The organism is Bibersteinia trehalosi USDA-ARS-USMARC-188, assembly GCF_000521725.1.
GTDB lineage: Bacteria > Pseudomonadota > Gammaproteobacteria > Enterobacterales > Pasteurellaceae > Bibersteinia > Bibersteinia trehalosi.
In genome coordinates, this window is sequence record NZ_CP006954.1 from 1845490 (window position 1) to 1903160 (window position 57671).

The 57671-nt window shown below is 41.6% G+C and carries 58 protein-coding genes, 4 tRNA genes, 1 other RNA gene, 1 pseudogene and 1 other annotated feature (2 of these 65 only partly in view); of the genes and pseudogenes, 18 read left to right on the forward strand and 46 right to left on the reverse strand.

The genetic code is table 11. The features are described 5' to 3' along the window. A protein-coding gene (gene malE, locus F542_RS08300; RefSeq protein ID WP_025267294.1) for a maltose/maltodextrin ABC transporter substrate-binding protein MalE crosses the window boundary here: on the reverse strand, positions 1-229 show its beginning. It extends 962 nt beyond the left edge of the window; the window shows 229 of its 1191 coding nt (coding positions 1-229); its start codon is at positions 227-229; its stop codon lies beyond the left edge, outside the window. Between the two features lie 433 nt (positions 230-662). Between malE and malK the strand changes: the two genes are divergently transcribed. The 7 genes from malK (at position 663) to F542_RS08335 (ending at position 7606) form a co-directional block, all read left to right on the forward strand. Continuing rightward, on the forward strand, positions 663-1781 hold the full coding sequence (malK, locus tag F542_RS08305; RefSeq protein ID WP_025267295.1) for a maltose/maltodextrin ABC transporter ATP-binding protein MalK: 1119 nt from the start codon (positions 663-665) through the stop codon (positions 1779-1781). Positions 1782-1860: 79 nt separating this feature from the next. Further along, positions 1861-3132 carry a maltoporin gene (locus tag F542_RS08310; RefSeq protein ID WP_025267296.1) on the forward strand — a complete coding sequence of 424 codons (1272 nt, stop codon included), beginning with the start codon at positions 1861-1863 and terminating at the stop codon, positions 3130-3132. A gap of 78 nt (positions 3133-3210) precedes the next feature. Then, positions 3211-4074 carry a maltose operon protein MalM gene (malM, locus tag F542_RS08315; protein ID WP_025267297.1) on the forward strand — a complete coding sequence of 288 codons (864 nt, stop codon included), beginning with the start codon at positions 3211-3213 and terminating at the stop codon, positions 4072-4074. A gap of 165 nt (positions 4075-4239) precedes the next feature. Further along, on the forward strand, positions 4240-4569 hold the full coding sequence (locus F542_RS08320) for a YbaB/EbfC family nucleoid-associated protein (RefSeq protein ID WP_015431940.1): 330 nt from the start codon (positions 4240-4242) through the stop codon (positions 4567-4569). A gap of 71 nt (positions 4570-4640) precedes the next feature. Continuing rightward, the gene (gene recR / locus F542_RS08325) at positions 4641-5246 is read left to right on the forward strand and encodes a recombination mediator RecR (RefSeq protein ID WP_025267298.1); all 606 of its coding nucleotides are present in this window, start codon (positions 4641-4643) and stop codon (positions 5244-5246) included. A 163-nt stretch (positions 5247-5409) separates the two neighbouring features. After that, positions 5410-7257, forward strand: coding sequence for a translational GTPase TypA (gene typA / locus F542_RS08330; RefSeq protein WP_025267299.1), 1848 nt, complete (start codon positions 5410-5412; stop codon positions 7255-7257). 85 nt (positions 7258-7342) lie between these two features. Beyond that, entirely contained in the window at positions 7343-7606 is a 264-nt protein-coding gene (locus tag F542_RS08335) for a GrxA family glutaredoxin (RefSeq protein WP_015431937.1), read from the forward strand. Between the two features lie 87 nt (positions 7607-7693). Here F542_RS08335 and F542_RS08340 read toward each other — a convergent pair whose 3' ends face one another. Next, on the reverse strand, positions 7694-9325 hold the full coding sequence (locus tag F542_RS08340; protein WP_025267300.1) for an ABC transporter substrate-binding protein: 1632 nt from the start codon (positions 9323-9325) through the stop codon (positions 7694-7696). Positions 9326-9482: 157 nt separating this feature from the next. Continuing rightward, a complete protein-coding gene (fbp, locus tag F542_RS08345; protein ID WP_015431935.1) occupies positions 9483-10484 on the reverse strand; it encodes a class 1 fructose-bisphosphatase in 1002 nt (333 codons plus the stop codon). 106 nt (positions 10485-10590) lie between these two features. Here fbp and mpl point away from each other — a divergent pair, with 106 nt between their 5' ends. Next, entirely contained in the window at positions 10591-11952 is a 1362-nt protein-coding gene (mpl, locus tag F542_RS08350) for a UDP-N-acetylmuramate:L-alanyl-gamma-D-glutamyl-meso-diaminopimelate ligase (RefSeq protein ID WP_015431934.1), read from the forward strand. Positions 11953-11986: 34 nt separating this feature from the next. On the opposite strand, the gene rnr is transcribed toward mpl, so the two are convergent. The 21 genes and pseudogenes from rnr to hisG form a co-directional block, all read right to left on the reverse strand. Continuing rightward, a complete protein-coding gene (rnr, locus tag F542_RS08355) occupies positions 11987-14353 on the reverse strand; it encodes a ribonuclease R (protein WP_015431933.1) in 2367 nt (788 codons plus the stop codon). 226 nt (positions 14354-14579) lie between these two features. Next, positions 14580-15401, reverse strand: a complete 822-nt coding sequence (cysE, locus tag F542_RS08360; RefSeq protein WP_375804323.1) for a serine O-acetyltransferase — start codon at positions 15399-15401, stop codon at positions 14580-14582. Further along, entirely contained in the window at positions 15401-16423 is a 1023-nt protein-coding gene (gene gpsA / locus F542_RS08365; RefSeq protein ID WP_015431931.1) for an NAD(P)H-dependent glycerol-3-phosphate dehydrogenase, read from the reverse strand. Before gpsA ends, cysE begins: the two co-directional genes overlap by 1 nt. Positions 16424-16467: 44 nt before the next feature. Then, positions 16468-16971, reverse strand: coding sequence for a protein-export chaperone SecB (gene secB / locus F542_RS08370; RefSeq protein ID WP_015431930.1), 504 nt, complete (start codon positions 16969-16971; stop codon positions 16468-16470). Between the two features lie 23 nt (positions 16972-16994). Beyond that, positions 16995-17447: a rhodanese-like domain-containing protein gene (locus tag F542_RS08375; RefSeq protein ID WP_015431929.1), complete on the reverse strand. Its 453-nt coding sequence runs from the start codon at positions 17445-17447 to the stop codon at positions 16995-16997. Positions 17448-17564: 117 nt separating this feature from the next. Next, on the reverse strand, positions 17565-18866 hold the full coding sequence (gene tig / locus F542_RS08380; RefSeq protein ID WP_015431928.1) for a trigger factor: 1302 nt from the start codon (positions 18864-18866) through the stop codon (positions 17565-17567). Between the two features lie 151 nt (positions 18867-19017). Next, a complete protein-coding gene (gene lysM, locus F542_RS08385; protein ID WP_015431926.1) occupies positions 19018-19461 on the reverse strand; it encodes a peptidoglycan-binding protein LysM in 444 nt (147 codons plus the stop codon). 82 nt (positions 19462-19543) lie between these two features. Beyond that, positions 19544-20182 (reverse strand): bifunctional phosphoribosyl-AMP cyclohydrolase/phosphoribosyl-ATP diphosphatase HisIE, encoded by a 639-nt coding sequence (gene hisIE / locus F542_RS08390; RefSeq protein ID WP_015431925.1) that lies wholly within the window; start codon positions 20180-20182, stop codon positions 19544-19546. Between the two features lie 146 nt (positions 20183-20328). Next, entirely contained in the window at positions 20329-21102 is a 774-nt protein-coding gene (gene hisF, locus F542_RS08395) for an imidazole glycerol phosphate synthase subunit HisF (RefSeq protein ID WP_015431924.1), read from the reverse strand. After that, the gene (hisA, locus tag F542_RS08400; RefSeq protein ID WP_015431923.1) at positions 21084-21833 is read right to left on the reverse strand and encodes a 1-(5-phosphoribosyl)-5-[(5-phosphoribosylamino)methylideneamino]imidazole-4-carboxamide isomerase; all 750 of its coding nucleotides are present in this window, start codon (positions 21831-21833) and stop codon (positions 21084-21086) included. Before hisA ends, hisF begins: the two co-directional genes overlap by 19 nt. Positions 21834-21845: 12 nt before the next feature. Next, complete coding sequence (locus tag F542_RS08405; RefSeq protein WP_015431922.1) at positions 21846-22328, reverse strand: endonuclease domain-containing protein; 483 nt, start codon at positions 22326-22328, stop codon at positions 21846-21848. Between the two features lie 97 nt (positions 22329-22425). Further along, entirely contained in the window at positions 22426-22638 is a 213-nt protein-coding gene (locus F542_RS08410) for a BRO-N domain-containing protein (RefSeq protein WP_235118785.1), read from the reverse strand. 187 nt (positions 22639-22825) lie between these two features. After that, positions 22826-23419, reverse strand: coding sequence for an imidazole glycerol phosphate synthase subunit HisH (gene hisH, locus F542_RS08415; protein ID WP_025267301.1), 594 nt, complete (start codon positions 23417-23419; stop codon positions 22826-22828). Next, entirely contained in the window at positions 23420-24517 is a 1098-nt protein-coding gene (locus tag F542_RS08420) for a hypothetical protein (protein ID WP_025267302.1), read from the reverse strand. A gap of 158 nt (positions 24518-24675) precedes the next feature. Next, complete coding sequence (gene hisB, locus F542_RS08425; RefSeq protein WP_025267303.1) at positions 24676-25764, reverse strand: bifunctional histidinol-phosphatase/imidazoleglycerol-phosphate dehydratase HisB; 1089 nt, start codon at positions 25762-25764, stop codon at positions 24676-24678. A 135-nt stretch (positions 25765-25899) separates the two neighbouring features. After that, positions 25900-26340, reverse strand: a complete 441-nt coding sequence (tnpA, locus tag F542_RS08430) for an IS200/IS605 family transposase (protein ID WP_025267304.1) — start codon at positions 26338-26340, stop codon at positions 25900-25902. A gap of 98 nt (positions 26341-26438) precedes the next feature. Next, entirely contained in the window at positions 26439-27500 is a 1062-nt protein-coding gene (gene hisC / locus F542_RS08435) for a histidinol-phosphate transaminase (RefSeq protein ID WP_025267305.1), read from the reverse strand. A 29-nt stretch (positions 27501-27529) separates the two neighbouring features. Beyond that, positions 27530-27970 (reverse strand): GNAT family N-acetyltransferase, encoded by a 441-nt coding sequence (locus tag F542_RS08440; RefSeq protein WP_025267306.1) that lies wholly within the window; start codon positions 27968-27970, stop codon positions 27530-27532. 88 nt (positions 27971-28058) lie between these two features. Beyond that, positions 28059-28511 (reverse strand): annotated as a pseudogene (locus tag F542_RS08445) (virulence RhuM family protein); the annotation flags it as partial. 29 nt (positions 28512-28540) lie between these two features. Continuing rightward, positions 28541-29839, reverse strand: a complete 1299-nt coding sequence (hisD, locus tag F542_RS08450) for a histidinol dehydrogenase (RefSeq protein ID WP_025267308.1) — start codon at positions 29837-29839, stop codon at positions 28541-28543. Positions 29840-29955: 116 nt separating this feature from the next. After that, positions 29956-30852 (reverse strand): ATP phosphoribosyltransferase, encoded by an 897-nt coding sequence (gene hisG / locus F542_RS08455; protein ID WP_025267309.1) that lies wholly within the window; start codon positions 30850-30852, stop codon positions 29956-29958. Positions 30853-30876: 24 nt separating this feature from the next. Continuing rightward, positions 30877-31000: a sequence feature (His leader region), on the reverse strand. Positions 31001-31215: 215 nt separating this feature from the next. Between hisG and F542_RS08460 the strand changes: the two genes are divergently transcribed. Further along, on the forward strand, positions 31216-32373 hold the full coding sequence (locus F542_RS08460; protein ID WP_025267310.1) for a bifunctional tRNA (adenosine(37)-C2)-methyltransferase TrmG/ribosomal RNA large subunit methyltransferase RlmN: 1158 nt from the start codon (positions 31216-31218) through the stop codon (positions 32371-32373). Between the two features lie 41 nt (positions 32374-32414). Here the strand turns inward: F542_RS08460 and F542_RS08465 are convergent, their stop codons facing one another. Further along, positions 32415-32969, reverse strand: a complete 555-nt coding sequence (locus F542_RS08465) for a UPF0149 family protein (RefSeq protein WP_015431910.1) — start codon at positions 32967-32969, stop codon at positions 32415-32417. A 72-nt stretch (positions 32970-33041) separates the two neighbouring features. Here F542_RS08465 and F542_RS08470 point away from each other — a divergent pair, with 72 nt between their 5' ends. From F542_RS08470 to F542_RS08505, 9 genes are all read left to right on the forward strand, one after another. Beyond that, entirely contained in the window at positions 33042-33371 is a 330-nt protein-coding gene (locus F542_RS08470; RefSeq protein ID WP_025267311.1) for a cell division protein ZapA, read from the forward strand. Positions 33372-33435: 64 nt separating this feature from the next. Continuing rightward, positions 33436-33615, forward strand: a non-coding RNA gene (gene ssrS, locus F542_RS10925) — 6S RNA. A 2-nt stretch (positions 33616-33617) separates the two neighbouring features. Continuing rightward, complete coding sequence (locus tag F542_RS08475) at positions 33618-34214, forward strand: 5-formyltetrahydrofolate cyclo-ligase (protein ID WP_231504925.1); 597 nt, start codon at positions 33618-33620, stop codon at positions 34212-34214. A gap of 3 nt (positions 34215-34217) precedes the next feature. After that, positions 34218-34658: a methyltransferase family protein gene (locus tag F542_RS08480; protein WP_025267312.1), complete on the forward strand. Its 441-nt coding sequence runs from the start codon at positions 34218-34220 to the stop codon at positions 34656-34658. 93 nt (positions 34659-34751) lie between these two features. Continuing rightward, positions 34752-35111 carry a purine nucleoside phosphoramidase gene (gene hinT / locus F542_RS08485; protein WP_015431906.1) on the forward strand — a complete coding sequence of 120 codons (360 nt, stop codon included), beginning with the start codon at positions 34752-34754 and terminating at the stop codon, positions 35109-35111. Position 35112: 1 nt separating this feature from the next. Next, on the forward strand, positions 35113-35463 hold the full coding sequence (locus tag F542_RS08490; RefSeq protein ID WP_015431905.1) for a YcfL family protein: 351 nt from the start codon (positions 35113-35115) through the stop codon (positions 35461-35463). A 285-nt stretch (positions 35464-35748) separates the two neighbouring features. Further along, complete coding sequence (gene tyrS, locus F542_RS08495; RefSeq protein ID WP_015431904.1) at positions 35749-36939, forward strand: tyrosine--tRNA ligase; 1191 nt, start codon at positions 35749-35751, stop codon at positions 36937-36939. Positions 36940-37081: 142 nt separating this feature from the next. Then, positions 37082-37157: transfer RNA gene (locus tag F542_RS08500), tRNA-Gly, on the forward strand. A gap of 4 nt (positions 37158-37161) precedes the next feature. Then, a tRNA-Leu gene (locus F542_RS08505) sits at positions 37162-37248 on the forward strand. Between the two features lie 99 nt (positions 37249-37347). Here F542_RS08505 and htpX read toward each other — a convergent pair. The 21 genes from htpX to F542_RS08605 form a co-directional block, all read right to left on the reverse strand. Continuing rightward, entirely contained in the window at positions 37348-38199 is an 852-nt protein-coding gene (gene htpX, locus F542_RS08510; protein WP_015431903.1) for a protease HtpX, read from the reverse strand. Positions 38200-38291: 92 nt separating this feature from the next. After that, complete coding sequence (locus F542_RS11255; RefSeq protein WP_015431902.1) at positions 38292-38450, reverse strand: sulfate transporter; 159 nt, start codon at positions 38448-38450, stop codon at positions 38292-38294. A gap of 266 nt (positions 38451-38716) precedes the next feature. Next, positions 38717-40012, reverse strand: a complete 1296-nt coding sequence (locus tag F542_RS08515) for an adenylosuccinate synthase (protein ID WP_025267313.1) — start codon at positions 40010-40012, stop codon at positions 38717-38719. A gap of 94 nt (positions 40013-40106) precedes the next feature. Beyond that, entirely contained in the window at positions 40107-40991 is an 885-nt protein-coding gene (gene hflC / locus F542_RS08520) for a protease modulator HflC (RefSeq protein ID WP_025267314.1), read from the reverse strand. Positions 40992-40993: 2 nt separating this feature from the next. Further along, the gene (gene hflK, locus F542_RS08525; RefSeq protein WP_025267315.1) at positions 40994-42196 is read right to left on the reverse strand and encodes an FtsH protease activity modulator HflK; all 1203 of its coding nucleotides are present in this window, start codon (positions 42194-42196) and stop codon (positions 40994-40996) included. Positions 42197-42356: 160 nt separating this feature from the next. Next, positions 42357-42442: transfer RNA gene (locus tag F542_RS08530), tRNA-Leu, on the reverse strand. A gap of 97 nt (positions 42443-42539) precedes the next feature. After that, complete coding sequence (locus F542_RS08535; RefSeq protein WP_015431897.1) at positions 42540-43328, reverse strand: glycosyltransferase family 32 protein; 789 nt, start codon at positions 43326-43328, stop codon at positions 42540-42542. A 119-nt stretch (positions 43329-43447) separates the two neighbouring features. Next, positions 43448-44410 carry a cytochrome c nitrite reductase subunit NrfD gene (gene nrfD / locus F542_RS08540; protein ID WP_042365808.1) on the reverse strand — a complete coding sequence of 321 codons (963 nt, stop codon included), beginning with the start codon at positions 44408-44410 and terminating at the stop codon, positions 43448-43450. Beyond that, entirely contained in the window at positions 44410-45096 is a 687-nt protein-coding gene (gene nrfC / locus F542_RS08545) for a cytochrome c nitrite reductase Fe-S protein (protein WP_025267317.1), read from the reverse strand. The genes nrfD and nrfC overlap by 1 nt, the downstream gene beginning before the upstream one ends. Next, entirely contained in the window at positions 45093-45740 is a 648-nt protein-coding gene (nrfB, locus tag F542_RS08550) for a cytochrome c nitrite reductase pentaheme subunit (protein WP_015431894.1), read from the reverse strand. The genes nrfC and nrfB overlap by 4 nt, the downstream gene beginning before the upstream one ends. Before the next feature lie 18 nt (positions 45741-45758). Then, the gene (gene nrfA, locus F542_RS08555) at positions 45759-47216 is read right to left on the reverse strand and encodes an ammonia-forming nitrite reductase cytochrome c552 subunit (protein ID WP_025267318.1); all 1458 of its coding nucleotides are present in this window, start codon (positions 47214-47216) and stop codon (positions 45759-45761) included. Positions 47217-47475: 259 nt separating this feature from the next. After that, positions 47476-47551 (reverse strand) — tRNA-Gly (locus tag F542_RS08560). Positions 47552-47662: 111 nt separating this feature from the next. Next, on the reverse strand, positions 47663-47980 hold the full coding sequence (locus tag F542_RS08565; protein WP_015431892.1) for a DUF2322 family protein: 318 nt from the start codon (positions 47978-47980) through the stop codon (positions 47663-47665). A gap of 15 nt (positions 47981-47995) precedes the next feature. Further along, positions 47996-48847 carry a cell division protein FtsN gene (gene ftsN / locus F542_RS08570; protein WP_025267319.1) on the reverse strand — a complete coding sequence of 284 codons (852 nt, stop codon included), beginning with the start codon at positions 48845-48847 and terminating at the stop codon, positions 47996-47998. Positions 48848-48943: 96 nt separating this feature from the next. Next, positions 48944-49582 carry a thiamine ABC transporter ATP-binding protein gene (gene thiQ / locus F542_RS08575; RefSeq protein WP_025267320.1) on the reverse strand — a complete coding sequence of 213 codons (639 nt, stop codon included), beginning with the start codon at positions 49580-49582 and terminating at the stop codon, positions 48944-48946. Then, positions 49579-51168, reverse strand: coding sequence for a thiamine/thiamine pyrophosphate ABC transporter permease (thiP, locus tag F542_RS08580; protein WP_025267321.1), 1590 nt, complete (start codon positions 51166-51168; stop codon positions 49579-49581). Before thiP ends, thiQ begins: the two co-directional genes overlap by 4 nt. A 45-nt stretch (positions 51169-51213) precedes the next feature. Next, positions 51214-52590, reverse strand: a complete 1377-nt coding sequence (gene trkA / locus F542_RS08585; RefSeq protein WP_025267322.1) for a Trk system potassium transporter TrkA — start codon at positions 52588-52590, stop codon at positions 51214-51216. 15 nt (positions 52591-52605) lie between these two features. Further along, positions 52606-53928, reverse strand: coding sequence for a 16S rRNA (cytosine(967)-C(5))-methyltransferase RsmB (gene rsmB, locus F542_RS08590; RefSeq protein ID WP_025267323.1), 1323 nt, complete (start codon positions 53926-53928; stop codon positions 52606-52608). Beyond that, positions 53928-54902 carry a methionyl-tRNA formyltransferase gene (fmt, locus tag F542_RS08595; RefSeq protein ID WP_015431886.1) on the reverse strand — a complete coding sequence of 325 codons (975 nt, stop codon included), beginning with the start codon at positions 54900-54902 and terminating at the stop codon, positions 53928-53930. The genes rsmB and fmt overlap by 1 nt, the downstream gene beginning before the upstream one ends. 36 nt (positions 54903-54938) lie before the next feature. Next, positions 54939-55364, reverse strand: coding sequence for a universal stress protein (locus F542_RS08600; protein WP_015431885.1), 426 nt, complete (start codon positions 55362-55364; stop codon positions 54939-54941). A gap of 81 nt (positions 55365-55445) precedes the next feature. Beyond that, on the reverse strand, positions 55446-57671 hold the 3' portion of the coding sequence (locus tag F542_RS08605) for a TRAP transporter permease (protein ID WP_025267325.1). It continues 420 nt past the right edge of the window; the window shows 2226 of its 2646 coding nt (coding positions 421-2646); its start codon lies off the right edge, out of view — the gene reads right to left on this strand; the stop codon is at positions 55446-55448.

A 57671-nucleotide genomic window follows, 5' to 3' on the forward strand; every position in this document is an offset into this window, starting at 1 on the left:
TTGAAGCTACCTGAGCAAATTTTTCTTCTAATCTATCTGGGTGCTCAACCAAAACAGGAATACCTGTATCATTCTCAAATTTTTTACCGACCTCCGCTAAGCCGTTATAGCCTTTATCACCATTAATCCAAATAACGAGTTTACCTTCCGTCATTTTTGCCATTACTGCATTAGAAATCACTAGACTAGCAAGTGTAGCTAACGTGAATTTGATGTATTTGCTTTTCATAAAACGCTCCTGAAGAGAGAAAGGAAAATTAGAAATAGATACCACTCCTCGGGTCTACTCACAACAAGTCAAAAACCTGCCACTGTCACCAATGAAATTGAATTATCAACAGCCCTAAGAGCGAATCAAATTATGAGCGGTTATTTATATTTGAGATCAGCCTTTACTCTACGCCCCCCTAAACAAAAATATGATCTAATTAACATTTTCACTAAATTTGTGATCTAGCTCACAAAAAACATGACAAAAAATGAGCATCACTTAGCAAAATTTACAAAAAAATCTTTATTTCCTATTTTTCCTAAAATAAATATCTCTTCGTTTCTAATCCCTAAAAAAATCCTTTTAGGAGGATTTCTTCTTACATAGAAAGAGCGATTATCCTGCCGAAATTAAGATATTCGCAAAAGATATAAAGATATGAGGTTCTATTATGGCAAAGGTGTCACTGCATAATGTCGGCAAATCTTATGGCAATGTACATATCTCAAAAAATATTAATTTAGAAATTGAGGAAGGAGAATTTGTTGTTTTTGTTGGCCCTTCAGGCTGTGGCAAATCAACTCTACTTAGAATGATTGCCGGTCTTGAAGATATTACAACAGGTGAGCTTTATATTGGCGATAAATTAATGAATGATGTCGAACCGTCTAAACGTGGCATAGGTATGGTATTCCAATCCTATGCTCTATATCCGCATTTAGATGTAGCCGAAAATATGTCATTTGGTTTGAAATTAGCTGGAGTAAGCAAAGCTGAACGAACTCAAAGAGTCAATCAAGTTGCAGAAATTTTGCAACTTGCCCACCTATTAGATCGAAAACCTAAAGCGCTCTCCGGCGGACAACGCCAACGTGTTGCGATTGGACGTACGATAGTATCTCAACCAGAAGTCTTTTTATTAGATGAACCTCTTTCTAATCTTGATGCCGCATTACGTGTACAAATGCGAGTTGAGATCTCCAAACTACATAAACGACTAAATCGTACCATGATCTATGTTACTCATGATCAAGTAGAAGCAATGACATTAGCAGACAAAATAGTCGTTCTCAATGCAGGGGGAATCGCCCAAGTAGGTAAGCCACTAGAGCTTTATCATTACCCAGCTAACCGCTTTGTAGCAAGCTTTATTGGCTCACCTAAGATGAATTTCCTACCGGTCAAAATTACCGATGTGGAACCAGCGAAAGTACAAATTGAATTACCAAACGCAGAGCACCACAATTTCTGGATTCCAGTGTCCGGCGAGAGAGTAAAAGCCGGTGAAATTTTATCGCTTGGCATCCGCCCAGAACATTTAGTACCTGCAGATAAAGCCCCCATCTCTTTACGCGGCATAGTTCAGGCAGTCGAACTTTTAGGCAGCGAAACACAAATCCACTTAGAGATTCCTGAAATTAAACAACCTACATTAATTTATCGTCAAAATGATGTGTTATTAGCAAAAGAAGGGGAAACAATGGATATCGGCATTGTGCCTGAACGTTGCCATCTATTTAGAGAAGATGGTACGGCTTGCCAGCGTCTATTTACCGAAAAAGGAGTTTAAATTCCTTTGTTGGTTTGAAATCAAATTATTTTCAAACCAATTAATACACAACCTAAATTAGACTAAGAGAGGTCATTCTATGAAAAAAACACTTCTAGCAACGGCAATTGGTAGCATGCTATTCGCCACAAATATCGCAGCGGTAGAATTTCACGGTTATGCCCGTTCAGGCATTGGCTGGACATCTGGTGGTGGAGAGCAATCAGCATTTACGGTAAATGGCGGAGGCTCTAAATACCGTTTAGGTAATGAATCAGACACTTATGCGGAATTGAAATTAGGTCAAGAGCTCTTCAAAAGTGGTGAAAAATCTATCTACTTTGATACTAACCTTGCCTATGGGGGTACACTCCATAACAATGACTGGACAGAAACAAGCCCCGCACTACGTGAATTAAATGTTCAGTTTAAAAATTTTGCCGATAGCTTACCTGGGGCAACATTATGGGCAGGTAAACGTTTTTATCAACGCCATGACGTTCATATGAACGACTTCTATTACTGGGATATTTCAGGCCCTGGTGCGGGGATTGAAAATATTGATCTCGGAATAGGTAAATTGTCTTTAGCTGTCACGAGAGATACCGAGAAAGACGGTGCATTCTCTTATTACTACGATTATGCAAAAAAAGCGTATGTCAGTGATCGTAACACCAAAAAAGAGGTATATAACGACATTTTTGATATTCGTTTAGCTGGCATCGAACTATGGAAAGATGGTTCTCTTGAATTAGGTTTTGACTACGCAAATGCCCATACAAAAGATGGCAGTAAATTTAATAATGATAAAGCCACTAAAAACGGCTACATGGTTACTGCAGAATATACTCAAGGTAATTTCTTTGGTGGCTTTAATAAATTTACCGCACAGTATGCGACAGATTCCATGACATCTTGGAATAATGGTCATGCTCAAGGCTCACTTGCCAGTAATAAAGGAAATATGCTGCGCTTAATTAATCAGGGTGTGGTGCAAGCTAGTGACAAAATCGAGCTTATGTACGCGTTAATCTATGAAAAAACAGACCTTGACAATAAACAAGGTAAAACATGGTATTCAGCGGGGATTCGTCCAATGTACAAATGGACTGATACCATGAGTACACTATTAGAGGTTGGCTATGATCGCATTAAAGATCAAGCTTCTGGTAAGAAAAATGACCTCATGAAATATACTATTGCGCAACAATGGCAAGCAGGTAACAGTATTTGGGCACGCCCTGCCATTCGAGTCTTTGCCACCTATGCACATTGGAATGATAAATTCAATACTGAAAATCGTACTAACTTAGGCTATAAAGCGAAAGACAGTGAATTTATTGGTGGCGTTCAATTTGAAGCATGGTGGTAAACATATTAAGGGTAGGCAATGATGCCTACCCTGAGATACCACTCCTCGTTAAAATTTCATCACAATATAGAGGTTAATATGAAAAAAAGATTTATTACTACACTTTCATTAGCAAGCTTACTATTCAGTTACCCTAGCTTAGCTGGGCATTTAGCGCCAACACCTCATATTAACTCACAAGAATTAGCTAAAATACAGTGGCAAGATGTTGCTCTTACTCAAGAAGTAAAAACCAATTTAGTGGAAAAACAACAACAATCATTCACAACCGCTTTTGCTGGTATAGCAAGTCCTGTTGCTGCATATCGTATTCCTGCAAACCAAGGCACGTTAAATATTGAAATTGAAAGTTCTGTACTAGAAAAAAATCTTTTTGTTCCAAATGTGATTGTTTTGGATAGTCACTTTAATATTGCAGCAACCTATTCTTCCGCTGATTTCACATTACTAGAAGAGCGAGGTTTAAAAGGAAATCGCCTAAGCGCTGAATTAAAACTAACTCCAGTTGCAAATCAAGACTACATTTATTTACTTGTCTATACTACAAAACAAGACTTAGATAAAAGTACAACTATTCCTCATCCGGCAAAAGTTTATGCTAAGGCCACTGGCAAACAGCCTCCAAGCATTAAGGATATTGAAGTAAAACATAGCTTATCGGGAGAAATTTATCTTAATGTAAATGGGTTAAATGACAGCAAATTTATCGGTTTGCCGACAACGATTTTTAATTCCCATCAACCCCAAACACAAATAGCATCTGCACATAATCAGAGAACAACCAAAGTAGATAAAGATACTGAGCACTATTTTAATCAAGCAGTGCAAAAAGCGTTGAAAGCGAAAGATATAAATAAAGCGCTCAACCTCATTAACGAAGCAGAAAAATTAGGTTTGAGTACCCCTCGCCAAATATTTTTAAAGAATGTAAATACAAATTAAGGCTTATAGATAATAATTTTTCATAATATTGATACGTTCACCTTTTACCCTATCAACTCTATTTGATAGGGTATTTTTCTATCCGAATAGGATATAAAAGAACATTGTAGAGAAAGCGCGCTTAAAGTAGAATACAGCCTTATTTTTGATTTACGGAGAATACTCATGTTTGGAAAAGGCGGCTTAGGCGGCTTAATGAAACAAGCTCAGCAAATGCAAGAGCGTATGCAAAAAATGCAAGAAGAGATCGCACAGTTAGAAGTCACAGGAGAATCTGGTGCGGGCTTAGTAAAAATAACGATCAATGGCGCACATAACTGTCGTCGTATTGAAATCGATCCATCATTAATGGAAGATGACAAAGAAATGTTAGAAGACTTAATCGCTGCCGCATTTAACGATGCTGTGCGTCGCGCAGAAGAGATGCAAAAAGAGAAAATGGCTAGTGTAACGGCTGGCATGCAGTTACCCGCAGGAATGAAATTTCCGTTTTAATGCGGCTACAACATTATTTTAGGGGCGTATAACATACGCCCCTACATTTTTACTGTGAATTTAGGATAACAATGCAAACTAGCCCTTTACTTGAAAATCTAATTGAAGCCCTACGCATTCTACCTGGCGTCGGACCAAAATCCGCACAGCGTATGGCGTATCATTTATTACAACGTAATCGACAAGGCGGCCTCAATCTTGCAAAAGCCTTAAATGAAGCGATGAGCCACATTGGACATTGCCAATCTTGCCGTACGTTTACCGAAGAAGAACATTGCAATATCTGCCAAAATCCACGTCGCCAAATGAGTGGACAACTCTGTATTGTTGAAATGCCTGCAGATATTCAAGCAATAGAACAAACGGGGCAATTCTCAGGGCGTTATTTTGTTTTGATGGGCCGACTTTCCCCATTAGATGGTATAGGCCCACGTGAGATTGGCTTAGATTTATTGCAAAAGCGGTTTGAAGAAGAATCGTTTCATGAAGTGATTTTAGCGACAAATCCAACTAAAGAGGGTGATGTTACCGCAAACTATATTGCCGAAATGTGTTTAGTACATAATATTAAAGTGACTCGTATTGCTCACGGCATCCCTGTTGGTGGCGAGCTAGAAATGGTTGATAGTGAAACATTACTTCACTCTTTTATGGGGCGCTCAAATATCACCTTGTAGGAGCTTGCAAATTTTTACGCAAAACTGACCGCTTGTTTTCTATGCGACTTTGTGAAATTTCTGTATAATTCTATCTACTCAAATTTTTGACGATTGTCATAATCTGAATTTCCGTTCGCTGGGCTCGCCCAGCGTTTTATTTTTTCTCATATAAGATATTCCAATGCAAAAAATTGATATTCAAAAACTGCGTAACATCGCAATTATTGCTCACGTTGACCACGGTAAAACAACATTGGTTGATAAACTTCTCAAACTTTCTGGTACGCTAGACACATCTCGTGGTGATGTGGACGAGCGAGTGATGGATTCCAACGATCTAGAAAAAGAGCGTGGTATTACCATTTTAGCGAAAAATACCGCAATTAACTGGAACGATTATCGCATTAACATCGTAGATACCCCAGGACACGCCGACTTCGGTGGTGAAGTAGAGCGTGTGCTTTCTATGGTTGATTCGGTATTACTCGTGGTGGACGCTTTTGACGGTCCAATGCCACAAACTCGTTTCGTAACTCAAAAAGCGTTTGCTCACGGTTTAAAACCGATTGTGGTCATCAACAAAGTAGATAGACCAGGTGCACGCCCTGACTGGGTGGTGGATCAAGTGTTTGATTTGTTCGTCAATCTTGGTGCCACCGATGAGCAGTTAGATTTCCCAATCATTTACGCCTCAGCATTAAACGGTGTGGCTGGCTTAGATCACGAAGATTTAGCCCCGAATATGGATCCGCTATTTGAAGCGATTGTTGAACACGTTTCTCCGCCTGATGTGGAATTAGACGCACCATTCCAAATGCAAATCTCACAATTAGATTACAGCAAATACTTAGGCGTTATCGGTATTGGCCGTATCAAACGTGGTACGGTAAAACCAAATCAACCTGTAACCATTATTGACCGTGAAGGCAAAACGCGTAATGGCCGTGTAGGGCAGGTATTAGGTCACTTAGGCTTACAACGCTACGAAGCGGAAGAAGCCTACGCTGGCGATATTATTGCGATTACGGGTTTAGGCGAACTCAACATTTCAGATACACTTTGCGATATTAACAATGTAGAAGCCTTACCAGCATTAAGCGTGGACGAGCCAACCGTAACGATGTTCTTCTGTGTAAATACCTCGCCATTCTGTGGTCAGGAAGGTAAATTTGTCACTTCTCGTCAAATTTTAGAACGCTTGAAAAAAGAGTTAGTCCATAATGTGGCACTGCGTGTGGAAGAAACCGATGATGCGGACGTATTTAGCGTATCTGGTCGTGGCGAATTACACTTGTCTGTGTTAATTGAAAATATGCGTCGTGAAGGCTATGAATTAGCGGTATCTCGTCCGAAAGTGATTTTCAAAGAGATTGATGGTCGCAAACAAGAGCCGTATGAGCAAGTGACCATTGATATTGAAGAGCAACATCAAGGGGCGGTAATGGAAGCGTTAGGTATCCGTAAAGGTGAAGTGCGTGATATGGTGCCAGATGGCAAAGGGCGTACTCGCTTAGAATATATTATTCCAAGCCGTGGCTTAATCGGTTTCCGTAACGAATTTATGACAATGACTTCAGGTACTGGTTTACTCTACTCTTCATTCAGCCACTACGATGATGTTAAACCGGGGGATATTGGTCAGCGTATCAACGGTGTGTTAATCTCTAACGGTACAGGTAAAGCATTGGCGTACTCACTTTATAATCTGCAAGATCGCGGTAAATTAATGATCGATCACGGTGCGGAAATTTATGAAGGTCAGGTTATCGGTATTCACAGCCGTTCAAATGATTTAACCGTAAATCCACTAGAAGGGAAAAAACTGACCAATATGCGTGCAAGCGGTAAAGATGATGCATTAACGCTCACTACTCCAGTGAAATTCACACTTGAACAAGCGTTAGAATTTATTGATGACGATGAGTTAGTGGAAGTAACGCCTACTTCTGTGCGTATTCGTAAGAAATTACTCACCGAAGTTGAGCGTAAACGTGCAAGTCGCACGACAACCAGTACTAGCACACGTTAATCTATAAAAGTAGGGGCGTATGTCATACGCCCACGGGCGTGCGACGCACGCCCTTACATTATTGCATAACCCAAAGGAAACAATTATGTTCGTAGAAATCTTCGGGCGTTACACCTGTCCATACTGCACTCGTGCAAAAGCCTTAGCAGAAAAAATGAAAGCTGAATTACCAGACTTTGATTTTGAATTTATTGATATGCCGGCAAAAGGTATTGAAAAAGCCGATCTTGAACCTCGTGTTGGTGGCCCTGTTGCGACTGTGCCACAAATCTTTTTAGATAATCAACACGTGGGTGGTTGTACTGATTTCCAAGCGTTGGTTAAAGCAAAATTTGGGATTGAAGTTTAGTATATCCCTTATTAAGGCAACACAAACTAAATAAAAAAATCCACTTAATTCATCATTAAGTGGATTTTTTTACACTAAAGAAACTGATTAATCCGCTAATTTCACACCATAGAAATAAGAATAACCGAATGGGCTTTGTTTATAATCAATCACTCGTTTACTTACAGGTGCAAAGCCAATTGAATGAGCTACGTTAATCCATGGCGCTTGTTCGTGTAATAACACTTGTGCTTGCTCATAGAGTTTTGCTCTGGCTTCTTTATCTGAGAGACTAACTGCCTTCGTTAATAATGCGTCTAAATCTGCATTTTTAAAACGCGCATAGTTACTATTACCGACATTCTCACTGCCAAATAGCGGCGATAAAAAGTTATCAGGATCACCATTATCTCCCGACCAACCATAAGTTCCTGCCGTTAATTCCCCTGCCTTAGTACGCTTGATGTAATCTCCCCATTCATAAGAAACTAATTCAGATTTTACACCCACTTTTTCCCAGTCTGCCTGAATTAACTCTGCCATACGACGAGGATTTGGATTAGATGCACGCACAACAGGCTGCACCCAGATTTGCGTTTCAAAACCATTCTCTAGCCCTACTTCTTTTAATAGTGCTTTAGCTTTTTCTGGGTTGTATTCATAATCTGTAATTTGATTATTGTATCCCCAAATCGTTGGAGGTAGAGGATTTTTCGCAGCCACACCTGCCCCACGGTAAACAGCATCAATAATCGCATTTTTATCTACCGCATAGTTCAATGCTTGGCGAACTTTAACATTATCAAATGGCGCTTTTTCGGTATTAAATGCAATATAAGCGATGTTCAATCCCTCTTGAGAAAGTAAATTTACTTTCGGATCGGTTTTCATTTTTTCCAGATCTGTCACATTTGGGAAATCAATCATATCACATGAACCTGCTTGCAATTTGGCATAACGAGCAGTTGCATCTGGCACAATATCAAAAATCAAACTATCAATATCTGCTTTACCTTTCCAATATTCTGCATTAGCAAGAAAACGTACTTTTTGATCAAGTTGATAACCTGCAAAAATAAATGGACCAGTACCAATTGGGGTGGTATCTAAGACCTCTGGTGTCCCTGCTGCAAGTAATTTCTCTGCATACTCAGCGGAATAAATAGAGATGAAATCCATACCTAAACTAGATAGAAATGTTGAATCCGCATAGTTCAGGCTGATTTTTACCGTGTGATCATCCACTTTTTCTACAGCTTTCAACAGTTTCGGGAATTTCATTGAATTGAAATACGGATAAGTTGCTTTTGATACATTATGATATGGGTGTTCTTTATCTAACTGACGTTGGAATGAGAATAACACATCGTCTGCATTAAATTCACGGCTTGGAGTGTAATCTTTCGTAGTATGAAATTTCACGCCTTTACGCAAATAGAAGGTATAAGTTAAACCATCTTCACTGACCTCCCAGCGTTCAGCAAGTGCTGGCTCAATCGCAGTTGAACCTCGCACAAACTCTACTAAACGGTTATACACTTGTTGAGAGCTTGCATTGTAAGACTGACCATCCATGGTTAAAGCTGGACTAAATGCCGTTGGCGAACGGCTCACGCAGTTAATAAAAGTTTTATTGCCTGTTTTTGCGGTGGTTGTCGCGCTTGTACTTTTATCATCACAAGCAGTTAAAAAAACACTGGTTGCGACCGCAACTAGGGTTAAAGGGGTACGTAGTTTCATAAAAAACTCCATCTAAAAGAAAAATCAGGCAAAAGATACCTATTCCCAACGAATAGGTAAAGAACGAAAGGAATATAGTTATAACAAAATATTATAAAAGAATGACAAGCGGTCGTTTTTGCATTTTTTTACTCAAAATCAACCGCTTGAGAGATGATTAAAGGAATTCTTGCATAAAGTGGTGAGCCTTTTCCATCATATCTCTTGAGCCAACAAAGAGTGGCACTCGCTGATGTAGCTCTGTTGGTTTAATATCTAAGATTGGTGTAAACCCATCGGTTGCCAAACCTCCTGCTTGCTCGGCCAAAAACGCCATTGGATTGCCTTCATATAGCAAGCGTAATTTACCGCTTGGGTAGCGTGTTGAGGTTGGATAAATATAGATTCCGCCTTTTAACAAATTACGATGAAAATCGGAAACTAATGAACCAATATAGCGAGAAGAATAAGGACGTTTGGTTGCTTTATCTTCTTCTTGGCAATATTTAATAAATTTCTTCACTCCCATTGGGAAAGTGACATATTGTCCTTCATTAATGGAGTAATATTTGCCAATATGTGGCATCTGCATATTTGGATGAGAAAGAATAAACAATCCGAGTGATGGATCATAGGTAAACCCGTTCACCCCATTACCCGTAGTATAAACCAGCATAGTTGAAGAGCCATAAGTCACATAGCCTGCAGCCACTTGTTTGCGCCCTTCCTGCAAGAAATCATCAATGGTTACCGGAGTACCAATTGGTGAAACACGTTTATAAATGGAAAAAATTGTGCCTACTGAAACATTCACATCAATATTAGATGAGCCATCAAGAGGATCTGTCATCAAGACATATTTAGCATTACGCCCCCGCTCCGTATCAAATGCAACAAAAGAATCATCTTCTTCCGAAGCAAATCCAGCAACGTCCCCCCTTGCGATCAATGCTTTTTTCAGGGTTTCATTGGCAAATACGTCTAATTTCATTTGAATTTCACCCTGTACATTCTCATCACCTGACATGCCCAAAATATCTTGGGTTAAGCCCGCACGATTAATATCGCGATGAATAATTTTGGCAGCTAAACGAATAGAAGAAAGAATACCGCTGAGCTCCCCCGTTGCCCCTGGGTATTCCGCTTGCCGTTCAACAATAAATTCACCTAATGTTTTCATTCTTATTGTCCTTCGTGTGTTAGAATGCTGAAATTATAGATGAGAGATTTTCTTCATTTACTGAAGAAAATCGTTTTTGTGAGATTGATCACACTTTAGAAGGTTAATGATGAAAAAACACATTCACATTCTCGGCATTTGCGGTACTTTTATGGGAGGAGTGGCAATTATTGCCCGTGAACTAGGTTACAAAGTAACTGGGTCTGACACTAATGTTTACCCTCCAATGAGTACTTTTTTAGAAAATAGCGGTATTGAGATTATTCCCCATTTTGACCCTGCCCAGCTTGACCCCGCACCAGATATGGTGATTATTGGTAATGCAATGAAACGTGGAAATCCATGCGTAGAATATGTGCTCAATAACCGTCTTAATTTCACTTCAGGCCCACAATGGTTACACGATAATCTCCTAAAAAATCGCTGGGTATTAGCCGTTTCTGGTACACATGGTAAAACCACAACCACAGGCATGTTAGCGTGGATCTTAGAAAAAAACGGCATTGAGGCAGGTTTTCTAATTGGCGGAGTGGCAGGTAATTTTGGCATTTCAGCTCGTGCGGGCGATAGTGAATTTTTTGTCATTGAAGCCGATGAGTACGATTCTGCCTTCTTCGATAAGCGCTCTAAATTCGTACATTATTCGCCCAAAACACTTATCATCAACAATATTGAATTTGATCATGCGGATATTTTTGAGGATCTCAAAGCCATTCAGCGCCAATTCCATCATATGATCCGAGCCATGCCAGAAAACGGGCGTATTCTTTCTGCTAGTGCAGATCAACATGCGCAAGATACACTCGCAATGGGTAACTATAGCGAATTACAGTTTATCGGCAAAGAAAAAGAATGGTACGCGCAGGCATTAAAAAGCGATTGCACAGAGTTTGAGATTTATCATTTTGGACAAAAAGCCGGCACAGTAAAATGGCAAATTTTAGGGGCACATAATATGCACAACGCGCTAATGGCAATTGCAGCGGCAAATCATGCTGGTGTTGAAATTAGCGCGGCTTGTGAAGCACTAGGAACATTTGTGAATGCGAATCGCCGTCTAGAAGTAAAAGGAAACGTGAATGGCATAACCGTTTACGATGATTTCGCTCACCACCCAACAGCTATTGAAGCAACAATTGCTGCATTACGGGGTAAAGTTGGTGATGAGCGCATTCTGGCAGTGCTGGAACCACGTTCTAATACAATGAAAATGGGCGTACATAAAGATGAAATCGCACCATCGCTAAAAGATGCCAATGAAGTCTTTATTTACCAACCTGAAACAATCCCTTGGAGTGTTTCAACCATTACTGATGCGCTTTCTCAAAAAGCGGCTTGGTCTGCAAATTTAGATACATTAGTGGAAATGATTGCAGAAAATGCACAACCAAATGATCATATTCTGATTATGAGTAATGGTGCTTTTGGTGGTATTCACACAAAATTATTGGCTAAATTAGCAAAATAGCAAACAAAGGCGGAGTTCATCTCCGCCTCATTATTTAGCGTACTTTCTTCCGCTTTCTCGCCGTTGCTTTGCGGTCTTTCTTTGCCTGGTTTTTATTTGGCTTTTGGCTTGCTACTTCGATAAACACTTTCGGTTTGTTGGCTTTCGCTTTTGCAGATTTTTCCGCTTTTTCCACCGCTTGCATTGCTTTTTTCTTCGCTGTTTTGCCCGCAGATTTTGGCGTTTTCAAGCTAGTAATTAAAGCGAAATCAATTTTCTTATCATCAAGATTAACGCCAATTACACGCACTTTAACCGGATCGCCCAAGCGATACATTACGCCGTTGCCACCGACTAAGCGTTGTCGGTCGCTGTCGAAATGGTAGTAGCCGTTATCGAGAGTGGAAATATGCACCAAGCCATCAATCAACAATTCATTCAGTTTCACAAACAGCCCAAAGCCTGTGACACTAGAAATCACACCATCAAATTCATCACCCACGTGATCTTGCATATATTCGCATTTCAGCCAGTCAGCAACCTCTCGAGTGGCTTCATCCGCTCTGCGTTCGGTTGCAGAACATTTTTCACCAAATTGGTACATATCGTCCAAGTTGTAGTGATAACCACCGCCATCGGTGTAACGACGAGTGTTGCCTTTGCTTTTTTCGATTAAATATTTAATCGCACGGTGTAAAAGCAAATCAGGATAACGGCGGATTGGCGAAGTAAAGTGCGCGTATTCGCCTAATGCCAAGCCGAAATGTCCTTCGTTATCTGGTGAATAAACTGCCTGTTTAAGCGAACGAAGGAGCATTGTTTGGATCAGCTCTTTATCTGGACGCTCCTGTACTTCGGCAAGCAATTTAGCGTAATCACTTGGGGTTGGCGACAGCCCACCATCAAGGAACAAGCCACATTCACGTAAGAAAGTGCGGAAACTGGTTAGTTTTTCTTCGCTTGGCTGAGCGTGAATACGGTATAACGCTGGCTCATCAACTTTCTCAACAAAACGTGCCGCAGCAATGTTGGCTAAAATCATACACTCTTCAATGATTTTATGCGCATCGTTACGGATTAACGGTTCAATGCGTTCAATGCGTCCTTGTGGATTGAACACAAATTGATTTTCGATAGTTTCAAACTCAATTGCTCCCCGCTTTTGGCGAGTATCCATCAACACCTTATACATCGCATGTAACTCCTCCAAGTGGGGAACTAGTGCTGCATAGCGTTCACGCAAAGTTTCATCGCCTTCGAGAATATTCCACACTTTGGTATAGGTAAGGCGCGCGTGCGAGTTCATTACCGCTTCGTAAAACTCATAACCGGTGAGTGTGCCTTGCTCAGAAATCGTCATTTCCGCAACGAGGCATAGGCGATCGACCTGCGGATTGAGTGAACATAAACCATTAGACAGCACTTCAGGCAACATTGGGATTACGCGATTTGGGAAGTAGACCGAGTTACCACGCTGTGCCGCTTCTAAATCCAGTGCGGTTTTCGGGCGAACATAGTAGCTCACATCGGCAATTGCCACCCACAGCCGCCAACCGTTTTGTTCACGTTGGCAGAATACCGCATCATCAAAATCTCTTGCACTTTCGCCATCAATGGTAACTAATGGCAGTTCACGCAGATCAACTCGCCCTTGTTTTGCTTCTTCGGGAACCTCTTCTTCAAAATGGCGAATCTGCTTTTCTACGCCATCGCTCCAAACATGGGGGATCTCGTGATTACGCAGCGCGATCTCAATTTCCATTCCTGGGGCAAGATTATCGCCTAAAATTTCGGTAATCACCCCAACAGGGCGCTTGAAATCGGCTTTTCGTGGTTGCAGTTCAACAACCACAACTTGCCCCATTCTTGCCCCCAAGCGATGCTCTTCTGGGATCAAAATATCTTGATTGATGCGGCTATCATCCGGCACAACAAAGCTAATACCGCTTTCGGTAAAGAACCGTCCGACAATCTGTTTTTTGCGAGACTCAAGCACACGCACGATCCGCACTTCTTTACGCCCACGTCTGTCTGTCCCATTCGGTTGCGCTAGTACAAAATCACCGTGTAATACACGCACCATTTGGCTATTTGGAATAAACCAGTCGTCTGAACCTTCCACTTGCAAAAAGCCATAACCATCACGATGACCTATCACAGTGCCTTTAAGCAAGTCCATTTTTTCTGGTAGTGCGTAACGTTTACGCTTAGTAAATACTAATTGGCCATCATTTTCCATCGCACGTAGACGGCGACGAATAGCTTCACTGCGTTCTTCATCATAAATATGAAAGGCATCGAGCAATTCGTCGCGACTCATTGGCGCATCAAAATCACGGATAGTTTGTAAAATAAATTCTCTGCTTGGTACAGGATTTTCGTATTTTTCTAATTCTTGTTGGTAATTTGGATCAAGTATCATAAAAAATTCCTTTAATAAAATAACTTACTGTTTTTGTTATAGTAATAGACACGCTAGGCGTGAAAGAACATTCAAATATGAATAAAAATGAAAGGCAACAGATAAATTTGATGCCGCTAATTTGACGGGAAAGCTGTGAAAAGCGCAAGCATTCTAGCATAAGTTTTTGGCAAGCGGTCAAATTTTGTAAAAAATCTGCAAATTTAAACCGCTTGCCAAGGGATGGCTAAATACCATCACCATCCAATCCAAATACTCCGCTTTCACCAAAATATTGGTTCATTTCAAAGGCAGGTTTCTGATCTTGTGACTGCCCAATAATGCGTGCAGGCACGCCTGCCGCGGTAGCATATTCCGGCACAGCTTGCAGAACCACAGAGTTCGCACCGATTTTGGAGTATTGACCAATTTCTATATTGCCTAGAATTTTCGCCCCTGCACCAATCATTACGCCTTGGCGAATTTTCGGGTGACGGTCACCATGTTCTTTTCCAGTACCACCCAGTGTCACACCTTGCAAAATAGAGACATCATTTTCTATCACTGAAGTTTCACCGACAACAATGCCTGTAGCATGGTCAAGCATAATACCGCAACCAATACGTGCCGCAGGGTGAATATCCACATCAAACGCGACAGAAATTTCGTTTTGCAGATAAATAGCGAGAGCTTTTCTGCCTTGTTGCCACAAATAGTGAGTAACTCGATAGCTTTGTAACGCATGGAAACCTTTTAAATACAATAGTGGGGTACTCCATTTATCTACAGCAGGATCACGTGTTCTCACCGCCTCAATATCGCAGCTAGCACTATCTATTAAACTGGGATCAGCAATATACGCTTCTTCAATGATCTCTTTTAAAGCAATAGCTGGCATAATTGGATTAGCGAGCTTATTAGCAAGAATATAACTCAGTGCACCACCCAAATGATAATGCTTAAGAATAGTTGCATGAAAAAAACTCGCTAGCATTGGCTCACTTTCAGTTAGGCTTTTTGCTTCTTGGCGAATTTCTTGCCAAATTTGATCGGTCGTTAATTCCATCACTATTCCCCTTTTCTTTCTCGTCCTAATAGGGTTTTAGCAACTTCTGTTGCCTGTTTTCCACAAAAGAGCATTTGATAAATTTGCTCAACAATCGGCATTTCTACACCTTGTTTCTGTGCTAGCAAATGAGCTTCTTTCGTATTGTAAAAACCTTCTACCACTTGCCCAATTTCTGCAATAGCATCTTCGGCATTGCGGCCTTGCCCCAGCATTAAGCCAAATCGCCGGTTGCGTGATTGGTTATCCGTACAAGTCAGCACTAGATCACCAAGTCCCGACATTCCCATAAAAGTAGCAGGGTTAGCCCCTAAGCTTGCCCCTAAGCGGCTAATTTCTGCAATACCACGTGTAATTAAAGCCGTTCTCGCGTTTGCGCCAAAACCCATACCATCAGAAATTCCCGCTCCAATTGCAATCACATTTTTGATTGCTCCCCCCAATTGTGCCCCAACCATGTCATCATTGATATAAACACGAAATGATTTGGAACAGTGAATACGCTGCTGCATTTCATCAGCGAATTGAGCGTTATCAGAGGAAAGTGAAATAGCTGTTGGTAAGCCCGCGGCTAATTCTTTAGCAAAAGTTGGCCCCGAAAGCACGGCAAGCGGGTAATTTTCACCTAAAATTTGCAAAACAACTTCTTGTAGTAACCGCCCTGTATCGCGTTCTAGTCCTTTTGTTGCCCAAATAATTCGATGCTCACTGCTTAAAAATGGTTTGAGCTGTAACAGCACGTCACCAAACACATGACTTGGCACAACAATCAACAAATCACGAGATTTTGCAATAGCTTGTGCAAGATCACTTTCAATTTCAAGCGCATCAGGGAATGGGATATCAGGCAAAAATTCTTGGTTCATTCGGCTAACTGCCATCTGTGCCATTTTCTGTGGATTATGTCCCCAAAGGTAGGTTTTATGTCCGTTACGAGAAAGCGCAATAGCTAATGCTGTGCCATAAGAGCCAGCACCAAGTATAGTGACAGGAGCGGTATAAGTCATAGATTCCTCTGTTTGCATTAAAAAAATAGGTATGCGCCGCATACCTATTTTATTGCATTTAATTAGTTTACTGCGGGAGTTTCACCGGCTTCTTGCTGTTGCTGACGTTCAAGGTAGTCAAGGAACAATGCATCAAAATTCACAGGAGAAAGGTTTAATGCAGGGAATGTACCACGGTTTACTAAACTTGCGATTAATTCACGTGCATACGGATAAAGTACATTCGGGCATTGTGCTGCTAGACAGTGCGCTAATTGTACACCTTCTAAACCTTTAATCGTAAACACACCAGCTTGTTTTACTTCGCAGATGAAAGCAACATCATTGCTATCTTCTAAAGTCGTCTGCACATTAATATGCAAAATAACTTCGTAAGTATCTTCACCAATTTGGTTAGTTTCAGTATCTAATTCAAAGCCTAATTGTGGTTTCCACTCTTGATGAAAAATATGTGGCAAGTTTGGTGCTTCGAAAGAGACATCTTTCACATAGATACGTTGGATCTGCATCTCAAACGGAGTTTGGTTTTCTTGCTCGGTTGCAGCAACTTGATTTTCTTCAGCCATTGTTTATTCCTTCTTTAATTGAATTATTTATGTTTTTTCACCAATGGTAAGTTAGCACTACGCCAACCTAAAATGCCATCTTTTAATGCATAGACTTTCGTAAAACCTTGTTTAGCCAGTGTATTTGCTAAACCTTGAGCTGTTAAACCGTTGTTGTCCACCACGATTAAAGCTCGTTCTTTATATTTTTCGATTGCCTGAGTTTTATTAGTTTTAATATCTGTTGGGTAAAGTTGGTGGCTTTCAATAATATGCCCAGCTCTGAATTCTTCATCAGAGCGCACATCAAGAATCACGGCTTCATCGTTATTAATCAATTGTGTCGCCTGCGCATTATCCACAACGGTAATTTTGCTGGTTGCACTTTTATAAAAACTGAAAAGCACAGCAACGAAAATCGCTACCCAAGCAATCACCATAATAGTGTGATTAGCGATAAATTGCTGAAGCTGTTCGGCAAAAGTCAGTTGTTCCATCACTATTCTCTATAATAAATTTAGTTAATAAAAAAGCGGTCACTTTTTGGTAAAAAATTGCAAAATTTTCACTAAAAGTCACCGCTTGTGAGCCTATGCAGGCGTAATCAGAGAAAATTATGCTTGTTGCGCAGCTGCCATCACTTCATCAAATGACATGGCTTTCTCTGTTACTTTAGCAGAATTCAAGACAACATCAATCGCTTGATCTTCTAATACAACATTGCGAACGTTGTCAGTTAATTGACGGTTTTTCGCATAGTATTCGATCACTTCTTGAGGTTGCTCGTAAGCAGAAGCTAATTCTTCAATTTGTGCTTTTACACGCTCTTCATCAACAGCCAGTTTGTTGCTACCAATCACTGTTGAAAGTAAAAGACCAACTTGAACGCGGCGTTTCGCATCTGCTTCAAATAATTCATTTGGCAATTGCGCTGCGATTTCTGGTTTACCGCCAAAACGCTGTGCTGCTTGGCGTTTTAATACTTCGATCTCTTCAGAGACTGCTGCTTTAGGCACTTCAATTTCATTTTGAGCAACTAAACCGTTTAATACTTGGTTTTTAACGCGACTATTTACCGCATTTTTTAATTCGCGTTGCATATTTTTCTTGATCTCAGCACGAAGCTCTTCCACCGATTTCGCTGCACCAAATTTTTTCACGAACTCTTCTGTTAATTCTGGTAATACCATCACTTCTACTTTTTTCAGGTTAATAGCAAATTTTGCTGCTTTGCCTTTTAAGTTTTCAGCGTGATATTCTTCAGGGAAAGTCACATCAATATCAAATTGTTCGCCTGCTTTTTTACCAACGATACCATCTTCAAAACCAGGAATCATACGACCTTGCCCCATAAATAATACAAAGTCTGTCGCTTTTCCACCTTCAAACTCTTCACCATCGATAGAACCAGTAAAGTCGATAGTAACACGATCATCTGCTTTTGCCGCATCTGTGCTTTCAGTCCAAGTTGCTTGTTGCTTACGTAGCACATCAACCATTTTGTCCAAATCTGCTTCAGTAATTTCAACAACTGGTTTTTCAACTTCAATGTTTTCTAAGCCTTTTAATTCAACTTCTGGATACACTTCAAAAGCGACAGAAAAAGAGAAATCTTTATCCATTTCATAGTTATTTGGCGTGAACGTTGGGCGACCTGCAATATTGATTTTCTCCGCGATCACTGCTTCAAAAAATGCACGTTGCATTTCATCAGAAAGGGCGTCTTGACGAGCCATTACGCCAAAACGTTGTTCGATAATTGAGTGTGGCACTTTACCTTTACGGAAACCATCTACACGAGCGTTTTTCGCATAGCCTTTTAATTGTTCTTTGTAAGCTGCGTTAATTTTATCTGCAGGAACAGTGATGGTTGCACGGCGTTCTAAGCCTTGAATTGTTTCAATAGAAATTGACATTGTTTTGCCTCAAGTTGAGTTAAATTTAGGGTATAAAATAGGGCTGGATTGTAATTCATCATAAAAGAATAGGCAAGAAAAGCGCTCTGTTTTCGCTGATTTTTTGCAAAAGTAAAGGGCATTGCAAGCAATGCCCTTTCACTATGAGCAATTATAAGCCTTTTGGAATACGAATTTTCTGACCTGGGAAAATTTTATTTTCGTCCTTAATCACCTCTTTATTCGCTTCAACAATTGCCTTATATTTAGCACCGTTACCGTAAGCTTTCTCAGCGATTTTCCATAAGTTGTCGCCTTTTTCAATGATATAAAACTCATCATCACTACCAAGGCTTGAGCCATCAGCAATCACCACATCATCAATATTCACATTATTGATACCGGCAACATTACCAGCCATCAATACCGCCTTCTCAATTGCAACAGCGGTGGATGCTGCTCCGCTAATTTTTGCTGTGCCATTTTCAACCACAACATTCAGATTTTCCACGCCAGGATTATCTTCCGCAATATGATCGGTAACAGCTTTAGACGCATCTTCAGCTTTGTTAAATAATTTTTTGCCGATGTTGGCTGCAAAATCAAATAAACCCATAGTAAAGTCCTCTTAAAAATAAATTGGATTGAACCACTCAATCCAGCCGTTAGAGTAAAGGATTTTGCGAAAGTTCACAATCTTACTTATTTGAGCCCTCAGGGTGTAACCCAATGCCCGCGTGGCGTTCTTTCAATTTGGCGTTTACTTCCGCCCACGAGAGATCGGCATTGTGCAATAACACCGTTAAGTGATACGCCAGATCCGCTACCTCTCCAACCAACTCTTCCCGATCATTTTTCATTGCCGCAATTACACTTTCTACTGCCTCTTCCCCCACTTTTTGAGCGATTTTTGGCGTGCCTTTGGCGTAAAGTTTCGCTGTATAAGAACTTTCCGGATCGGCATTTTTACGTTCAGCGATCATTCGTTCTAATTTGCTGAAGAAGATCCAATCCGGTTGTTCTTGTTCAAACTGATAAAAACAGCTCTCCGCCCCAGTGTGGCAGGTTTCGCCGATAGGGTTGGCGAGGATTAACAGGGTGTCGTTATCACAATCCAAACTCATATCCACCACGTTTAGGAAATTGCCCGAGGTTTCGCCTTTCGTCCAGAGTCGTTGTTTGGTACGGGAGTAAAAAGTCACTCGCTTTTCAGCCAGCGTTTTTTCGAGGGCTTGTTGATTCATATAGCCTAACATCAGCACTTCGCAGGTTTGGGCGTTTTGAACGATAACAGGCAGTAAGCCTTCCACTTTTTGCCAGTCTATTTTATTTTGCATTTTTTCTTCCTTTTTTGACCGCTTGTAACCCCATACGAGCCGTATGGGGTTAGTGAAGCCGAGCGACTTTGTCGCTCTTATTTATAGCTCTTATCAGCAGTCGCAGAGCGACTGGGATTATTTAATCTGGCACGGATCGTGCTAGGTTACTTACGCACCTCAACCCCTTCCTTCGCCAAATATTCCTTCAACTCCCCAATATTGATAATCTGTTTATGAAACACACTTGCTGCCAACGCACCGTCCACATTTGCCTCAATAAAAGCATCACGGAAATGCACCATTTCGCCTGCTCCGCCTGAGGCAATCAAAGGCACATTGCAAACTTCACGCACTTTTTTCAGTTGCACCAAATCGTAGCCATTACGCACACCGTCTTGGTTCATCATATTCAGCACGATTTCGCCTGCTCCCCGTTTTTGCACTTCTGCTACCCAGTCAAGCAACTGCCAGTTGGTTTGGCGGGTGCGTTTTTCATCGCCGGTGTATTGATTGACCCAATATTTGCCGGTTTCTGCCTCGAACCAGCTATCAATGCCAACCACCACCGCCTGCACGCCAAAGCGCTTTGCCAGTTCAGTAATCAGCTCAGGGTTAGTAAGAGCAGGGGAATTGATGGAGATTTTGTCCGCCCCGAAAGCAAAAATCTGCTCCGCATCGGCAATGGTTTTGATTCCCCCTGCCACACAGAACGGAATATCAATCACCTGTGCCACTCGTTCCACCCAGCTTTTATCCACCGTTCTGCCGTCACTTGAAGCGGTAATATCGTAAAACACCAGCTCGTCTGCCCCCTCTTGGGCATAGCGTTGAGCAAGTGGCACAATGTCGCCGATGATTTCGTGGTTGCGGAACTGCACGCCTTTCACAACTTGCCCGTCACGCACGTCTAAACAAGGAATTATCCGTTTTGCCAACATTCGATTGCCTCCGCTACATTAAATTTACCTTCCAACAACGCACGGCCGACAATCACGCCGGCCACGCCCGTGCCTTTCAAAGCGGCAATATCCGCAAGCGAGCCGATACCGCCTGAGGATTGAAATTGAATCTCCGGATATTTAGCACAGATTTCTCGATAGAGATCTACATTTGAACCTGCCAGCGTGCCGTCTCGAGAAATATCGGTGCATAAAACGTGTTGCAAGCCCATAGTTTGATAATCTTCAATCAACTCCTCGAGCGACACACCACTTGCCTCTTGCCAGCCGCTAATCGCAATGATTTTTTGACCGATTGCATCAATGTTCACATCCAGTGCCAGCACAAATTTCTCCGCACCGTATTTTTTGAACCAGCCTTTAACCATTTCACGCTCTTTTACCGCCGTCGAACCAATCACCACACGGTTTGCCCCCACTGCCAACAAATCCGCTACGTCTTGCTCGGTGCGGATACCGCCGCCCACTTGGATTTTGCAGTGGGTTTCACGAATAATTTTGCCGATAAGTGCGGTCTGTCTTTGAGCCGGATTTTTCGCCCCTGTAAGATCAACCAAATGTAACTGCTCCGCCCCTTGTGCCAAGTAATCGGCAAATTGGGCTATCGGGTCATCGGTATAAGTCGTCTGTTTCGCATAATCGCCCTGATGCAGGCGAACTACTTGCCCATCGATGAGATCGAGGGCGGGAATAATTTGAGAGTGTTTCATATTGTTTTCCTGTTATATATTCCCCTCGCCCGCTCGGGACAAATGCTTGCATTTGAACGTTGGCTTTGCCAACGGCTCCGAAGGAGCGAGCGTAGCGAGTATTGGGTGGAGAAAATCCGTAGGATTTTCGGAGGGAGAGGGGATATTTTCGTGAATAGCCGCAAATATCACATCTAATACCATATTGATATTTCTCAATACCTCGTCATTCCAAAAACGAATTACCGTAAATTGTTGCTCTTCTAAATAAGTTGTCCGAATACAATCATATTCTATTTGCTCAGCGTGTTGAGAACCATCCAGCTCAATAATTAATCTAGGATTTAATGAGAGAAAATCTGCAATATAATTTCCCACAATTTTTTGTCGATAAAATTTGATTCCACAAAAACGCTTTGCTCTTAGGTGGTACCATAAAACACGTTCTGCTTCTGTCATATTGGAACGTAAAATTTTAGCATTCCGTCGTAAATTTAGGGTTTCTGTTTTTCTCATATTATTCCCCTCTCCCTCCGCAAATCTTCGATTTGCTCCTCCCTCTCCCGTAAACGGGAGAGGGGTTTTTATGATGTAATCATTGGTTTGCCGAGGTTTAGAGACTCAGCTTCGGGCTTGGCACAGACTGAATAATACGGAAAATGCCTTGTAAATCTGCTGCTTGCACGTTGCGTTTTTTGCCATCTTTTCCCAACATTGGAACAGGAGTACAAATTGTACCCCACTTGGCATTAAGTTCTGGGTCACGGCTCCGCATTTTCTTGACATACTGCTTAGGATCAAGGCTATCGGTTAGTGCTTGCACCACATCCACCACCGAGAAAAACTACTCTTCTTTTTCGCTATCCCACACTGAGCGAATTTGGCTGTTTTCAAATAGTTTGATTTCATTCATTTCTTCACTCTCTTTTTACTGGTTAAATTGACAGTGATTTTGTCGAAATAAAGCGAGAAATCAAGCCCTATTTTCAAACTTTGCGATCAAGATCGCAAAATCAGACATTCTCCACAAAATTCCTGAGCAACTTCGCCCCAGCCTCGCCCGAACGCTCAGGGTGGAACTGTACGCCGTAGAAGTTTTGGCTGGCAATGGCAGCGGAAAACGGCACGCCGTAGTCGCAGGTGGCGATGGTGTTTTCATTCGGTAGCACGCCGTAGCTATGCACAAAATAGAAATGGCTGCCTTGCTCAATGCCGTGAAACAGCGGGTGGTCAGCTTGGTATTGCACCTTGTTCCAGCCCATATGCGGCAACGGCAAACCGCATTCAGGCAAGCGTTCGGTTTTGCCACTCATCAGGTTCAGTGTTGCCACATCGCCTTCGTGGGAAAATTCGGTCATTAACTGCATACCCAAACAGATGCCGAGCATTGGTTGGTTGGCGTTGCGAATAGTGTCAATAAGCCGGCGATCATGCAAAATCGCCATCGCCGCCGCTGCCGTTCCCACACCGGGGAGCAACAATTTATCGGCAGATTGGATTTTGTTGAGATCTCGGGAGATCTCAGCCTGAATGCCAAGTCGGTCAAAAGCAAATTTGACCGAAGACAGGTTGGCACAGCCTGTGTCGATGATGGTTAGGTTGGTCATTTAATTTCCTGATTTTATACTTTTTATTAAATTTGACATTTGTTCCAAGCCATCAAAAGTACTCGGTACTTTATCAGCTGAAGATAAGATGCTGCTAAAAATTAAGCTTTCAAATTTTTCTAATGAGGAACCATCTTTTTCTTTTATATCTTTTGCATAATCAGCATAATTTTGGATAAACTGGCAGAGAGACTGCCTTAATTCAAGTTGCATTATTTGTGTTTGAATAGAATTATAATGGCTTAATACAACCCTAAAAAAATAAACAAATAAAATCTCTAAACCTAAAATAGGCAACATCTGCTCCCAACCAATTTCATTCCATGTAATATTGTATTCACTAAACCAATTTAGAAAACGTCCACCTATGAATGAAACAGGGACTAAAACTAAAAGTAAAAAAATTATAATCATAAGAGTAAAAGAAGCCCATTTAGCCTTATTTTTTTGAGATAGAAGATTTTCAAAACCTTGAGATAAACCAACAAAGTTGAATGCTGTCTTTTGTTTATCTAAATTATTAGCCAATAAATCTACCTTAGCCTGTTTCTTATTTAAAAACTCTCTAATTCTATTTTCTTCATTGGTAATATGCTGTTTTAGCACTTCTGACTTTAAATCAGCTTGCTCTAAATTTTCAGAATAATCTAAGAAAGCACGAAATCCTTTTTCTCCAAAATAGAAATTCAGCATATCTACACCCATTTCTGTTTTTATATAATGAGCTTGCCTTTTGCATCTCTCATCTAGCAAAGTTAGATTATCATCTTCAAAGTAATTCCACAAAGAGCGAGCAAACATATCAGATGATCTTATTCTCGATAAATAAAACAGATATTCCTTCAAAAATCTTACACAACAAATGTAGAAAAGGCTAAAATCCTCTTTATATGTCCCATCAAAGAAATTTTTAAAATCATGACCTAAATGATAATAATTAAACGGACATACCTCACTTAATTTAATATCATTAAACATAACTCTCTCTATAAATTCCTTACAAAATTTTGCTCGAATAGAATTCATATCTTGAGTTTCATTTTCTTCAATTTTGGATAAACCATTTATTACTCTTTCTAGTTTAATTTGCTCTATCATATTTACTATTAACCAAATAATTCAAGCATAGATATATACAAGCGGTCAAATTCCCCAAAAACTTTGCAAAAATCAACCGCACTTTTGCCCTCTCCCTCCGAAAATCCTTCGGATTTTCTCCACCCTCTCCCGCAAACGGGAGAGGGGAATATGAGAGATTATAAAACCCCTTTAGAACTCGGCAACTCATTCCCTTCAATGCGAATGCACTGTCTGAGCGTTCTGCCGAAGACTTTGAACAGGCTTTCGATTTTGTGGTGATCGTTGGAGCCGCAAGCTTTGATGTGCAAGGTGGCAAGCATCGTAAAGGCGATGGATTGGAAGAAGTGTTCGGTTAGCTCGGTGCTGAAATCGCCCACTTTGTCACGTTTGAAATCGGCTTTGAACTTGATGAACGGTCTGCCTGATAAGTCCATCGCACATTCTGCACGGCTTTCGTCCATCGGCAACACGAAGCCGAAACGGGCGATGCCACGTTTGTCGCCAATAGCTTGTTTTAACGCCGTGCCGAGGGCGAGGGCGGTGTCTTCCACCGTGTGATGTTCGTCAATCCACAAGTCGCCTTTGGTGGTGATGTTCATTCTAAAACCACCGTGGGTGGCGATTTGGTCGAGCATATGGTCGAAAAAGCCCACGCCGGTGCTGATTTCGTTGTTGCCTGTTTCGTCCAGCCACACTTGCACTTTGATGTCGGTCTCTTTGGTTTTACGGATAACTTCGGCAAAGCGCTTTGGTCGCTCGCCAATGTTGGTGACGGGCTCATTCAGCAGTTTTTCTGCAATCAAATCCCAGTTCAGTTTTTCAGGGTGATATTGCAACGCCCGAATGCCAAGGTTTTCCGCCAGTTGTACATCGGTGGCACGGTCGCCAATCACAAAGCTGTTGGCTGGGTCGAACAGTTGGCGGTCGATATATTTTTGTAGCAGTTTGGTGTGCGGTTTGCGGCAATCGCAACCGTCTTCGGGCTTGTGTGGACAAATCAGCACATCATCAAATTCAATCCCTTGCGAGTTGAACAACGCCATCATCGCATTGTGCGGTTTGTCGAAATCTGCCTGTGGGAACGAACTCGTGCCTAAGCCGTCTTGGTTCGAGACCATCACAAAACGGTATTTGCCCTTGAGCTTGAGCAGGGCTGGAATCACGTTTTTCTCGAATTTGAGCTTTTCAAGGCTGTCGATTTGAAAATCGGTTTTTGGCTCGTCAATCAAGGTGCCGTCACGGTCGATGAAAAGGGTGGGTTGCATGTTTTTCTCCTATATTCATTGTGTCAGTCGCGGAGCGACTGGGTTTATCGAGCCTAGGACGGCTCGTCCTAGGCACCCCATACGAGCCGTATGGGGTTCTTTAATCCGAGCTACTCCGTAGCTCTCTTTTATTGATTACAAATCTCGTTCTAAATATTCATCAAAATCCACAATCAAGGCTTTCATTTCATCAACAAAATTAATGCTCTTATGATGTTCCTTCTGATTTTTAATGTAATTCACTATTTTTGCTTTTTCGTGTTCACTATAAGTCAAAGCACAGTAGCCCTTCGACCACGCATAGAAATCGGGAAACCAATCGCTATGCTGTTCAAGCCATTTATGACTGGCATTTTTGAGCTGCTTCACAAAATCCGATACTGCCATACTCGGGTGAATTTCCACCAGCAAATGCAAATGATCGGGCATTCCGTTAATGCGGTGTAGCGTACATTTTTGTTGCTGGCAAAATGCCCAAATGTATTGATACAACGCTTTTTCGTTTTGCTCATTGATAGCAGGAACACTCTGCAACGTACGGAAAACGATGTGGTAATACAGTTTTGTGTAACTCATAGTGCCTCATACGAGAACCCCATACGAGCCGTATGGGGCTCTATAATCCGAGCTGCTCCGCAGCTCTATTTAATCAGTCGCGGAGCGACTGGGCTTACTTAGCCTAGGACGGCTCGTCCTAGGTAATCGATAACTCGCTGATTTTCCTCTCTCGTCCCCACCGTAATCCGAATGCAATTTTGCAATCCCAATGCTTTGTGCTGGTCACGCAAAATAATGCCTTGCTCCCAAAGTGCTTTGAAGACTTTTTGTCCGTCTTGGCACTTGAATAGGAGGTAGTTGGCTTCGCTGTCAAAAACTTGTTCTACAAGCGGTAAGTTTTCCAGATTTTTTTGCAATTCGGCACGCAGGGTAATGACTTCCGCCACACGGGTTTTCATTTGCTCAATGCCTTGTGGCGAAAGAGCTTGAGCGGCAATATCGGAAACAGGCACAGGCAGCGGATACGGGGCAATCACTTTTTGCAACACGCCGATCAGTTCCGCATTGGCAAGGGTGAAACCACAACGCAAGCCCGCCAAGGCAAAGGCTTTAGAGAGGGTGCGGATAATCGCCAGATGTCGGAAGTTCGCCAGCTCGCTAACCAAGCTCGCTTCAGGGCAAAATTCGATGTAGGCTTCGTCCACCACAACAATCGCTTTGCCTGCGGTGATTTGCAAAAGTTCGAGCAAATCCGACCGCTTGATCAGGTTTCCGGTCGGGTTGTTCGGGCTGCACACAAACACCACTTTCACGCTCTCGAGGTTGGCTTTGATTTGGGCTAAATCCAGCTGGAAATCGGCGGTTAAAGGCACGGTTTTGGTGGCAATGCCACAGGTATCGGCACTCACGGCGTACATTCCGTAGGTCGGTGGACAGTAGAGAATGCTGTCGTTCGCCTCGCAAAAGGCTCGGATAATCAGCTCAATGCTCTCATCGCCCCCACGGGAAACCAGCACATTTTCAGGTGCAACGCCTGCATATCGGGCGTAACCTTCAATCACCGCCTGCGGTTGCGGCTCAGGGTAGCGGTTAAAAGTGTGCTCGGTTAAATCAAAGTTTGGCGAAAGGGCATATTCATTGGCGTTCAGCCACACATCGCCACTGCCCCCTAAACGCCGTGCCGATTGGTAAGGTGTAAGGGCTTGAATGTTTTTTCTAGAGAGTTGTGAAATTGTCATATTGTGTTCCTGTATAATTTATACGTAGTTTAGAAATTTTTTCGATATTGAATAATACCGCTATCATTAGCTAATTTATTATAAAGCTGTTGTGCTTGATGATTGTTTTTATCTGTTACCCAATATACTCGGTTATATCCTTTTTCCTGTGCATATCGATAAATATATTCAATTAATTCTTTTCCTATGCCTTGGTTGCGATATTCAGGTAAAACAAATAAATCTTCCAAATAACAGCATTCAGTTAAATTCCAAGTATTTGGGTGAATCACAATATGAACAAAACCAACCATTCTGTTATCAACAAAAGCCCCAAATCCCTTTACATTTTCACTCTCTGAAACTTTCTGCCAAGTTGATTGAATAATATCATCTGCTAAATTCACTTGATAAAAATCTAAATATTGTTTCCACAATAGTTTCCATTCAGTGAGATTTTTGGAGGCTAACGGCGAAATATTAATACTCATATTTTTTTCCTGTTATGCTTTTAATAAAATAAAGTGTTCAATCAGTTTAATCATCAGTTCTTTTTGTTCAGGCAAACTTTCTGCCACCAACAAGGCTAAGGCAACCAGTGTATTGGCTGAGCAAGCCAATCACCTGTTCAAACTCAATACCTCGTTCCTGCAAACGGCGCTCGTTAAGGGCATAGCCTTTTAGCAGATAGTCTTTCAAACGAGCGGTTGCCCAAATACGAAATTGGGTTGCAGAACTTGATTTCACACGGTAGCCGACCGAAATAATGGCATCAAGGTTATAATGTTTGAGCTGTCGTGTAACTCGCCTTTTTCCCTCTTGACGAACTACCGAGAAATCCTCGGTAGTTGCATTTTCATCAAGCTCACCTTCAGCAAAAATATTTTTTAAGTGCAAGCTGATGTTATCGCTAGAAGTATCAAAAATACTTGCCATTTGCGCCTGTGATAGCCATACCGTTTCCTTGTCAAACTGCACAGAAACTTGGGTTTTGCCGTCTTGGCTTTGGTAAATTTCAATTGGATTGCTCATCTCTATCTCCTACAAGCGGTCTGTATGGCTTAATTTTTTACAAAATCCAACTTTTCCAACCGCACTTCCACCGCGAGCTTATGCGCCGCCAGCTGTTCTGCTTCTGCCATTGCCATCACCGTTGGGGCAAGCGCTTTGAAGCCTTGTGGGGTGAGTTCTTGCACGGTCATACGTTTACTGAAATCCGCAAGCCCAAGGCTGGAATGGGTGCGGGTGTAGCCGTAGGTGGGCAGAACATGGTTGGTGCCGCTGGCGTAATCACCCATGCTTTCAGGGCTGTACGCACCTAAGAAAATCGAGCCTGCGTTATCCAGCCAGCCAAGCAGATTGCGTGGGTTTTCGATTTGTACCACAAGGTGCTCAGGCGCATAGGCGTTGCTGATTTGGGCGCATTGGTAGAGGTCGTCCGCCACGATGATGAGGCTGTGGGAAAGCGCTTTGCAAGCGGTCTCTTTACGAGGTAAATCTGCAAGCAGACGTTCAATGGATTGCTTGGTTTTTTCGGCAAGTTCGAGGCTGTCGGTCACGAGCATCACCTGGCTGTCCGCACCGTGTTCGGCTTGGGAGAGCAGATCGCTTGCCACAAAATCAGGGTTGGCGTATTCGTTGGCAATCACCAGCACTTCCGAAGGCCCTGCAGGCATATCAATGGCTGCGCCGTCAAATCGTTGGCTGACTTGGCGTTTGGCTTCGGTAACGAATGCATTGCCCGGCCCGAAAATTTTGTCTACTTTGGTCACGCTTTCTGTACCGAATGCCATACCCGCAATCGCCTGCGCACCGCCCACCGCATAAATGGTGTCCACGCCACAAAGCCATGCGGTGTAGAGAATTTCGTCTGCAATCGGTGGAGGTGTGCAAAGTACAATTTTCTTGCAACCTGCGATTTTGGCAGGCACGGCAAGCATCAACACGGTTGAAAATAAAGGCGCAGAACCTCCCGGAATATACAAGCCGACTTTTTCAATCGCCCTTGTCAGTACTTGGCAACGCACGCCTGCTTGAGTTTCAATATCGACCTCTTGCGGCTTTTGCGCCTCGTGGAAAGTGGTGATGTTGGCTTTGGCATTGGCAATGGCGGTTTTCAGCGTAGGGGATACTCGCTCACACGCTGCTTGAATTTGCTCGGCAGATACGGCGAGGCTTGAAAGTTGGGTTTTGTCGAACTTGGCGGTCAAGTCAAAAAGCGCTTTGTCGCCTTGGGTTTTCACCAAATCTAAGATATTTTCTACCGCACTTTTCAGCTCATTGGAGGCAGAAATGGCAGGGCGCGCCAAAGCGCTTTGTTGTTCAGTGGGGGATAATTGGTTCCAAATGAGGGTTTGCATATTTTTTCTCCTTCCCCACACGAGCCGTGTGGGGCTATATCATCCACGCTACTCCGTAGCGTTATCAGTCGCAAAGCGACTGGGTTTATTCAGCCTAGGACGGCTCGTCCTAGGCACTATTCCATCATCTTCTCAATCGGCAACACCAAAATCGAACTTGCACCTGCCTCTTTCAGCCGCTCCATGGTTTCCCAGAACAGATTTTCTTGGCTGACAACGTGCATTGCCACACGGCTGGCATCACTGGCGAGCGGTAGGATTGTAGGGTTTTCTACTCCGGGTAACAGAGCCGTAATTTCAGCGAGGCGATCTTTCGGCGCATGAAGCATAATGTATTTGCTCTCGGCGGCTTGTTGCACGCCTTGAATACGGGTGAGGAGCTTATCCACCAACGCCTGTTTTTCTGCACAAAGCGCTTCTTGACGTTGGATTAAACAGGCTTTGGAGCGATAAATCACTTCCACTTCTTTCAAGCCGTTGGCTTCCAGCGTCGCACCTGAGGAGACGAGATCACAAATGGCACTTGCCAACCCTGCACTTGGCGCGACTTCCACCGAGCCGTTCAGCAAACAGTTTTTAAACGGCACGCCTTTTTCCTGCATATAACGGCGGAGTAAATTGGGATAACTGGTGGCGATACGGGCGTTGGCAAGATCTTGCACGCCGTGGTAAGCACGGTCACGCTCAATCGCCAACGACAAACGGCAGCCGCCGAAATCCAACTGGCGCAGTTTTTTGTACGCCACTTTCTCGCCAGCCGCAATACGCCCCAGTTCCTCTTCTTCCAGCACGTTCTCGCCGATAATGCCGAGATCCACCACGCCGTCAAACACTAGGCCTGGAATATCGTCATCACGCACACGCAAAATTTCGATAGGGAGATTTTCGGAATAGGCAATCAAACGTTGCTCATTCCAGTTAATTTTTACCCCACATTGTTTCAGCAATTCATTGCAATCTTGGCTTAATCGCCCTTTTTTCTGTAACGCAATACGTAATCTTGTGTTCTGCATATTTTTCCCTGCTAGTTATAGATAAAGAAAAACCCCTCGAAAGTGACCTTCCGAGGGGTGTAATTGCTTTTGGAGTTACGTTGCTCGGAAGATATCTTCCAAGCACACCAAATGCCTGAAAGATTATTCAGGGATATGGTGATGATGATGGCTAAACATAGAAATCATAATTTATTACTCCAAAGAAAACGTTTGCGACAATACGCCTAATATTTAAAAAATGCAAATATTTTTTGCTTTTTTCTAGCATAATCACTGTAAGAACTGTACAATCCACGCTCTTTTTTTACAAGCGGTACAAAATACCGCTTTTTTTGCAAAACTTACCTTTTGCCATAATCCGTGTAATAACGAGGCTCATCAATGTCTGAAACTCAATGTGGCAGCCAAACGGCTGTATCTGAAACAAAAGAAAAAATCAATTTACTTAATTTAAACCGTCAGCAGATGCGAGAATTATTTGCTGAAATGGGGGAAAAGCCGTTTCGTGCCGATCAGCTAATGAAATGGATCTATCATTTTGGCGAAGATAATTTCGACAATATGACTAACATCAACAAAAAGTTGCGTGAAAAATTAAAAAGTATTGCCGAAATTAAAGCCCCTGAAATTGCGGTGGAACAGCGTTCAAGCGATGGTACGATTAAATGGGCAATGTGGGTGGGTGATCAACAGATCGAAACCGTTTACATTCCAGAAGATGATCGTGCAACGCTCTGTGTTTCTTCCCAAGTGGGCTGTGCGTTGGCATGTACATTCTGTTCAACCGCTCAACAAGGTTTTAACCGTAATTTAAGCGTGTCAGAAATTATCGGGCAAGTGTGGCGTGCTTCTAAAATTATCGGTAATTTTGGTGTAACAGGCATTCGTCCTATCACCAATGTGGTGATGATGGGTATGGGTGAACCTTTGCTCAATATGAATAACGTGATTCCCGCCATGGAAATTATGCTTGATGATTTCGCTTATGGCTTATCTAAACGCCGTGTAACGCTTTCTACTTCGGGTGTTGTGCCAGCGTTGGATAAAATGCGGGAAATGATCGATGTTGCATTGGCAATTTCGCTGCACGCACCGAACGATGAACTGCGTAATGAGTTAATTCCGCTCAATAAAAAATACAACATTGCGATGTTGATTGAGAGCATCAACAAATACTTGGAAGTTTCCAATGCTAACCACGGTAAGGTCACCATTGAGTATGTGATGCTCAACCAAGTAAACGATGGCGTAGAACATGCCCATCAACTTGCGGAAGTATTGAAAAATACACCAAGTAAAATTAACTTAATTCCGTGGAACCCATTCCCTGAAGCGCCGTATGCAAAAAGTTCAAATACTCGTATCGACCGCTTCCAAAAAACCTTGATGGAATACGGCTTCACTGTGACCGTGCGTAAAACACGTGGTGATGATATTGATGCTGCGTGTGGGCAGCTGGCAGGAGATGTAATCGACCGTACTAAGCGTACGATGGAAAAACGTAAATTTGGCGAGAACATTGCCGTACAAGCCAATTAACAAAGCAAAAGCAGATCACATGGTGATCTGCTTTTTTATCATTAATGAATACTTGGCTTCTCTTCATGAAGCATTGTTGGTTTGCCAAAATGCGAATGTAAAAACAACGCAACCACTCGCAGATATTCAATGATTTCTTCTGCAGCTTCCAGTAGTTCATCCTTATCATCATTTTCATCGTAGCCAAGTTTCGCAATTTCATCTAGATCGTCAATTGCTTCACCTACTTCATCGGTCTCTTGGCTTAATTGTGGCTGTGCCAAACCTAATCCAAGTAAAAAGTGGCTTGTCCACTCAGCAATACCCTCTGCAAGTGCAAAAGCATCATCATTATCCACCTGCCAAAGCGAGAAAAGCGTATTCGCTTGATCAAAGCTTTCACTAAGTTGTTGATAAAATTCACTGAGTGCTTTTAGTGAGGTTTGTGAAAAAGCGTGTCCATCATTGGTAAATTGATACGTTAAGGTTTGCCAAGAATCATCTTGAATCCCCCCTGCGATTAAGCCACTTAAAAAACCGTGAAACTCTGCAGCAGAGTAATCAATGGCTAAGGTTTTGATTAATTGAGAAAATTCACTTTGGGTTGAAATCGTCATAGCTTGTTTTGTGATTTATACAAAGGGTGGCATAATAGCAAAAATTTTTGCTTTAGTGAGGATTTCCCGACAATGTCGAAGAATAATATTGAATTATCGCTATTTGGTCAGGTGCTACGTTTATATTGCCCACCAGAACAACAAGAAAGCTTGCGAGCTTCTGCGCAGCGCTTGGAAGAAAAAGTAGGGATATTAAAAGAGCAATCTGGCATTATCCAACTTGAAAAAGTGTTATCTATCGTTGCCTTAAATTTAAATTATGAATTAGAGCAAGAACAGCGCAAAAATGCTGAAAATAAAAATGTGCTCGAAGCATGTATTGCTCAACTAGATAGCTCGTTACATAAATTTCAATCAAGCGGTGATGAAAGCGTTTCGATTGGACAAGAAACTAACGAATAATCAAATTTTCTAAATTTTCTTAGTGTCAAGACTAGGAAAAAAATATAAATTCCGTTACTATTTATTTCGCCTGAGGTGTGCGTTGCGAGTTACGTCCCTGAGCCGATATTAAAATCTCCCTGAGCTGGATATTAAACTGTTGGTGAGCAGGCTCGCTTGCGAGAAGCCTAAAAATGGTTACGTCCGGCTCCCTTGAACCGTCTGGTTCAAGGACCATTACTGGTAACGGCACTTCGGGTCTTTTTTATGTCTAAAAATGCCTTTCACATGACTGCAAGCGGTCAAAATCAGTTAGAAATCTACAAAAATTTGCGCCAAACAATGCGAGCTAAACGCCTTGCCTTATCTGATATTGAGCAAGCGCAAGCCGCACAAACTGTTTTGCACCAAGCCATTGAATTATTTGAACATTATCACCCATCCACGGTGGCACTTTATCTGCCTTTTAACGGTGAAATTTCCCCTCTAGCAATCCTTGAATTCCTGCAAAAGCAGTATATCCGCTGCTGTTTGCCAGTGTTGCATCCTTTCACGCCAAATCATCTACAATTTTTTGCCTACTCATCAGAACAAGATTTACATAAAAATCGTTTTGCTATTTTAGAACCCAAACTAAATGTACAAAAAATTGTGCCATTATCAGAGATTGATTTGATTTTTGTGCCGCTAGTTGCCTGCGACAAACAGCATAATCGGCTAGGAATGGGAGGCGGCTTTTATGACCGAACACTTGCGCAGATGCCAAATGCCGTGACAGTAGGGCTTGCCTATTGCTGCCAATGTATTGAACAATTACCAACACAAAGTTGGGATGTCCCTTTAAAACACATTTTGCTAGGATAAATTATGGAACTCAAGCTCCCGCCACCGCTTATCTTTATCTTGTGCGCAATTACTATCTATTGCTTACCTTCACCTTGCCCAACGCTCCTGTTACTCCAATTGTTAGCCGCTTTGCTAATTCTAGCTGGAGTATATCTTGATCTTGCCAGTTTGTGGGCTTTTTGGCAGCAAAAAACCACGATTAACCCATTAAAGCCAAATAATACGCGTACCCTTGCAACAACAGGAGTTTATCGTTTTAGCCGTAACCCAATGTATTTAAGCCTTGCTTGCTATTTGCTCGCTATTTCACTATGGCAGGCAAATCCATTTGGCATACTCTTTATTTGGGGATTTGTTGCTTATATCACACATTTTCAAATTCTTCCTGAAGAACGCATTCTGCAAGCAAAATTTGGGCAAGCCTATCTAGACTATCAAGCTCATGTAAGACGCTGGTTATAGTGTTTACAAGCGGTCATAATGACAGAAATTTTTGCAAATTTTGTAAAAAACAAGCAAAATCATACCGCTTGTTTAATTTAAAAAGGATCGATTATGACAACCGAATACCCAGAAACTATTTTTAGTAAAATTATTCGTAAAGAAATTCCGGCGAATATTGTCTATCAAGATGAGCTTGTAACCGCATTCCGAGATATTGCCCCACAAGCAAAAACGCATATTTTAATTATCCCGAACAAATTTATTCCAACCGTGAATCATGTAAGCAGTGAAGACGAGCAGGCACTTGGACGCTTATTCACCGTCGCTGCAAAAATCGCTCAGCAAGAAGGAATCGCGGAAGATGGCTATCGCTTAATTATGAATTGCAACAAACATGGCGGGCAGGAAGTATTCCATATTCATATGCATTTAGTCGGGGGTGAACCACTTGGTGCAATGTTGGCAAAATAATATGAAAAAACTGATTTTATGCTGCTGGGCTATCTTATTAGCTGGTTGTGGAAGTAACCCTGTTAGCTATCTACCTTCGGGAACAAAGCCAATTGTTAATGTTGAAGCCGATATAAATGAAAAGCTTTCCATCAAAGCAGAAAATAGCTACTTGCAAGTTAGCAATTTAACAGCCCAACATTTACACTTGCGCTATAAGCTGTTTTGGTATGATGTCGATGGCGTAACCCAGATTGCTGACGAACAATGGCAAAAGTTGTGGCTCGAAGCTCTACAGACTCGCCAAATTCCATTAAGTAAGCCTAATGACGAAAGCGTGAACTACCGCTTTTATCTAAAAAATAACGATTAACGACTGTTAATTTATAGCCTTTCATCTAGAGGTTAATACTCAAAATCTCGTTTAGATGTGCTCTTAAAACCAGCAGTGATTACTTTATATACACTTTTGTAAAGAAATGTAAATAACATTGCAGTTACTTTTGATAATTATTATCATTAAGCCACTTCAAAAATAATAGGTAATCACTCCAACTCTTACGCTGCATTCCCCCACAAAATGCAGCGTTTTTTTTCGCTTTTTTCCGGCGAATCGCTATAATAGAGTCATTTTTTCACAAAAATTTAAGGAATGATAATGAGCCAATCTTTAGAAACCACTCTTGCCGAATTAAAACGTGGCGTAGAGGATATCTACTCTGAAAATGATTTAATTGAGAAATTAAAAGAAAATCGCCCTCTACGCATTAAACTTGGCGCGGATCCTACTGCACCAGATATTCATTTGGGGCACACTGTGGTGTTAAACAAACTCCGTCAATTCCAAAATTTAGGGCATGAAGTCATGTTCTTAATTGGAGATTTCACCGCAACCGTAGGTGATCCATCAGGTAAAAATACAACTCGTCCACCGCTTTCTCGTGAAGATGTGTTAAAAAATGCAGAAACTTACAAAGAGCAGATCTTCAAAATTCTTGACCCGCAAAAAACTAAAATTGTCTTCAATTCAGAATGGTTGGGAGAGCTCGGCACAGTAGGAATGATCCGCCTAGCAAGTAACTATACTGTAGCCAGAATGCTTGAACGTGATGATTTCAAAAAACGTTTTGCAAACCAACAACCAATCGCGATCCATGAATTTGTGTATCCGCTGTTACAAGGCTACGATTCTGTTCACTTACAAGCTGACGTAGAATTAGGTGGAACAGACCAGACATTCAACTTGCTTATTGGGCGTGAATTACAAAAATCTGCTGGGCAAAAACCCCAAGTCGCAATGACGTTGCCGCTACTAGTTGGCTTAGATGGCGAGAAAAAAATGTCTAAATCGCTTGGTAACTACATTGGTGTTACAGAAGCGCCAAACGAAATGTTCGGCAAAATTATGTCAATCTCTGATGAACTCATGTGGGATTGGTATAATTTACTCTCTTTCCGACCGCTTGTAGAAATTGAGCAGCTCAAAACAGAGGTTGCCAGTGGTAAAAATCCGCGCGATGTAAAAATCTTACTTGCCAAAGAGATTATTGCTCGTTTCCATGATGAAGCTGCGGCAGCTGCGGCAGAACAAGAATTCATTAACCGTTTCCAAAAAGGTGCAATGCCAGATGAAATGCCAGAATTTACCTTTGAAGGAGAGCTTGGTCTAGCCACATTGTTAAAAGAAGCGGGCTTAGTCACTTCAACATCAGAAGCTATCCGTGCAGCACAACAAGGTGGCGTAAAAATCAACGGTGAAAAAGTCGATGATGTGAAACGTAATGCAGAAAAAGGTACTGCTGTTTATCAAGTAGGTAAACGTAAATTTGCACGCATTACTATAAAATAGCTAAAATATCGGCACTTTGTGCTGTTTTTAAGCGATCAAACGATTTCCTTTATTTAAAAAAGAAATTTATTTTGACATCGCCAGAGAATGCTATAGAATGCACAACTGTTGAGACGCTACGAAGTTCGTAGCGTTTTTAAATGCGGGAATAGCTCAGTTGGTAGAGCACGACCTTGCCAAGGTCGGGGTCGCGAGTTCGAGCCTCGTTTCCCGCTCCATTTTGCCCGAGTGGCGGAATCGGTAGACGCAAGGGATTTAAAATCCCTCGCCTTTCGGGGCGTGCCAGTTCAAGTCTGGCCTCGGGCACCATTTTAATTCCGCAAAATTTTAAAGATAGCACCTTGAGGTGCTTTTTTTATACCTGAAATCCAGCAGATAAAAATAGCCGCTCAGATGAGCGGCTGATATTTATAAACTTCTTAATGCTGCAATACGTTTTTCTAACGGAGGATGACTCATAAAGAGTTCTTGCCGCTTCCCATTAATCATAAAAGCATTTAGGGTCCCTTGCATTTCTTGCGGTTCATGAATGCTTTGTAAACGTTGTAATGCCGCAATCATTTTCTCTTTACCAACCAAGCTTGCAGAACCCGCATCCGCACGAAATTCACGATAGCGAGAGAACCACATTGCGATAATAGTTGCCAGCACACCAAATAATATTTCAAGCACCATTGAAACTAAGAAATAGATACCGCTACTACGTTCTTCACTACCATTATCATTACGTGTTGTCGCTACAGCGGTAGCAATCATACGTGATAAGAAAATCACAAAGGTATTCATAACCCCTTGTAATAAGGTCATAGTCACCATATCACCATTAGCAATATGTGAAATTTCATGTGCCACTACAGCTTCTGCTTCATCTTGAGTCATGGTATTTAATAATCCCGTACTCACAGCAACCAAAGAGTTATTTTTAGTTGCACCTGTTGCAAAAGCATTCACATCCGCAGAGTGGTAAATTGCCACATCTGGCATAGGAATACCAGCTTGCTGGGCTTGGCGTTGAACTACATTGAGTAGCCAGCGCTCTGCATTATTGCTTGGCTGATGAATAATTTCTGCCCCAACAGATTTCAATGCCATCGTTTTTGACATGAATAATGAAATTAATGAACCGGTAAAACCAAATAGCAGTGCCATAATTAAAATGCCACCTGCGCTGTCACCAGCTATGCCTGTTACACTTAAAATAATTCCTAAAACGATCATCACTGCAAAGTTAGTCGCAAGGAATAATGCAATTCGCATCATAGATATTTCTCCAAATAAATAATAAAACTCGGCAAAAAACCGAACACCTAAAATAGGGATAGTTATCAAAAATTCAAGAGTAGTCAGACTATTTAAGGGTGCGTAATAATATCGGTTTCTTCCGATTTATCATGTACGCCAAATCGATCAACTAAAGTTTTACTTGCTTCATTCAATCCAATCACTTCCACCTCTATCCCCAATTTTCGGTATTTTAAAACCACTTTATCTAGGGCGGAAACAGCTGTCACATCCCAAAATATACACTACAATGGCAATCGTAACTAACATCACTACATTAAAACCAATCAGATGTATTTTTAGTTCTTTCACTGACTGCCAGTTAAAAGTACCGACAGAAACCATGAGCATCACAGCAACTAACATTGGCATTGGTATAACTTTTAAGATATCACTTAAAAATACTATCATAATCAGTAAAAATGAAAAAAAGAATAGCCGATAATACATCGGCTATTCAGTTTAAAATTTACCAAGCGGGTAATTATCCACTAAATTATGCAAAAGGATCTTGTAAAATCATTGTCTCAACACGATCAGGACCAGTTGAAAGAATGTGAATTGGTACACCTACGATCTCTTCAACACGTTTAATATAATTGATCGCATTTTGTGGTAAATCTTCCCATTTCGTCACACGGAAAGTATTTTCAGACCAACCCGGTAAGGTTTCATAAATTGGCTCAACCCCTTCCCAATCAGCTGCTGCCATTGGTGCGTGTTCTACAATTTCACCATTTGGCATTTTGTATGCGGTACAGATTTTGATCTCTTTAAAGCCATCTAGCACGTCTAATTTGGTCATACAGAAGCCAGTAATAGAGTTAATCTGAATCGCACGGCGAACCGCTACTGCATCAAACCAACCACAACGGCGAGGGCGTCCTGTTACCGCACCAAATTCGTTTCCTTTTTTCGCAATTTCCATACCCACTTCATCAAATAACTCTGTGGTGAATGGGCCGCCGCCTACACGGGTACAGTAAGCTTTGATAATACCTAAAACATAATCTAAATTGCGAGGGCCAAAACCAGAACCGCTTGCAACACCACCTGCGGTAGTATTTGAGCTGGTTACATATGGATAAGTACCATGATCGATATCTAACATCGTACCTTGTGCACCTTCAAATAAAATGTTGTCACCATTTTCACGAGCTTTGTGTAACAAGGTTGTCACATCTGCAACCATACCAGTGATGATATCAGCAACCGCAAAGACTTCATCTAAAGTTTGTTGATAATCTACCGGCTCAACTTTGTAGTAGTTTACGAGCTGGAAGTTATAGTACTCTAAAATGGTTTTGAGTTTTTGCGCAAAAGCTTCACGGTTAAATAAATCGCCAACACGCAAACCACGACGAGCCACTTTATCTTCATAAGCCGGTCCAATCCCACGGCGAGTTGTACCAATTTTATTTTCACCTAACGCATTTTCACGTGCATTATCCATTGCTACGTGATAAGGCAAAATCAGCGGACAAGCTTCAGAAATTTTTAAACGCTCACGTACATTGATACCACGACTTTCTAATTCACTCATCTCTTGCATTAATGCACTTGGAGAAAGCACCACGCCATTGCCGATTAAGCAAGTTACATTATCACGTAAAATACCGCTTGGAATTAAACGTAATACCGTCTTCTCACCATTAATAATTAAGGTATGACCGGCATTATGTCCACCTTGGTAACGCACTACATACTTCACACGGTCTGTTAATAGATCGACAATTTTGCCTTTTCCTTCATCGCCCCATTGTGCGCCAAGGATTACGACACTTTTTCCCATTTTAGAACTCCTTAAAAGAACTAGGGCATATGCTCTGCCCATTTAAAATTTATATGAGCGTAAGCATACGCCCCATTTGATCACTTAGAACGTATTACTTCGGCGCTTTCATAAAGCGGAAGAATTCACTATCTGGCTTAAGTAACATTATATTGTTACTGCCTTCCGCAAAGCTCTCTTCATAGGCTTTTAAGCTACGAATAAAGCGGTAAAATTCAGGCTCTTGATTGAAAGCATCTGCATAAATTTTGGCAGCTTCAGCATCACCAGCACCTTTTAATTCTTCTGCGGTTTTATTCGCATTCGCAAGAATTAAAACCACCTTACGATCAACATCAGCTCTGATACCTTCCGCTTTTTCCTCACCTTGTGAACGATGTTCACGAGCCACCGCCGCACGTTCCGCTTGCATACGTTGGTAAATTGATGATGAAACTTCATTTGGTAAGTTAATCTGTTTGACACGCACATCAACCACTTCAATTCCGAGTTTTTCCGCACCGTCTTCGCCAGCATTTAAGGCCTTTTGAGCACCAGCCATTAACTCACCACGAGAACCAGAAACAATATCTTTAATGGTGCGAGAACCTATTTCTGAACGTAGGCGGTCGTTTACTTTACGGCGTAATAGATCAGACGCTTTTTGATAATCGCCACCTGTTGAGGTATAGAACTGTCCAAAATCACTGATGCGCCATTTCACATAAGAATCAACTAATAAGTCTTTTTTCTCAACGGTAACAAAACGATCTTCCTTACCATCAAGCGTTTGAATACGTGCATCAAGCGTTTTGATTTGGTCGATCACTGGCACTTTAAAGTGCAGCCCTGGCGTATAAACTTGCACTTGATTTTCCGCATCACGTTGCACTTTGTTAAAACGCATCATAATGCCACGTTGCCCTTCTTGAATGACCACAACAGATTGATAAACGATAAAGGCAACAACCGCTAAAATGGGTAATAACAATCTACGCATTATTAAAATCTCCCTTTACGCACTGGCTCACTTGCCGACACATCTTGATTTTGTGGTTGTATCACTTGTGGTTGAACTGCTGTAGGTGCTGATGGAATGACTACTTTTGGTTGTGTAAGCGGTTGATTTTCCGCTTTATTTTGCAAAAGTTTATCCACCGGTAACACGGTTAAATTATTGCCATTTGCGCTATCCATCATCAGTTTCGGCGTATTTTTCATTACCTTTTCCATCGTTTGAATATACAAACGTTCACGGGTCACTTCTGGTGCTTTGCGGTATTCTGGCAACACTTGTGTAAAACGTTCCACTTCACCTCGTGCATTTAGCACAACCTGCTCTTTATACGCGTTTGCTTGCTCCACAATTCGCTGTGCTTGACCACGAGCAATCGGCTCTTGTCCACGGGCATAAGCTTCTGCTTCACGGATTAAGCGCTGCTCATCTTCTTGGGCTTTGATCGCATCATCAAAGGCGGCTTTCACTTCTTCTGGTGGACGAGCATATTGGAAGTTTACGTCCGTAATGAGTAACCCCATATCGTAAGTTTTGATAATTTCACGCAAAGCATTCCATGTGTTTTCACGTACTACCGCTCGCCCTGTGGTTAAAATATCATCCATCGTCATATGACCGACCACATAGCGTAAAGCACTGTCAGTCGCTTGTTTCAAGCTATCATCAGGTTTATTGACATTGAAAAGATATTTTGCAGGATCTTCAATACGGTATTGCACTGTCATTTCAACCAATACCATATTTTCATCTTTAGTCAGCATCGAGCCACTGGTATTTAGCTCTAAAACGCGTTGCACATTCACTGGGCGTACATGATCCACAAAAGTCGGTTTCCAGTTTAACCCGGGTTGGACAATATCGTAGAGTTTACCAAAGCGAGTCACTACACCTCGTTCGGCTTCTTGCACTGTATAAAAACCAGATGCAGCCCACACAATAGCGCCAAGCGCTAAAGCAACAGGCAAGAATTTACCAAATGCAGGAGAATTCGATTGATTGGGTTGATGAGAATGACCACCTTTATTTCCACCCATTTTTTTCAATAGGTTATTAAATACTTCTTCTAAATCAGGTGGTTGCTGTTCGGATTTTTGAGGCCCTTGCTCTGGTTGTTTATCAGTACCATTTTGCTCCGGCTTTTTTGCCCCTGGTTTTCCCCAAGGGTCTTGTGGATCATTCCACGACATAAGGCTGTGTTCTCCAAAGAAATGTAAATGACATTTGTTAAGAAAATGCAAGATTTGGATTGTACCGATTTAGGGAAGATTTGGCTAGGCTATCAATTCAATTATTTAGAAATAAAATTAAAATAAAAAAACCCAGCTAAAAAGCTGGGTCTAAAAATTTTGGTGCTCTGGGCGAGACTCGAACTCGCACATCCTATGGACACTACCCCCTCAAGATAGCGTGTCTACCAATTCCACCACCAGAGCAAATGTGGTGCTAATATTACTTAAGCGACTATCACTTGGCAAGTGAGATCTCACAAAATTTGTTTAGTTGCCGATTTATTAAACTTAGTCTAAGGGCTTACTTAATAAGATCCTCATTTTTTGCGTGATTCCATTTTCCCATTTTCTTATCCATATATTGGAAATATTCATTGGTAAACGTTCCCTGAGCACAGGTTAATTTATCTCTACGGCTGTTTACATCTACATTTTCCAATGCCTTTCTTAATGTGTCAGGCCCCGTCAGCACAAAAACACCACCATCAATACGCCGTTGCTCAATATTATCAATAATGATATCTAACGTATCTTGCAAAAATTGATTACCTTTTTCACTCGCCAAAAAGAAATTAGTATATTCACCGCGACGTGTAATCACCACTTCACTATCTTCATCATCAATAATATCGTCTAAATTCCAAACTAAATGCCCATCAATATCCATATAGATTCCCCCTTCCTTATATAACGTAAAAATACGCCAAAAGTCAGCTTGAGAGGCTCCATCTGTTAATTTACTATAAGCATTAAAAGTTCGTTCATCGGCATTTTGTTGAATATAGCTTGCTCGCTCTTCTGTACTAACATAGCGATAGTCATAGCTTAATGACAACAGACGATTTAACAGATAATTGCAATAGACAGGAAAGGTAACACGATTACTGTAATTAGTTTGCCAAATGGTACGCGTAATTTTGGTGTTACGTTTAGAAATAATTTTAGCAGGGCTAAATTCAGGTATCGTGAAGCGTTTTTTCGGGAAAATTCCATGCACGACATAACTAAAAATTTTAACAATATTACCAACTAAACGTAGTAAGCCGTTAGAAAGTACGATAAGTTTTTCGTTTTTGATAGGTTTATTCATTTTTATTGTCCTAATGATAAAGCGGCTCTACTTTACCACTTTCACCTTCACAAAAAAAGCAAGCGGTCGAATTTTGCAAATTTTTTGCCAAATTCAACCGCTTGAAAAGCCAAAGAATATTAACTTGCGATCGTTAATTGCCCCGCATATAAGATAAAGTAACGTAAACAGACAACCCCAAATAAACCAGCAAGTGCCAAGAAAACCATAAAGCCTCTATTCTGTTTTAAGGATTTTCCTGCAATTAGGTTAGCAACTTGGGGGAATAACATTCCGATTGCAACCACACCGCCCCAGAATACCATTCCCCAGAATCCTGAGAGCGCGTTATCTGCAGATAATGCACTATCTCCACCGGCACTATAAAGTACGCCAAAGAATGCAACCAATAAAATGGCTTCCACAATCACCGTTGGCAATTCCATTTTATGTAGAAAATGGCTTTCATTACTGTGTGCGGATAACTTACCAAACACGAGAACACAAATCATCAATGCTGCAATACCAGATGAGGTTCCCGATGCAAGGAATAAATAAGGCAATACCCCATTATTTAACATTGGGTAACTAATCAAATCTGAGAGTAGAAATCCCGTATAAACCCCTAACAGAATATTAAAGATGAAGAACAAGACTTCAATCGCAGTTGTAAATCTGACCGCAACATCAATAATACCGTTTATAAAGCCAAGTGCAGGGATATAGCGTTTAATTAAGCTTGCAATCTCATCGCGGAAAATGACCGCTATCCATAGGAAAGCTAGCGCCATATAAATCTGGAACATTGCTACTCCCATAGACATCACCGAATCAAACTGGTAGTTAAACATTAAGAACCAGAATGTCCAAGGACGTGCTAAGTGGAAAATTAATAGCAACAGACCAACCGTTACTGAAACCGGTGCTAAGAATGCTGCTGCACGAATGATCCAGTTTTCACTTGGTTTGGCTAGCTTATGTGTATATTTGTAAATTAACGCTAACAAGCTAGAACCAGAAGCCACCCCTAATAAAAAGAGGTAAATTGCGATACTTGAATCCCAAACGAGATCAGGCGTTTGGAAAGGTACTTGATCGTACATCATTGTGCCGCCTCCTCGTATTTGCGTGGAATATGGTATAGATTTGGCTCTGTACCTAAGCGCGTTTTCGTGCGATAAGTCTCATTTTCTCGAATTTTGATAGAAACCGCACTATTCGGATCGTTTGCGTCACCAAAGGTTAATGCTTTTACTGGGCAGGCTTCAACACAAGCTGGCTGTTTACCTGCTGCGAGATTTGTATCTCGGCAGAAATTACATTTATCTGCGGTTTTCTTCACTGGATCAATGTAACGAACTCGATATGGGCACACCGCTACACAATATTGGCAACCTACACACAAATCAGGTTTTACATCTACAATACCATTAGTAATATCGATATAAGATGCCCCAGTCGGGCAAACACTAACACATGGAGCATTGGTACAATGTTGGCAAGATTGGCGGAAGAAATCGTAACGTACGTTAGGAAATTCGCCTTTTGGCGCACTTTTAATCATCTCCAAACGAGCAACGCCTTCTGGCACATTGTTGGTTTCACGGCAAGCATCCATACAAGCCGTACAACCAATACAGATTTGCTCATCATGTACCATCGCATAGCGAATCATTTTTTGTTCTGTTTCAGCAGCAAGCCCGAGAGAGCTGGTAGCAAGTCCTGTTGTACCTGCCACCGCAATCAGCGCTCCTGCCCCTGAGACGAAATCACGGCGGGAGCAACTCATTTTGTCTCCTTAGTTCCTTCTGAACCTGCTAATACTTTTTTAAATTCACCTTGATGCACTTTGGTATGACAATCTACACAAAGTTTAATGCGCTGTTTAGGTTCGCTAGCCTTCATTGGCTCACTTTCTGGGTGCAATTTATGGCAGTTTACACATGCGATTTTTGGTGCATGTACATCATGTGCCCAGAATGTCTCACGAAGCTTGTCTGGATTATGGCAAGCAAAACAAACCGCATTTTGTTCTTGTGGTGAACGTTCGAGTGCTGGATTTTTTGCCTGACCATGCACATTAAAACGCATTACATCTTTTACACCTTTACGATGATTTTCGGAAATATTACCGTGACAAGATGTGCAGTTTAACTGTTCCCCAGTATTTGGGCTTTTCGTACCGTGTTGAAAGTGTTTACCCGCATGTTCAAATGCAGATAAATGACCATGACAATCAACACAATATTTATTTGGGTCGCGGCGTGCATCTTTAGCAATTTGTGCATCTGATGCCGTTTCCGCCCACAACGGTTTAGGCTGAGCAGGAAAACTTCCTTCTTGCGCATTCGCAGTAGCTATTGCAAATAATCCTGCAAAAGCGACCGCTTGCAGGGCGGCAAACCGCCCTAATTTTGAAATAATCACTTTCATATTGTTCTCCTTATCGGATTACTGATTATCCGCAGGGAGTAAACCTTTTTTCTTCGCTTCTTCTTCCCATTGTGGAACGACTGTGCGCAAGAATTCGTCTTTAGCTGCTTTTTCACCATCAAAGTCAATGCCCATGACTTTTTGAGCTTTTTCTTTGGTAGAAATATCTGGCACCTGAACTGGTGTCTCTACACCGTGTTTCACAAGTACACCAGCCAATGCTGCTCGAGCATCTGCCGCTCTATCCATACCTGTTGCGATCATATGTAAAACCACTTTTGGTGCATGCATATGTCCACCATGACCTGCTGCGGACATATCCCAACGCCATTGAGCGTGGCGAATTGCAGTAAGTGCTTGTTTCATCTCGTCTTCAGCGGCACCTGCATCCCAAGCTGCTTTCGCCTCAAAGTGCGCTTTAACTAATTGATCTTCTAATTTCAACATTGCATCTTTGATCTGTTTTTTGCTCTCTTTCACGCGTGCTTGTAAAGTCTCTTTACTTTGCTCATGACAGGTTTTGCAAGTGTGCTCAAAGTTATCAAATGGATTACCAATTTTATGGTCGGTATAAACTTTGCCATCTTTTGTTTCTACTTTTGGCATATGGCAGTCGATACAAGTCACGCCATTTTGACCATGCGTATCCATCGCCCAAGTTTCGAAATCTGGGTGCTGCGCTTTTAACATTGGTGCTTTAGACATTGAGTGAACCCAATCTGTAAAACCGGCTTCATCATAGTATTTTTCCATACTATCAATATCGATGCCTTTATCCCAAGGGAAGGTGACGACTTTTTTATCCCCTCTAAAATAATACTCTACATGGCAGTTTGCACATACAGCAGCGCGCTGGCCATGTTTTTCAAGGGTATCGAATTTCCAACCGATAGATTCTAATGCACGTAAAACATGTGGGCGAGCAACACGCAATGCAGCTTTACCTTCTTCAAACTCTTTAGAGGTAGTATCATGGCAGTCTGCACAGCCAATTGAGTTCACCATTTCGGCACCATATTTTGCCCATTTAGCATCGAAGTATCCTTCTTCACCTTTTTCTGCAATCATACGCGCTACATCAGGACCTTTACATGTCCAGCATGCCATTGGCTGAGGGCCACCATTTTCATCTTTAGGTGCGCCTGTACGTAAAATTTCACGTACGTCTGTAACCGCATAAAAGTGACCACGAGGTTTATTGTAATCTTTAGAGAAAGCATAGCCGCCCCAAAGAACAACTAAACGCGGATCTTCTTCTAACATGCTATCACGTGCTGTTGATTCTGAAGTCGCTTTCCATGAGTTGTATTGAAGAGGATATTTTTCTGCAAATTTATGATTTGCAGATTCAATTTTTAAATCAGGTTTTGCACCTTCTAGTTCTGTTGGCTGCGGTGCAGCAATAGATGTCTGCCAGAAACCTAACATTGCGGCAAAAGCCAAACCGCTTTTTAATACTTTATTTACTCTTTCCATAAGAGCCCCCACAAAAGAATATAAATGAAACACTTGAGAATGTTTATCACTTAAAAATCAATAAGTTAAAACAATTTCTTCCATTGGTGAGAATAATTAAAAAAAATAATAAAACAATGAGATTTTGATTCTTCTTTGAAGTAAATCAAATTTTTTAAAATGGTAAAAATGATAATAAATATCAAATACTTAGATTAGGTTGATGGCAAAATTTAGATATAAAAAAAGCACCCCATGGTGCTATATTTTAAATTAAGAATGGAGCGGGAAACGAGGCTCGAACTCGCGACCCCGACCTTGGCAAGGTCGTGCTCTACCAACTGAGCTATTCCCGCATTAAGCGCTATAGTATGCCATAGCGCTTGAAATTGGTAACTATTCTATCGTCTTGCGTATGATTGTCAAATAGAAAATAGCACACTAAAACTATATGAATAAATTACAGACTATTTAGCAATAGGATTTAAACGATATTGCAGTTGGTCTGACACAACCGCTAATAGCAAATCAATATTTGGATGCTTACCTGGGAATTGTTTCGCGTCATGAAGATGTTCGGCAAACCAAACTAACCCTTGCTCTGCACTTTTTTGATTAAGCTGTCCTGAGAATTGCTCTGCAAGCGCATTATACAATTTTAATGAGCCTAATTTTCCCTCAATTGCAGGAATATGATGAATAACTTGTCCTTCTGCATCAAGCACATCTAATCCGGCTAAATGTTCAACACTAGGAAATGTGGCTAAAAAATCTTTAAATTGCATAGTTATCCTTAAAAATTACATACCTACAATTAAACACTCTGCAACACTGCGAGCATTTGCTTGAGCTTGTGAAGCTGCAGCTCTATCACCAATTGGCCCCACAACTACACGGTTCCACTCACCATTACTATTAATTCTGGCATTATAACCAGCCATAGCAAGGCGTGCCTGCATATTCTCAGCTTGCGCCTTGTTTTTAAATGCACCACATTGCAAACCAAATTTACCAATCACTTTCGGGGCTTCATTAGCTGGCTTAGCAACAACCTTAGTCGCATTAGACTCTTTAACCTGTGCCACTTCCTTAGCTTTTTGTGCCTGCAAGTCAGCAGCTCTCTTCGCATCTTGCTGTTTTCTTAATTCTGCCTGCTTACTCTTTTCTTCTGCGGCTTTTTGTTCTGCCTGCGTTTTCGCTTCAAACTCTTCAGCAGTTAATGCAACCACTTTTTTATCTTGAGCATTTTGCTCTACTGCATTGATATTAGGCTGCATTTGCTCAATTTGAATATTTTCTTTTAGCTCTGCTAATGCTTGTTTACGTTTTTCTTCTTCCTGCAAGCGCTGTAATTGTTGTTCCTGTTCTCGGGTTAATTGAGCAATTCTCGCATTCTTATCAACAGGAACTTCACGCGTTTCTAAATCACGGATATAACTATAAATCTCCGCAGGAGGTGTCGGGAGCTCGCTTTTTTGTGGCTGAATCGCAACAGGCTGGGAAATTTCTGTTTTTACTGGTTCTTTCGAGCTTAATAACATTAATGCTAAAGCGCTCATCCCCAATAACAACAAAACAATAATTAAAATCAGCAATTTATTTACGCTTTTACCCGACTTTTTTGAACGAGCAGCATAATCACGGTTTGGCACACTATTCCTCACTATCGTATAAACAAAAAATGAATTTTGAAATAATACTGAAAAAAGATTTATTTGACTAGCAAGAAACAGCAAACTTGCATAAGTTTACTTTTCATGTGTCATAATTTTCCCTGCATCAAGCAAGATACGACGATGAAATAATGCACGACTTTCATCAAATTGGTGAGTAACCATTAACAGTGTTAAATTCCTTTCTTCACACAAATTTGCTACCAATGTTTGCAATTCTGAACGCCGTTTCGGATCTAATGCTGAGAATGGCTCATCTAATAGCAAAATGGGTTTATCTCTAAGTAAGGTTCTTGCCAATGCTACACGCTGTTTTTGCCCGCCTGAAAGCTGATCCGCTCGGCGTTTTAATAGTTCCGCAATGCCCATCTTCTCGGCAATTTCCACAATCTGAGCTTGTTGTTGAATACTAAAACGCAAACAAGGCACTAATGCCAGCCCAATATTCTGCTCAACACTTAAATGTTCAAATAAATTATTATCTTGAAATAACATTGAAACTGGGCGTTGGGCAGGTTCTGTCTCCAAATGCTCTTCTCCATTTAAACGCAAATAACCACGATTTGCTTGCTCAAACCCCGCAATTAAGTTAAGTAATGTACTTTTTCCTGCGCCGCTCTCACCTAAAACTGCGACTCGTTCGCCTTTTGCAACTTTTAGCTGAAACTGCATGGGCATACCTGGGTAATCGAATTCCAAATTTAAATCAATCATAAACTCCCTTTTTGTTTTATAGCCAAAAATGGTAGTAAAGCACAAAGTAGTAGCAGTAATGCTGTAACTGCCGCTTCTTCTGTACGATAATTACCCAGCTGCTGATAGAGTAAATAAGGCAATGTCGCGAAATCTGGGTTGCCAAAAAATGCAATAATGGTAAAACTGCCTAAACTTGCAGAAATAGCTAATGCAAAGGCTTGTGCAAGCGGTCGAATTAACGCATTTTTTTCCACAATCCACCAACGTTGAAAACCTTTTAATCCTAGACTTCTTGCTAGCTTATCGCGGTTTTTCAAACTCTGCCACATTGCTGAGAATATCAAATGATAGATAAATGGCAGCAACGTTAAACCATTACAAATGCCAATCAAAAGAATTAACTGCCATTGATTTAAGTCATGCCACATTAGCAGTAAAAATAAGCCGACAGATAATAAAAACACCGGCAAAATCAGTGGTAGAGTCACCACACTGCTTAAAATACTTTGCCAAACTTTTTGTTGATGATAGACAAGTTGCCGATGTTCTAAGGCTAACAGATAGCTTACACCTACAGCTGTGATACCTGAGATTAAAGCGAGTAGCAAGGAGAACCACACTGCCTGCACTAAATCGAATGCAAATAAACGCTGCCAGTTTAATGCGGAAATGCCACGCAAAACCACATTCAATAATGGCACAAAAATCATTGTGCAGATCATTAGTAGAAAAATAGCAGATAAGAAGCGCTTAGTCCCTTGCGGCGCTGCTCGCCAAATTGTATCGATCACTGCTTTTGAACGTTGTTGTTCAAAGGCACGGCGGCTTGCCCATAACATCAATAACTGCAACAGTATACCGATTGCCACTTGCACTAAAATTAAGATTACTGCTTTTGCAAAATCAAACTCAAAAGTCACCGCTTGATAAATTGCTACTTCTAACGTGCTATATTTCGGCCCTCCGCCAAGCATGAGCACAATCGGGAAACTCGTAAAACAGAGTAAAAAAACCGTACCAAATGCATAGGGCAAAATGCCACTTAATACTGGCAATTCCACAATACGAAAATAGTGCCAGCCGGTTAAATTTAGCTGAGCAGCTAATTGGTGACTACTACTCGGAATAAGATTTAAACCTTCAAGGCAATATTTCATAACAAGTGGGATATTTAAGAATAGGTGTGCCAAGACAATACCTTGCAAACCATAAAGCGAGAAATGCCATTCCAATCCAATTAGCCGCCAGCATTGCGCAAGCCAACCATTGTTTCCCCATACGCCAATCAAAGCAAAAATTACAATCAAGGCGGGCAACGACCAAACAAAAGCGAGAAGTTTATAAAGAAGTGCTTTGCCTTTAAAAGGAAGGTAAAAAAAACTGCGCGCCGTGAGCAATCCAAGTAAAGTCGCAGAGAGCGCTGAAATCAATGCTTGTCCTGCGCTATATTGCACAATCCGCCATGTTTCAGCCAATGACCAAAAGGTTTCATCTGTACGATGAGTAAATAGCCCCCAAAGGCTAAAAGCATAAAGCGCAATGATCGCGAGATAAAACGACCATGCAGAAAAACGCCTGAACTTTGCTGAAATTGGATTGGACATGAGATTCTGACAAGCGGTATAAAATAGGCAAAAATTTGCAAAAGGCTATAAGAAAAACACATTCGGCTGGAACAATTTTTCAATCTCTACCGACTGTTTTTTATCGTTTACAAACACAATGACGTGATCGCCTTCTTCGATCACAGTGGATTTATGCGCAATCATCGGCACGCCATTACGCACAATCGCCCCAATAATTGCCCCCTGTGGCAGTTTCACATCTCGAATCGCTCGCCCAACCACTTTTGAGGTTTCATAATCCCCATGGGCAATCGCTTCAATACCTTCAACCATCCCTTGTTTAAGCGAGGCAACTCGTACAATATCGCCTTTACGAACATGACTTGAAAGCGCAGAGATCGTTGCTTGCTGCGGAGAAATCGCAATATCAATCGTTCCACCTTGAATTAAATGCAAGTAAGAAATACGCTGTACTAGCACTATCGCTTTTTTAGCGCCAAGTCGTTTGGCGAGTAGAGAAGACATAATATTCGCCTCATCATCACCTGTCATGGCCAAAAACAGATCGATATTTTCGATATGTTCTTCAAAAAGTAATTCCTGATCCGATGGATCGCCACACAAAACCAATGTTTTCGACAGTTTTTCTGCCAATTTCTCCGCTTTAGCTTGGTTAGGTTCAAGCAATTTGACACTACATTTTTCCTCTAAAGCCTGTGCCAATGCAGTGGCGATATTCCCTCCTCCTACGATCATCACTCGTTTATGTGGTTTTTCTAGGCGTTGTAACTCTGACATCACCGCCTTAATATGATGGCTTGCGCAAATGAAATAGACTTCATCACCTGCTTCAATAATCGTTGAGCCTTGAGGTACAAAAGCTTTGTCATTACGAAAAATGGAAACAATACGAGCCTCAATATGCGGTAAATGATCATTTAATGCCGATATTGGGTAGCCAACTAAAGGCCCCCCATAGTAAGCTTTTACACTCACAAGGCTCACTAAATCATTGGTAAAGTGGGCAACTTGCAACGCACCGGGGTAATCGATCAAACGGAGAATTTCCTGAGTCACCAACACTTCTGGGGCGATAATATGGTCGATAGGTAAAACTTTATCATTAAATAACGCTTCACGTTCTCGCACATAATCTGGATTTCGGATACGCGCAATTTTGGTCGGAATATGAAATAGCGTATAAGCAATCTGACAAGCAACCATATTGCTTTCATCACTATCTGTTACTGCAACTAACAAATCCGCATCACTTGCCCCAGCCTCACGCAAAATACGAGGTGAAGCCGCATTTCCTTTGATCGCTTGTAGATCATTTTTATCACGCAGTTTATCTAGGCGAATCTGATCATTATCAATAATGGTAATATCGTTATCGTTACTCGCGAGATTTTCAGCAAGGGTTGATCCGACTTGACCTGCTCCAAGAATGATGATTTTCATAGGAATTTCTTTTTACTATAACGTTGTTGGCTCATCTATATTGACTGCTACTTTCACTAATTTTGCATAGAAAAATCCATCACCGCCGTTTTCACTTGGAAAAAATTGCTTGGTTGTGGTTTTTTCAAAGCCAAAGTCCATTTCAGCTAAACGAGCATTTGGCGTATTTTCAATAAAACGCCGGATTTGCTCATCATTTTCTTGTGGCAAAATCGAACAGGTCGCATAGAGTAACACGCCATTAGGTTTTAAGCGTTGCCATAATGCATGAAGAATTTTTGCCTGTAGCGCCACAAGCTCGCTAATATCACGCTCTTGGCGAAGCCATTTAATATCTGGGTGACGGCGGATTACCCCCGTTGCCGAGCAAGGTGCATCAAGCAGAATTCGATCGAACATGAGCCCCTCTTCCAACCATGTTTCAGGCTGGCTAGCATCACCACAAATCACCGTTGCTTGCTGCCCTAAACGTTGTAAATTTTCGCTCACTCGCTTTAAGCGACTCTGCTCGATATCTAATGCGATAACATTCGCCTTAGGCGCTAACTCTAAAATATGGGTCGTTTTCCCCCCTGGGGCGGCACAAGCATCTAAAATGCGTTCGTCATTTTTTGGCTCAAGTAAGCTTGCCGACCATTGTGCGTGAGCATCTTGCACGGTTGCCCAACCTTGCTCAAAATGTGGAAGTTGGCTGACGCTCACTGGCTTTTCGAGCAAAATCGCACAGCTTGGTGCAGTACAAGCGGTCTCTTTAGCGGAATTTTTTACCAAATCGCCCAGTAATTCACCATAATTTTCTGTAGTGGAATACTGTGGATTAACTCGAATCCACATCGGTGGACGTTGATTATTTGCTTCCACAATATCACGCCAATGTGGATAGCTTGTTTTAAGCTGATTAACTAACCATTCAGGGTGGAGTGTCTGCCAATGCTTATCTATTTTGGCTAAAATTTGCTCTCTTTCACGCAGAAAACGGCGTAATACGCCATTTGTCAGCCCACGAAAACTGTCTAATTTCAGTGTTTTAGTGGCATTCACCACCTCATCTACCGCTGCAAATTCAGGCACACGCATATAGAGTAGCTGATATAACCCAACCAATAATAAACAATGCACCAAACGGGTTTTGCCTTTTAACGGCTTACTGACTAATAATTTAATGATCTGTTCTAGACGCGGTAGCACGCGACATACCCCAAAGGTGATCTCTTGTACCAAAGGGAGATCTTTACTTTCAACCTGCGCTTCAGGCAACAACGCTGAAAGCGATTTCCCTTCGTCTAGTACTTGTAAAATGATCTGTGCGGCAACCGCACGGGCGGATTGTTTTTTCATTAAATTGTTTGTCCTACTTTAAACCAATCCCCTCGTCCATTCAGGAAATCCTGCACACTCATCGGTTTTTTACCCGATGGCTGCAATTGAGTAATGTTGAGAACGCCATCTACTGTTGCAATTTGAATACCCGTTTTATCTACATTTAAAATCGTGCCGACTTTTGCATTTTGATGTGCAAAAACCACCGCTTGATACACTTTAATACGCTCTTCTTTGCCATCAACGGTTAAATTAAGATAAGCAATAGGCGCAGGGTTGAACGCTCGAATATTACGTTCCAACTGCTCCGCTGGCAAATTCCAATCTAATAACGCTTCTTCTTTACTTAATTTATCCGCATAGTTTGCCAACTCATCTTGCTGTTTCTCTGGCACAAATTTGCCGCTTTCTAAGTTATCTAACACCTCAATCAGTGCTGGAGGAGCAAGCTCTGCAAGTTTATGATAGAGCGTTGCTGAGGTTTCATTTGGCTCAATTGGCGTATAAACTTTATGTAACATATCACCAGTATCTAAACCAATATCCATCTGCATAATCGTTACGCCAGTTTCTTGATCGCCAGCCCAAATTGCACGTTGAATCGGGGCTGCACCTCGCCAACGAGGTAAAATTGAGCCATGCACATTCAAGCAACCTAAACGTGGCGCATCTAATACCGCTTTTGGCAGAATCAAGCCATAAGCCACCACTACCATCACATCTGCATTCAGTGCTTGCAATTCAGCCTGAGCTTCTTCTTTGCGTAGTGATTTAGGCTGATAAACAGGAATGTTATGTTGTTCTGCCAACTGTTTTACAGGGCTTGCTTGTAACTTCTTGCCGCGCCCCGCTGGTTTATCCGGCTGGGTATAAACTGCAATCACATTATGCTGTGAATTTAGTAGTGCTTGAAGATGGGTTGCTGCAAAATCAGGCGTACCTGCGAAAATGATATTTAATTTTTTTGCCATAATCTGTAATAAAAATGCCATTCTGAAAGAATGGCATATTGTATCTTAAAAAAAGACCTAGCGCAGAACTAAAACTGGTCGGTCAGTGTTACGTGCCACTTTTACAGTATTCGCACTTAAACCTTTCGCATTTGGTTTGCTGCTGGCTAGCATAATAATCAGATCTACATTTTTCTGTTCAGCAATTTGATTGATCTCTTCATAAATCGTGCCATGTGCCACAATGTGCTGGACTTTTGCTCCTGCGGGAAAATTCGCTTGAGTAAAAGCATGCAGTGCTTTATTCGCCTCCGCAACTACCGATTTATCAAAATTTTTCGGTAAAAATGCGGAGATAAAGCTGTCATCCATTGGCTCAATAATAGTGACTACACGATACACAGCATCAGGGCTATGTGCGGTTAATTGCTGTGCGGTTTCTACCACATATTTGGCTTGCGTTAGATTACTCAGATCTACCGCGAGAAGAAGATTTTTATACATTTTTTCTCACTTATACTGATGAGGTTAAATAACAAGCGGTCTATTTTGCAAAAAAATATGCAAAACAAACCGCTTCCTGAATTATTCCATTTTTCTACGGCGACGTTGATTCCATGCTACGCCAAAGGCAAGTAATAATGCAGGAATAAACATCAGCTCTTTGGGTAACGAATTCTGCGGAACCATCACGTCCAAAATCGTTTGATCCCAGTTTAAGCCTGCTTTTGCTGCCGGCGAATCCATCGCCACATTATCAATTAGAATCTTAGCTGTGGGTTCACCATCAATATCGATCGTCTCACCGGTATCTAAAAGTTCTAATCCTAACGCTTGTAGGCGAGCTTCACCTGTTTCCCCTTCTGGAACGGTAAATTGTGAATAAAATTCGATCTCTTTACCATAAGGGTTCATTCCTGATACTTTAAGTTTCATGTTCTGCCCAGCGGGGGTACTCGCAAGCTCTTGTACCAAGGCTGATGGTGCAATATGGCGTTCGGCAGGCGATACATATTCCATAAAGAAACTCGGGCTAAATAAGGTAAATGCCGCTAAAATCAATGCAAAAGTTTCCCACAGCTTATTCTTGGTAAAGAAAAAGCCCATCGTTGCCGCTGTAAAAATCAAAATTCCGATGGTTGCCGTGATAAAGACTAATAATCCTTTTGCCCAGCCTACATCAATTAATAATAAATCGGTATTAAAGATGAATAGGAATGGCAAAATTACCGTTCTCAAGCTGTAGAAGAACGCCTGCATCCCTGTTTGAATCGGACTACCACCAGAAATGGCTGCCGCTGCAAATGAGGCAAGCCCCACAGGTGGGGTAACATCAGCCATAATCCCAAAATAGAACACAAATAGATGCACGGCAATCAGTGGTACGATTAAGCCATTCTGTTTACCAACTTCGACAATCACTAATGCCATCAATGATGACACCACGATATAATTTGCCGTAGTCGGTAACCCCATACCGAGAATCAAGCTGAAGATTGCCACTAAAATTAGCATTAACAGAATGTTGCCCATTGAGAGCATTTCGATAATGCCTGCAAGCTGTACCCCAAAACCCGTAAGCGAAACTACACCGACGATAATACCTGCAGTAGCGGTAGCGATACCAATACCGATCATATTTCTCGCCCCGGTTTCCAAACCGTCAATCAAATCTTGCAGACCTTGTCTTGCAAGTTGGAATTTATTGCCATTATCTTGACGGAAGAAACTCAATAATGGGCGTTGTGTTACCAAAATGGCTGCTAAAGTGAGTGTTCCCCAAAATGCAGATAAGCCCGGTGACATTTTTTCTACCATTAAGCACCACATTAGCACAATCACAGGTAGCAAATAGTGCAACCCTGCATTTACTGTCGGCTTACGGCGTGGCAATGTGGCAACTGGCGAATTTGGATCGTCTAATTCTAAATCTGGGAACTGTGCTACTCGGCGAATAAGCACTAAATAAAGCACAGCAAGAATAGAACACACAATCACAAAAGCGAAATCAGGGGTGATGGATTTGATCCAACCTAAGCCAAACTCCACCCCAATCGCAAGTAATACTGCGACCAAGATGTAACTCACCATTTTTAATAACGTGATTAAAATTGGACTAACAGGTTCAACACGTTCTAAGCCTTTTAGCCCTAGCTTTTGTGCTTCTAAATGCACGATATAAACCAACGCAATATAAGAGATAAAGGCAGGTAAAAAGGCATGTGTGATCAATTGGCTATATGGCAAATTGACATATTCGATCATTAAAAATGCCGCCGCCCCCATAACAGGAGGCATAATCTGTCCATTTACGGAAGAGGCGACTTCAACCGCACCAGCTTTTTCTGGGCTTAAGCCAACACGCTTCATCATTGGAATAGTGAATGTCCCTGTTGTCACCACGTTAGCAATCGAAGAACCAGACACTAAGCCCGTTAAACCTGACGAAACCACAGCAGCTTTCCCTGGGCCACCACTAAAGTGTCCAAGATAGGCAAAAGCAGTTTTGATAAAGTAGTTTCCTGCACCGGCTTTATCCAGTAACGCACCAAATAATACGAACAGGAAAACATATTTTGTCGATACCCCAAGGGCTACACCAAATACCCCTTCGGTAGTGATCCACTGCTGGTTGATAATTTGGTTCAGCGTACCTGAACGATGGCTGATAATCCAGCTGGTTGGTAAGAATTGCCCAAAATAGTTATAAAGTAGAAACACGCCTGCAATAATCACCAAAGGTAAACCTAAACTGCGGCGACAAGCTTCAAGCAGAAGTAAAAGCCCTAAGCAACCTGCAATAATATCTTG

What these genes read in the sequence shown, in the direction of transcription:
- malK (WP_025267295.1), top strand. Translation starts at nt 663, where the DNA reads ATGGCAAAGGTGTCACTGCATAATGTCGGCAAATCTTATGGCAATGTA.
- F542_RS08310 (WP_025267296.1), top strand. Translation starts at nt 1,861, where the DNA reads ATGAAAAAAACACTTCTAGCAACGGCAATTGGTAGCATGCTATTCGCC.
- malM (WP_025267297.1), top strand. Translation starts at nt 3,211, where the DNA reads ATGAAAAAAAGATTTATTACTACACTTTCATTAGCAAGCTTACTATTC.
- F542_RS08320 (WP_015431940.1), top strand. Translation starts at nt 4,240, where the DNA reads ATGTTTGGAAAAGGCGGCTTAGGCGGCTTAATGAAACAAGCTCAGCAA.
- recR (WP_025267298.1), top strand. Translation starts at nt 4,641, where the DNA reads ATGCAAACTAGCCCTTTACTTGAAAATCTAATTGAAGCCCTACGCATT.
- typA (WP_025267299.1), top strand. Translation starts at nt 5,410, where the DNA reads ATGCAAAAAATTGATATTCAAAAACTGCGTAACATCGCAATTATTGCT.
- F542_RS08335 (WP_015431937.1), top strand. Translation starts at nt 7,343, where the DNA reads ATGTTCGTAGAAATCTTCGGGCGTTACACCTGTCCATACTGCACTCGT.
- F542_RS08340 (WP_025267300.1), bottom strand. Translation starts at nt 9,325, where the DNA reads ATGAAACTACGTACCCCTTTAACCCTAGTTGCGGTCGCAACCAGTGTT.
- fbp (WP_015431935.1), bottom strand. Translation starts at nt 10,484, where the DNA reads ATGAAAACATTAGGTGAATTTATTGTTGAACGGCAAGCGGAATACCCA.
- mpl (WP_015431934.1), top strand. Translation starts at nt 10,591, where the DNA reads ATGATGAAAAAACACATTCACATTCTCGGCATTTGCGGTACTTTTATG.
- rnr (WP_015431933.1), bottom strand. Translation starts at nt 14,353, where the DNA reads ATGATACTTGATCCAAATTACCAACAAGAATTAGAAAAATACGAAAAT.
- gpsA (WP_015431931.1), bottom strand. Translation starts at nt 16,423, where the DNA reads ATGCAAACAGAGGAATCTATGACTTATACCGCTCCTGTCACTATACTT.
- secB (WP_015431930.1), bottom strand. Translation starts at nt 16,971, where the DNA reads ATGGCTGAAGAAAATCAAGTTGCTGCAACCGAGCAAGAAAACCAAACT.
- F542_RS08375 (WP_015431929.1), bottom strand. Translation starts at nt 17,447, where the DNA reads ATGGAACAACTGACTTTTGCCGAACAGCTTCAGCAATTTATCGCTAAT.
- tig (WP_015431928.1), bottom strand. Translation starts at nt 18,866, where the DNA reads ATGTCAATTTCTATTGAAACAATTCAAGGCTTAGAACGCCGTGCAACC.
- lysM (WP_015431926.1), bottom strand. Translation starts at nt 19,461, where the DNA reads ATGGGTTTATTTGATTTTGCAGCCAACATCGGCAAAAAATTATTTAAC.
- hisIE (WP_015431925.1), bottom strand. Translation starts at nt 20,182, where the DNA reads ATGCAAAATAAAATAGACTGGCAAAAAGTGGAAGGCTTACTGCCTGTT.
- hisF (WP_015431924.1), bottom strand. Translation starts at nt 21,102, where the DNA reads ATGTTGGCAAAACGGATAATTCCTTGTTTAGACGTGCGTGACGGGCAA.
- hisA (WP_015431923.1), bottom strand. Translation starts at nt 21,833, where the DNA reads ATGAAACACTCTCAAATTATTCCCGCCCTCGATCTCATCGATGGGCAA.
- F542_RS08405 (WP_015431922.1), bottom strand. Translation starts at nt 22,328, where the DNA reads ATGAGAAAAACAGAAACCCTAAATTTACGACGGAATGCTAAAATTTTA.
- hisH (WP_025267301.1), bottom strand. Translation starts at nt 23,419, where the DNA reads ATGACCAACCTAACCATCATCGACACAGGCTGTGCCAACCTGTCTTCG.
- F542_RS08420 (WP_025267302.1), bottom strand. Translation starts at nt 24,517, where the DNA reads ATGATAGAGCAAATTAAACTAGAAAGAGTAATAAATGGTTTATCCAAA.
- hisB (WP_025267303.1), bottom strand. Translation starts at nt 25,764, where the DNA reads ATGCAACCCACCCTTTTCATCGACCGTGACGGCACCTTGATTGACGAG.
- tnpA (WP_025267304.1), bottom strand. Translation starts at nt 26,340, where the DNA reads ATGAGTTACACAAAACTGTATTACCACATCGTTTTCCGTACGTTGCAG.
- hisC (WP_025267305.1), bottom strand. Translation starts at nt 27,500, where the DNA reads ATGACAATTTCACAACTCTCTAGAAAAAACATTCAAGCCCTTACACCT.
- F542_RS08440 (WP_025267306.1), bottom strand. Translation starts at nt 27,970, where the DNA reads ATGAGTATTAATATTTCGCCGTTAGCCTCCAAAAATCTCACTGAATGG.
- hisD (WP_025267308.1), bottom strand. Translation starts at nt 29,839, where the DNA reads ATGCAAACCCTCATTTGGAACCAATTATCCCCCACTGAACAACAAAGC.
- hisG (WP_025267309.1), bottom strand. Translation starts at nt 30,852, where the DNA reads ATGCAGAACACAAGATTACGTATTGCGTTACAGAAAAAAGGGCGATTA.
- F542_RS08460 (WP_025267310.1), top strand. Translation starts at nt 31,216, where the DNA reads ATGTCTGAAACTCAATGTGGCAGCCAAACGGCTGTATCTGAAACAAAA.
- F542_RS08465 (WP_015431910.1), bottom strand. Translation starts at nt 32,969, where the DNA reads ATGACGATTTCAACCCAAAGTGAATTTTCTCAATTAATCAAAACCTTA.
- F542_RS08470 (WP_025267311.1), top strand. Translation starts at nt 33,042, where the DNA reads ATGTCGAAGAATAATATTGAATTATCGCTATTTGGTCAGGTGCTACGT.
- F542_RS08475 (WP_231504925.1), top strand. Translation starts at nt 33,618, where the DNA reads ATGTCTAAAAATGCCTTTCACATGACTGCAAGCGGTCAAAATCAGTTA.
- F542_RS08480 (WP_025267312.1), top strand. Translation starts at nt 34,218, where the DNA reads ATGGAACTCAAGCTCCCGCCACCGCTTATCTTTATCTTGTGCGCAATT.
- hinT (WP_015431906.1), top strand. Translation starts at nt 34,752, where the DNA reads ATGACAACCGAATACCCAGAAACTATTTTTAGTAAAATTATTCGTAAA.
- F542_RS08490 (WP_015431905.1), top strand. Translation starts at nt 35,113, where the DNA reads ATGAAAAAACTGATTTTATGCTGCTGGGCTATCTTATTAGCTGGTTGT.
- tyrS (WP_015431904.1), top strand. Translation starts at nt 35,749, where the DNA reads ATGAGCCAATCTTTAGAAACCACTCTTGCCGAATTAAAACGTGGCGTA.
- htpX (WP_015431903.1), bottom strand. Translation starts at nt 38,199, where the DNA reads ATGATGCGAATTGCATTATTCCTTGCGACTAACTTTGCAGTGATGATC.
- F542_RS08515 (WP_025267313.1), bottom strand. Translation starts at nt 40,012, where the DNA reads ATGGGAAAAAGTGTCGTAATCCTTGGCGCACAATGGGGCGATGAAGGA.
- hflC (WP_025267314.1), bottom strand. Translation starts at nt 40,991, where the DNA reads ATGCGTAGATTGTTATTACCCATTTTAGCGGTTGTTGCCTTTATCGTT.
- hflK (WP_025267315.1), bottom strand. Translation starts at nt 42,196, where the DNA reads ATGTCGTGGAATGATCCACAAGACCCTTGGGGAAAACCAGGGGCAAAA.
- F542_RS08535 (WP_015431897.1), bottom strand. Translation starts at nt 43,328, where the DNA reads ATGAATAAACCTATCAAAAACGAAAAACTTATCGTACTTTCTAACGGC.
- nrfD (WP_042365808.1), bottom strand. Translation starts at nt 44,410, where the DNA reads ATGTACGATCAAGTACCTTTCCAAACGCCTGATCTCGTTTGGGATTCA.
- nrfC (WP_025267317.1), bottom strand. Translation starts at nt 45,096, where the DNA reads ATGAGTTGCTCCCGCCGTGATTTCGTCTCAGGGGCAGGAGCGCTGATT.
- nrfB (WP_015431894.1), bottom strand. Translation starts at nt 45,740, where the DNA reads ATGAAAGTGATTATTTCAAAATTAGGGCGGTTTGCCGCCCTGCAAGCG.
- nrfA (WP_025267318.1), bottom strand. Translation starts at nt 47,216, where the DNA reads ATGGAAAGAGTAAATAAAGTATTAAAAAGCGGTTTGGCTTTTGCCGCA.
- F542_RS08565 (WP_015431892.1), bottom strand. Translation starts at nt 47,980, where the DNA reads ATGCAATTTAAAGATTTTTTAGCCACATTTCCTAGTGTTGAACATTTA.
- thiQ (WP_025267320.1), bottom strand. Translation starts at nt 49,582, where the DNA reads ATGATTGATTTAAATTTGGAATTCGATTACCCAGGTATGCCCATGCAG.
- thiP (WP_025267321.1), bottom strand. Translation starts at nt 51,168, where the DNA reads ATGTCCAATCCAATTTCAGCAAAGTTCAGGCGTTTTTCTGCATGGTCG.
- trkA (WP_025267322.1), bottom strand. Translation starts at nt 52,590, where the DNA reads ATGAAAATCATCATTCTTGGAGCAGGTCAAGTCGGATCAACCCTTGCT.
- rsmB (WP_025267323.1), bottom strand. Translation starts at nt 53,928, where the DNA reads ATGAAAAAACAATCCGCCCGTGCGGTTGCCGCACAGATCATTTTACAA.
- fmt (WP_015431886.1), bottom strand. Translation starts at nt 54,902, where the DNA reads ATGGCATTTTTATTACAGATTATGGCAAAAAAATTAAATATCATTTTC.
- F542_RS08600 (WP_015431885.1), bottom strand. Translation starts at nt 55,364, where the DNA reads ATGTATAAAAATCTTCTTCTCGCGGTAGATCTGAGTAATCTAACGCAA.